The following is a 55,898-nucleotide window of genomic DNA, read 5'->3' as shown; positions in this document are numbered from 1 at the left end:
CGGTAGGACTGTTGCATGGCGTTGCATGTGCGGGGAACGGTGCTGCCGGACGGCGAGGTCCGGGACATCTGGCTGGTCGGTGATCGGGTCACGTTCGAGCCGGTGGCCGATGCCGAGACGATCAGTGACGGCGGGTGGATCGTCCCCGGGCTGGTCGACGCGCACTGCCACCTCGGGATCGCCTACGGCGCGAAGCCGATCGAGAGCCTCGACCAGGCCCGCGAGCTGGCCCGCCTCGACCGCGACGCGGGCGTCCTGGCGTTGCGGGACGCCGGTTCGCCGTACCCCTATCCGGAGCTGGACGACGAACCGGGAGTGCCCCGCCTGGCCCGCGCCGGGCGGCACGTCGCGCCCCCGCGGCGTTATCTGCGGGACATCGGTGTCGAGGTTCCGGCCGAGGAGGTCGCGGCCGCGGTCACCGCGCAGGCGAAGGCCGGCACCGGCTGGGTCAAGCTGGTCGGTGACTGGATCGACCGGGAGGTCGGCGATCTCGCCCCGAGCTGGGACGCGGCGACGATGGCGGCGGCGGTGGAGGCCGCTCACGCGGCGGGCGCGCGGGCCGCGGTGCACACGTTCTCCGAGGAGGGCGTCGAGATCATGGTGCGGGCCGGGGTGGATTCGGTGGAGCACGGCACCGGCCTGTCCCTGGAGCTGATCGACGAGATGGCCCGCCGGGGGACCGCCCTGGTGCCCACGATGATCAACATCCGGACGTTCGGGAAGATCGCCGATCAGGCCCGGTCCAAGTTCGCCGGGTACGCGGACCACATGCTCGCCCTGCGCGACAACTTCCCCGAGGTGGTGCTGGCCGCCCACGAGGCCGGCGTGCCGATCTACGTGGGTACGGACGCGGGTGGCGGGATCCGGCACGGGCTGGCCGCCGAGGAGATGCTCTACCTGCACGAGGCCGGCATCCCGGCGGTCGACGTGCTGGCCGCGGCGTCGTGGCGGGCGCGGGAGTGGCTGGGTTTCGCCGGCCTGGTCGAGGGCGGCCTGGCCGACCTGGTGGTCTACGACGCCGACCCGCGCCGGGATCTGCGGGTGGTGAGGGCGCCCCGCCGGATCGTCCTGCGGGGCGCCGTCATCCGGTGATCAGCGGGTGAGCCGCCAGGTGTAAAGGCCTTTGCCGGTCGGGCAGGTGAGCAGGTCGTCGTTCCAGTCGCACCGCCCGGAGAGTTCCGGGATCACCCCCAGCGTGACCTTGCGGAAGTCGATGTTGGAGACGCCGCGGACGGTGAACTGCCCGTCCCCGGCGTCCCGGGTCAGCGTCAGCGCGTTCCCGTCGTCGGCGAACCCGCCGATCCCGTTGTCGGCGTACCGGGCCTGTCCGTTCTCGTCGTAGAGCGCGGTCCCCTTGTCGCCGCCGGCGCTGGTCATGACGTGCCCGAGGCGGACCCCGTGGTCGCCGATCAGCGGCACCGCCGCGGTCGAGCGCAGCACCTGCCCGGTGGCCGCGTCCATCATCACCAGGTGGGCCTCCTGGCGCTCGGTCGTCCCGTCCAGGTCCCGGTACTCGTACAGGCAGAGCCGTTGGGGTCCGCAGGGGAAGAAGTCGTTCCAGTACCAGGGGTCGTGCGGCGTGTAGAGCCGGCGACCCGGGGTGCCCAGGATCCGCCCGTCCTCGCCGGAGTCCTCGGTGTAGATCGTGCCCTCGTACCCGAGCAGTTGCTCCGGGTTCGGGCGGCTCTGCGCCGTGGACCGGATCTTGCCGGTCCGGATGTCCCGGATCACCACCTGGCCGGCCGCGGTGATCGAGACCAGCCGGTCGTCGGTGTACGGGAACGCCTTCTCGGACTCCGGCGAGTAGAGCGCCGAGCTGACGCCGTAGTGATCCTCCGAGTTGTCCGCCGCGACCCGCATCCCGCTGATCACCGTCGCCCCGCCGGACGCCGACCAGAGCGTCTTCCCGCTGTCCAGGGCGTGCGCGGTGATCCGGTGATCGGTCGCGGTCAGCTGGACCAGCACGTCCTCGTGCAGGACAAGCCGGTCGTCGGTGGTGTACGTCAGCAGCCAGCTGGACCTGCCGGTGACCGCGTCGTAGGCCTGGAGGACCCGCCGCTCCCCGGCCTTGATGTCGTCGGGCTGCGAAGCTTCCCGGCGGACCAGGAGGACCATCTTCGCGGTGGCGACCAGGCCGAGGTACGTGTCGTCGAGCCCGGGCAGGGTCCAGAGCCGCTGCCCGGTCCGGGTGTCGATCGCGATCGCCTGGCCCCGGGACAGCCCGAAGACACGGTTCCCGGCGATCCGCGCGGCTTTCCAGGTCTCCCCGAAGAGCGGCGCGACCGGGTCGCCGAGCTGTGCCAGCCCGCGGATCCGGGCCGGGGTGGTGGCGGCCAGGATCGGGTCGGCCTTGCGGTGCAGCCGGGCCGAGACCACGCCCGCCCCGGTCAGCAGCAGTATCACCGCGGCGGCACTGGCGAGCACCGCCCGCTGCCGGTTGCGGCGCTGCCGGCCCCGGTCGCGGGCCTGCTCGGCGCCGCCGAGGGTGATCGCGTCGGCCTGCCGGGCCAGCGCCGTGAACATTTCTTCGAGTTCAGTGGACACGGCGAGCTCCTTCCGGGGAACCGAGGGTGGCCGCGAGGGCGGCTCGGCCTCGGGAGAGCCAGGATTTGACCGTGCCCAGCGAGCTCCCGGTCTCGGTGGCGATCTCGGCGATCGAGCGGTCCAGCAGGTAGTGCAGGGCGAGCGCGCGGCGCTGGGCGTCCGGCAGTTCGCGCATGGCCCGCACGAGCAGGACCACGTCGTCCGAGGGCGGCCCGACGGGCTGCGGGGGCGGCTCGGCGGCGGCGCGGGCCCGGCGTACGCCGATCCGGCGCCAGCGGTCGGTGGAGAGCCGGTTCACGACCAGGCGCAGCCACGCCTCCGGGTCCTCGTACGCGGACACCCGGCGCCAGCGTTGCCACGCCCGCGCGTACGCCTCCTGCACCAGGTCCTGGGCCTCGCCGGGATCACCGGTCAGTCCGTACGCGTATCGCAGCAGCCGCCGGGAGGTGTCCCGGTAGAAGCCGTCGAAATCCATCCGTCACCCCGTCCTTCTCCGTTGAGGGACACGGGATGCCCACCCGGCCGGTTGCGCTCGGGCCACGACTACGATGCTTCCTCATGGCTCGCGTGCTCACTCCCCGTGCGGAGGACTTCCCCCGCTGGTATCAGGACCTCATCGCCAAGGCGCAACTCGCTGACAACGGCCCGGTGCGCGGCACGATGGTGATCCGGCCGGTCGGCTACGCGATCTGGGAGCGCATGCAGGCCGACATGGACGCGCGCATCAAGGAGCAGGGCGTCCAGAACGCCTACTTCCCGCTCTTCATCCCGGAGAACTACCTGCGTCGCGAGGCCGACCACGTGGAGGGCTTCTCGCCGGAACTGGCCGTGGTCACCCACGCCGGCGGCAAGGAGCTCGCCGAGCCGCTGGTCGTGCGTCCCACCAGTGAGACCGTGATCGGCGAGTTCATGGCCAAGTGGGTCGACTCGTACCGTGACCTGCCCCTGCTGCTCAACCAGTGGGCGAACGTGGTTCGCTGGGAGCTGCGCCCGCGCACCTTCCTGCGCACCACCGAGTTCCTCTGGCAGGAGGGGCACACCGCGCACGCCACCGAGCAGGACGCGCGGGACCACGCGCGGGAGATCCACAAGCACGTCTACCAGGCGTTCATGGAAGACTTCCTGGCCATCCCGGTCGTCCCCGGCCGCAAGACCAAGGGCGAGCGGTTCGCCGGCGCGACCAACACCATGACCGTCGAGGCCATGATGGGCGACGGCAAGGCACTGCAGATGGGCACCTCGCACGAGCTCGGGCAGAACTTCGCGAAGGCGTTCGACATCACGTACTCGTCGGCCGAGCGCACCGTCGAGCACGCCTGGACCACGTCGTGGGGCACCTCGACGCGCATGGTCGGCGGCCTGATCATGGTGCACGGCGACGACAACGGCCTGCGGCTGCCGCCGCGGCTGGCGCCGATCCAGGTGCAGATCATGGTGGTCAAGGCGGGCGAGGGCGTCGCGGAGGCTGCTGCGCAGCTCCGGGAAGATCTCAAGAAATCGGGCGTACGGGTGAAACTCGACGACCGCGCGGACATCCCCTTCGGTCGCCGGGCCGTGGACGCGGAACTGCAGGGCGTCCCGATCCGCGTCGAGGTGGGTCCGCGTGACCTGGCCAACGGCAACGCGGTGGTGGCCCGCCGGGTCGACGGCTCGAAGTCCCCGATCGCGCTCGCCGAGGTCGCCAGCGCGGTGGTCGCCGCGCTCAAGGCCGACCAGCAGCGGCTCTTCGACGACGCGCTGGCGTTCCGGGTCGAGCGCACGGTCGACGTGAAGACGCTGGAGGAGGCGATCGAGGCCTCACAGACCGGCTGGGCCCGGGTGCCGTGGTCCGCGGTCGGTGACGCCGGCGAGAAGCAGGCGAACGCCAAGGCCGTCACGGTCCGCTGCCTCACCCGCGAGGACGGCACGATGCCGGAGTCGGACGAGGAGCCGGACCTGATCGCGTACCTGGGCCGTTCGTACTGAGCTGATCCGCGGCGGAAACAGAGGGTCACATCGGTTCAGTCATGAGTTTTGAAGTGGGCCGGCCGGTCCTGTACCGCAACTTCTCGGCGGGCCGGCTGGTCAACGTCCGGCCCTGCCGGGTGGTCTCCGACGACGAGCGCGGGCTGCTGCTCTGGCTGGCCCGCGGCTCGGCCATGGTGATCGAGGTCGCGGTGGACGGCCGCGGGGTGCGCGACATGCCGTTCACCGAGTGGGTGACGCTGGAGCACGAGCTGATCCCGGTCACCTGGTCCGGTCCCGGCATCCTCAAGTTCCTGCCGGCCTCGGGCGAGCACTCGGTCTGGTTCTTCCGCTCGCCCGAGGGCGACTTCACCAACTGGTACGTCAACCTCGAGGAGCGCGCGATCCGCTGGGACGACGGTGACCTGGCCGGCGTCGACGTGGTGGATCAGGACCTCGACGTGGTCGCCGCGCCGGACCGGACGTGGCGGTGGAAGGACGAGGACGAGTTCGCCGAGCGCCTCGCCCTGCCCGAGCACTACTGGGTGCCGGACCCGGACGAGGTGTGGGCCGAGGGGCGCCGGGTGATCAAGAAGATCGAGGCCGGCGAGTTCCCGTTCGACGGGACCTGGACGGACTTCCGGCCGGATCCGGCCTGGCCCGTTCCGGTGGAGATGCCGGCCGGCTGGGATCGTCCCGGCGCGCGCTGACACCCGGTTGGGCTTGTCCGCCGTTCATCTGGCAGAATGGCTCGTTGGTATCCGGCATGTCGTGAGGCGCCCTCTAACCCCTCATCGCTTTGCCAATCCACGAGGCATCGGCCCCACATCCCCACGTGGGTTCCGGTCGGCTCACCCACGTAGTCACCAGGAGCGAATACACCGTGGCCGTTAAGATCCGGCTCCTGCGGATGGGCAAGATCCGCAACCCGCAGTACCGCATCGTCGTCGCCGACTCGCGCACCAAGCGCGACGGTCGCGCCATCGAGTACATCGGCATCTACCAGCCGAAGGAACACCCCTCGGTGATCGAGGTCAAGTCCGAGCGCGTGCAGTACTGGCTGTCGGTCGGCGCCCAGCCGTCCGAGCCGGTGCAGCGCATCCTGGAGAAGACCGGCGACTGGCAGAAGTTCAAGAACCTGCCGGCCCCGCCGCCGCTGCTGGTCGCGCCGAGCAAGCAGAGCAAGACCGAGGTCTACGAGGCCGAGGCCAAGGCTGCCGCCGGTATCGCCGACGCCAAGCCGGCCGCGACGCCGAAGAAGGCGAAGTCGGAGAAGCAGGCCGCCGCTCCGGAGGCCGCTGAGGCCAAGCCGGCGGAGACCAAGGCCGTCGACCCGGCCGAGCCGAACCGTGAGGCTGTTGCCGAGACGGCAGGGGACCCGGCCGGTGCCGGCGCCGACGCGAACTGACGGGGCACTCCGGCCTGCGCTGGAGCACCTCGTCAAGGGCATCGTCGACAACCCGGACGACGTCCGGGTCCGTCTGGTCGACTCGCGCCGCGGCAAGCGGCTCGAGGTCCGCGTGCACCCGGAGGACCTGGGAACGGTCATCGGGCGCGGCGGGCGGACGGCGAAGGCACTGCGTCAGGTGATCGGGTCGATCGGTGGGCGCGGCATCCGCGTCGACATCGTCGACGCGTACTGACCGAGCTCCCGAAAAAGCTTCGCCGTACTGCGAAAAGGGAGTTCGAGTGCTGCTCGTCGTCGGCCAGATCGGTAAGCCGCACGGCATCCGGGGCGAGGTCTCGGTAGTCGTGCGGACCGATGAGCCCGAGGAACGCTTCACCGTCGGGTCGGTGTTCACCACGGAGGTCCCCCGGGACCGCCGGGTGAACACCGGCCCGGCGGGCACCCCCGCTCCCGGTGCTCGCTTCGAAGTCCCGAAACAACTCACCCTCGAGCAGATCCGCTGGCATCAGGGCCGCGGCATCGCGCTCTTCGAGGGCATCTACGACCGCAACCTCGCCGAGGCGATGCGTGGCGTGTTCCTCCAGGTCGACTCCGCGGGTCTGACACCGCCCGACGACCCGGACGAGTTCCACGACCACCAGCTGATCGGGCTGCGCGTGGAGTCGCTCGACGGCGTCGCGCTCGGCACGGTGGACCGGATCGATCACGCTCCGTCCTCCGATCTGATCGTGCTGAAGAAGGCGACCGGCGGCACCGCGCTGATCCCGTTCGTCACCGCGATGGTCCCGACCGTGGACGTCGCCGGTGGCCGGATCGTGGTGGACCTCCCCGAAGGGCTCCTGGATCTGTGAAGGTCGACATCGTCTCGATCTTCCCGGACTACTTCGCCCCGCTCGACCTCTCCCTGATCGGCAAGGCGCGGACCACCGGGATGCTCGACCTCACCGTGCACGATCTGCGCACCTGGACCTATGACGTGCACCGGACGGTCGACGACAGCCCGTACGGTGGTGGGCCCGGCATGGTCATGCGACCCGAGCCGTGGGGTCAGGCGCTGGACGCGGTCGTAACGCCGGAGTCGACGCTGGTCATCCCGTCACCGGTGGGGAAGCCGTTCACGCAGGCTGACGCGTACGCGCTGGCCGCTCTTCCGCATGTGATCTTCGCCTGTGGGCGGTATGAGGGCATCGACCAGCGGGTGATCGACGACGCCGCGTCCCGGATGCCGGTGCGTGAGGTCTCGCTCGGCGACTACGTGCTGTTCGGCGGCGAGGTCGCGGTCATCGTGATCATGGAGGCGATCACTCGCCTGCTGCCCGGGGTGCTGGGCAACGCCGACTCGCTGACCGAGGAGTCGCACGCGGCCGGGTTGCTCGAAGCGCCCGTCTACACCAAGCCGGCGTCGTGGCGCGACCGTGAGGTGCCGGACGTGCTGCGGTCGGGTGACCACGGGCGGATCGCCCGCTGGCGCCGTACCGAGAGCCTGCTCCGGACCGCGGACCGCCGGCCCGACCTCTTCGCCGCCTACCCGGCCGAGAACCTCGACTCGAAGGACCGCAAGGCCCTCGCCGAGGCTGGATTGGAGCTCCCGCCACAGCGTGTGGCAGAGTAGGGAGGTTGCCGTTTTCACCCCGCGCCGTGGGGTGGGACGAGGACTTCTCGCTACGCCTGATCAAAACCGGGCGTGGGAAGTCAGTAGTACCCGTCTGCGTCACCGAACCCACGGTGAGCACTAGTTATACGAGGATGCAGCGATGAACACGCTGGACGAGCTCGACGCCCGGTCGCGGCGCACCGACATCCCGGACTTCCGGGCCGGTGACACGCTCAAGGTGTACGCCCGGGTCGTCGAAGGTAACCGTTCCCGTGTCCAGGTCTTCCAGGGCGTCGTGATCGGTCGTCAGGGCAGTGGCCTGCGCGAGACCTTCAAGATTCGCAAGATCAGCTTCGGCGTCGGCGTCGAGCGGACCTACCCGTTCAACAGCCCGGTGATCGACAAGATCGAGGTCGTCACCCGTGGTGACGTCCGCCGCGCCAAGCTCTACTACCTGCGTGAGCTCCGTGGCAAGAAGGCCAAGATCAAGGAGCTGCGGGAGAAGCAGTCCGTCTGAGCCTCTCAGATCCGGCACAGCCACGAGGGCCTAGGCTGTCGGCTGTGCCGGATGATGAACCATTCCAGCCCTACCGCCCGTAACTTCCCCTAGCCGGGAAACCCGGGCGGTAGTGCTGTATCCGGGGGCGGTTCGGCCGGTAGGCGTCAGGAGATGCGAAGCGTGGATCCGATGGAAGGCTATCGTCCGTCCCCTCGTCGGCGGTCGATGCTCAGGCGCAAGGAGATGCCGCTCTGGCAGGAGCTGCCCTTGCTGCTGGTGGTGGCGTTCTGCCTGGCCGTGCTCATCCGGACCTTTCTGGTCCAGGCGTTCTACATCCCCTCGGGGTCGATGCAGAAGACGCTGGAGCTCAAGGACCGGGTGCTGGTCAACAAGGTCGTCTACGACATGCGCGACCCGCTGCGTGGCGAGATCGTGGTGTTCCGCGGCACCGACAACTGGGCGCCGGAGGTCACCGAGCCGGTCAGCAACACGTTCGGGGCGAAACTCGGCCGCACCGTCGGCGACCTGGTCGGCGTCAGTCGTCCCGGCGAGCGGGACTTCATCAAACGGGTGATCGGTCTTCCGGGTGACAAGGTCGCCTGCTGTGACGAGCAGGGCCGGATCACGGTCAACGGGATCGGCATCGACGAGCCGTACATCGCGGACGGCTTCAACTCCGACCTGAGTCAGCCGGTGATCGCCGGTCAGTGCACCAGCCGCAAATTCGCTGAGGTCACCGTCCCGGCCGGGCAGATGTTCGTGATGGGCGACCATCGCCTGGTCTCCCAGGACGCTCGCTGCCAGGGGCCGGTCCCGATCCAGAACGTGATCGGCCGGGCCTTCGTCACCGTCTGGCCCAGCAGCAGATTCACCCAGCACGAGATCCCGGAGGTCTGGAAACAGTTCGCCAAGGATCATCCGACCGCGGCGATCGGGCCACCCGGGCCGCAGCCCCGGCAGGATCCCCAGGTCGCCGGCAGCCTCTTCCCGTTGCTGCTGACCGCGGCGCTATCCGCGCGTTCCACCATGTCGTTCGTAGCTCGACGACGTAGGCTCCGAGCGTGATTGACGAGCAGACCGAAAAGCGCCGCGGGTCCTTCTGGCGCGAGCTTCCCATTCTGCTGGGCGTGGCGATCCTCGTCGCCGTCCTGGTGCGCGCCTTCGTGTTGCAGACGTTCTACATCCCGTCCGAATCCATGGAGCACACGCTGAACGTGTGGGACCGGGTGCTCGTCAACAAGCTCGTCTACGACTTCCGTGATCCGAAACGCGGCGAGATCATCGTCTTCAAGGCGCCCGCCGACTGGCAGTCCGGCGTCGAGGGGGAGGACTTCATCAAGCGGGTCATCGGCACCCCCGGTGATCACGTGGTCTGCTGCGACAACCAGAGCCGGCTGGTGATCAACGGGCACTCGCTCGACGAGCCGTACATCTACACCAGCGCCGACGGCGACCGGAACCAGGTGGCGGACGAGAAGTTCGACATCACGGTCCCGGCCGGGCGGCTCTGGGTGATGGGCGACCACCGCGAGGCCTCCGGTGACTCGCTGGAGCACTACGAGCAGAGCACCGCGGCCGACGAGGCCGGCAAGCTGCAGGACGCGACGACCACCATCGACTCGGTGGTCGGCCGGGCGTTCGTCACCTTCTGGCCGATCGGCCGCGCCACGTGGCTGACCGTGCCCGATACGTACGCGGACATCCCGGACGCCGCCGCTCAGTAGAGAGGGCGGTTCGGAAGATCGACGACCAGTGCTTAGTCTTGACGGGTGACCGAGTCGAACCAGCCCGCCATCGCGCGCCGTGCCGGCCGGGTGCTTCTGGTCGACCGGGCCGGCCGCGCCCTGCTCCTGCACGGCAGCGATCCGGCCCGGCCGGGGATGCGCTGGTGGTTCACGCCCGGCGGCGGGCTGGAGCCGGGCGAGAGCACGGTGCAGGCCGCCGCGCGGGAGCTGTTCGAGGAGACCGGGCTGCGCGTCGACGCCGGTGACCTGGGCGAGCCGATCCGCCACGAGCGGGCCGAATTCTCCTACGACGGCCGTGACTACGTGCAGACGCAGGACTTCTTCCTGTTCCGGGTGCCCGAGTGGCAGGTCGACACCGCCGGGATGGACGAGGAGGAGCAGCTCACCATCATCGAGCATCGCTGGTGGTCGGCGGCCGAGCTCGAGGCGACCGGCGAGCTGATCTACCCCGCCGATCTGGCCGGGCTGCTGCGCGACCACGTCGACGGCGCCTCCTCGGCGTCGTCAGGGGCGGCTGACGGCGTACGGGAAATGGGTCTCTAGATGTTGGCTCCTCCTCGCACCGTGGTCCGCCGGGAGGCCGGGCTCTACGCCCTGGAGCAGGCGCTGCAGCGGCGCGGTTTCGAGCACGTGGCCGGCGCCGACGAGGCCGGCCGGGGGGCGTGTGCCGGTCCGCTGGTCGCCGCCGCGGCGATTCTGCCCGCGGGCAAGCGGGGCGAGGTGCCCGGGCTCGCCGACTCGAAACTGCTGACCGCCGCCGCCCGTGAGCGGGTCTACGCGGAGGTCGTCGACCGCGCGCTGGCCTGGTCCGTGATGATCATCCCGCCGGCCGAGGTGGATGCGCGCGGCCTGCACGTCTGCAACCTGGCGGCGATGCGGCGGGCGCTCGCGTCCCTGACCGTCCGCCCGGAGTACGTGCTGACCGACGGCTTCCCGGTCGACGGGCTGGGCGTGCCCGGCCTGGCGGTGTGGAAGGGCGACCGGGTGGCGGCCTGCGTCGCGGCGGCCAGCGTGCTCGCCAAGGTCACCCGGGACCGGCTGATGGTCGAGCTGCACGACCAGTTCCCGGAGTACGGATTTGCCGTGCACAAGGGTTACATAACGGACGAGCACAGTGCCGCGCTGCTGCGCCACGGGCCCTGCGTCGAGCACCGCTTCTCGTATGTGAACGTGGCCGCCGCCTCGGGCCGTGGCAACGTGCCGCCGCGTGCCCGCCGGCCGGCCGCTCCGGCGCCGGTGCCGTCCCTGTTCGATGTATCCGTTACCGAGCCGCTGCTGCTTCCGGGCGCGGCTGAGGGTACCGTCGGCGTGGCGTCGGGCGAGCAGCCTCAGCCGTCGCCGTCGGTGGGGGAAGATGAGGCCATGGAGGGCGAGACACGATGAGCGCAGAGGATCTCGAGAAGTACGAGACCGAGATGGAGCTGCAGCTCTACCGGGAGTACCGCGACATCGTCCGCCAGTTCTCCTACGTCGTGGAGACCGAGCGTCGGTTCTACCTGGCCAACCAGGTGGACCTGCACGTGCGCAACTCCGACGGCGAGGTGTATTTCGAGGTCGAGATGCACGACGCCTGGGTCTGGGACATGTACCGTCCGGCCCGGTTCGTCAAGAACGTGCGGGTGATGACGTTCAAGGACGTGAACGTCGAAGAGCTGGAGAAACCGGACATCTCACTGCCGGATGACGCCGGCTTCGGAGGCTGACGGGTTTCCACACCGCGCGGTTGTCCACAGGGCGAGTCGCCGGCCGGCTGAGAGCCGTCCAGACTCGCCCGCATGTTTTTCTTTATGGCTCTCGTCCTGGCGGTGCCCGGCTCGTTCTCGTGGCCGGTGACACCGCCACAGGTCACGCGGCGGTTCGAGGCGCCGCCGCAGCCGTGGCTGGCCGGGCACCGAGGTGTCGACCTCGGCGGGCGGCCCGGTCTGACGGTTGAGGCCGCCGCGGGCGGGACGGTCGTCTTCGCCGGCCGGGTCGCCGGGCGCGGAGTGGTCAGCGTGGCGCACGCCGGTGGACTGCGCAGCACCTACGAGCCGGTCACCGCGTCGGTCGCCGCGGGAGACGCGGTGACCGCGGGCGAACCGCTGGGGGTTCTGGAGGCAGGACACGCCGGTTGCCCGGTCAGCGCCTGCCTGCACTGGGGTGTCCGGCGGGGCCGGGACTACCTGGACCCGTTGACGTTGCTCGGGCTCGGGCCGGTGAGACTGCTACCAATGCCAGGCGTTGAGCAGGCCGGGTAGGCGCTCGGCGAGATGGTGATACTCCTCCGGGCGGTTGTAGATCTGCGCGCTCAACCGCAGCAGCCCCCGGCCGCCCCACGCGTTCACCTGCGTCTCGACGGCCAGCTTGTCGGCGATGTGCTGGCGCAGCGCGTGCGCCTCCGGGATGGTGGTGGCCAGGCCGGCCGGGAGCGGGACGATCCGCATCGAGACACCCGGCCCCGGATCCGGCAGCTCGGCCGGCGCCAGATCGAGCGCCTCGCCCAGCACCCGCTGACCATAGGCGGCCAGCGCGACGTTGTGCTCCCGGATCGCCTCCAGCCCCAGCGTGCGCATCGCGAAGACCGCGGCCGGCGCGGACAGCCACGGGGAATAGTCCAGCGTCCCCTGGAACTCGACCGACAGCGGGAACCCCTGATCGTGCTCCCACGAGACGACCAGCGGATCGATCCGCCGCCGCCACTCCGGCGCCACCACCAGCAGCGACGTGCCGCGCGGCGCCCACGCCCACTTGTGCAGGTTGCCGACCCAGAAATCCGCCCCGATCTCCGAGACGTTCACCGGCACCATGCCCGGCACGTGCGCACCGTCGACGAAGACCGGGATGCCCTGGGAACGCGCTGCCGCCACGATCTCGCGCACCGGCAACAGCGTGGCGGTGGCCGACGTCACCTGGTCGATGATCAGCAGTTTCGTGCGGCCGGGGCGGAGAGCGATCCGTACCCGGGAAATGATCTCCGGCCCGGAGGCGCCCAGCGGCACCGCGACCGTCCGCGCGGTCGCACCCGTCCGGCGGCACTCGCGCCGCACCGCCATCGCGACCGCGCCATAGGTGTGATCGGTGAGCAGCACCTCGTCCGACGGGCCCAGCCCGGCCGACTGCAACACCAGGCTGACCGCGGCCGTGGTGTTCGTGGTCAGCGCGCTGCCGTCCGGGTCCGCGCCGAGGAACGCGGCCAGATGCCGTCGGGTGTGGACGATCCGGTCCAGCAGGCCGACGCCGAAGAAACGCATCGGATTCAGGTCCATCTCGTCACGTAGCCGCTGCTGGGCGCGCTGGACACTGATCGGGAGCGCGCCGAACGACCCGTGGTTGAGGTAGGACACCGCCGGATCCAGCGAGAACAGCAACCGGGCGCCGGGGACGGGCTGCGGTGGATCTTCGGCGCTCATGGTTTCCGATCGTACGGCGTCTCAGGCCCGCGGATGCGCCTGACGGAACGCCGCACGCAGCCGCTCGGTGGAGACATGGGTGTAGATCTGCGTGCTCGACAACGAACTGTGGCCGAGCAGCTCCTGGACGGCTCGCAGGTCGGCGCCGCCGTCGAGCAGGTGGGTGGCGGCGGAGTGGCGCAGGTCGTGCGGTTTGGTGTGGGGGAGGCCGGCGTTCCGGGCGGCGGTGGCGACCACGCGGCGGACCACGGTCGGTTGCAGCCGGCCGCCTTTGCGGCCCAGGAAGAGGGCGTCGGTGGCGGATTTCCCTTTACTGCCCTTCAGCGCCCCGGCCCTTCCTGCGCCGCTCGTCGTCGCGTCGGCTCCGGCATGGATTGTGCCGCCGGCCCGATGCTGCGTGCGGGTGGCCTCGTGCTCCGCACGGGCGGATCCGGCCAGGGCGGGGCGGCCTTGGCGCAGCCAGGTGTCCAGGGCGTCGCGGGCCGGGTGACCGTAGGGGACCGCGCGCTCCTTGCCGCCCTTGCCGAAGACGCGGACCACCTGCCGGGCGTGATCGATGTCGGACACGTCGAGGTCACAGAGTTCGCTGACGCGGATCCCGGTCGCGTAGAGCAGCTCCAGCACCGCCCGATCCCGGATCGCCACCTCGTCCGCCTGATCTCCCTCGCCGACCGGGCCGGGCCGGGTACCGGGGGCCGTGACCAAGGCCTCCGCCTGCTCAGCGCGGAGGACATGCGGGAGATCACGGTGCGCGCGGGGACTGGCCAGCGCGGCGCCGGCGTCGGACGGGGCCAGGCCGACCCGGTGAGACCAAGCGGTGAAGGTCCGGGCCGCTGCGGCTCGCCGGGCCTGCGAGGTACGGGCGGCGCCCTCACCCAACCGCGCTGCGAGCCACCCGCGGAGGGCCGTGACGTCCAGGTCCGCCACCGACGAACAGCCCTGGTCGGCGGCGTGCGTGAGCAGTGAGACCACGTCACCCAGATACGCCCGCACGGTGTGGGCCGACCGATCCTCGACGACCGCCAGGTGATGCCCGAACCGGTCCACGGCCTCCCGTAGCTCCGGAGGCAGCGCCTCGTGCAGCTCGGTCACTCGTTTCGGCCGGGGCCGTCGTCGATGGGCGTCCACGGTGTTCAGTGTGCCGCGGATTCTTGTCGTACCCCGACCGTAGGGTCGGGGCATGTCATGGGCGGGTCAGATGGACGCGGTCGGCGGGGTGGACTGTCTCGCCGCCGGCCGGAGTGGTCACGACCAGCACCGGCACGCCCTCGCCGAGGCGGTGCTTGCGGCGCTCGGCGTCGGTCGGCATCCGGGCGCTGACGCGTTCACCGCGGGCCAGCGTGACGACCTGCACCGGTTCCGGCACGCGGACGAAGGTTCCGCGTGGGCGGTCGACCGTGACCAGCCCCTCGGTGCGCAGCTGGCCGATCGCCTGACGCACCGTGGTGCGGCTGAGCCCGTGATCCTGAGCCAGGCGCAGCTCGCTCGGCAGCGGCTCGCCGGGCCCCAACTCGCCGGACTGGATACGATCCCGCAGCAGGTCAGCAAGCTGTCGAAAGACCGCCCGGTCCGCCGAATGATCGATCATGACCACTATTTTACGTGACCACGATCCTCCGTCACGTTGTACCTACAGACCCATGTAACTACAATGGAGACGCCGCCTCGGAAGGCCAAGCCGGCCGGGGCGGAAGAACGGGCGACGGTTTTGCCAGGCCGGTCAGTGACTGCTGGGCGCGACCGTCGCCCGTTCGCCTCGGCTCGTCGTGCTGGCCTCGGCTCGTCGTGCTCGCCTGGGATGTCGTGCCGGCGTCGGGTTGTCGTGCCGGCGTCGGGTTGTCGTGCTGGCGTTGCGGCACGGCGGCGCGGGGTGGCTCGTCGAATCGTCCTGGCCTGGGCTGGTCCGGGGCGTCGGCGTGGATTGTCAACGGCGTGGTGGCTCGTGCCAGGCCCAGGCGAGGAACCGGTCGTGGAGGTTCACCGGTTTCCCGCCGTCGATCACCATGTCCTGGAGCGCGTCGTACATCTGCGCCGACAGGTATATCCGCAGCAGCGACGGAAACGCCCGGTACTCGTAGAGCAGCCGGGCCTGGGCGGTGGGGCACGGCCAGGGGCGGCCACAGGCGTGGCAGTCCCAGTTCGGCCGTTCATGCAGGTGTTCAGTTCCCTGTGTGGCGGTCAACGATGTTCCCCCCGAATCTGGCCTGCACCATCACGGCCGGCTGCGCCCATTGCCGCCTGATCGCCGCGCCGCGCCGCGACTCGCTCGCCGTGGTTTGGCTTGCCCCGGTTCGGCTTTTTCTGCTCGGCTTTCTCTGCTCGGCTTGCTCGTCTCGGTCTGCTCGGCCCGCTTGCCCGGCTCGGCTCGCCCGGGCTCGGGTTGCTCCGGCTCGGCTCGCCCGGGCTCGGGTTGCTCCGGCTCGGCTCGCCCGGGCTCGGGTTGCTCCGGCTCGGCTCGCCCGGCTCGGCGAAGACCCGCCGGGCCGCGGGCCGCCGCTTTGGCCGTGATGGGCCGACACGGCGACGCCCACAGGCCGTACCGCTCAGTTGTGGTTTTCATCTTTGAAGTTCGCTGTGGAAGCCGTCCGGGGGCGGATCGTTGCCTCTCGCCGCGTGCCGCTCGGCCGTGCGTCCGGGTTCACGGTTCCGCCCGTCGGTGCGCCTCCCGCCTCCTTGCTGTGCTGGTCAGTGCTGGTCGCGGCGCCGGTGCAGGTGGTTCTTGAACGGGTCGTTGCAGACGGTGCGATGGCGCTGCCCGGGCGTCAGGTTGCCGGCCCGTCCGACGTTGGCCTCCGAATGCCGGTGCCGGGGCACGGAGGCTCGACCGGTCGGACGCGCGGCCGGTCTGCCCGCCGGAATGCTGTCCCGGCTCGGCTGTTTGTCGGCCTCCGGGCTGTTCATCGCCTCGATGAGCGAGTCGAGCCCGGCCGTCATCGTGTCGCTGGTCTCGTCCGGCTCGTCGCCGAGCCGACCACGTGCTGCCATGCTGGGTTCGGGCTCGTCGCCGAGCCGGCCGCGTGCTGCCATGCCGGGCTCGCCGCCGAGCCGGCCGGGCGCTGGTGTGCTGCGCTGTGCGCCATCGCCTATGCGATCGGGTGTCGACGCGCTGGGATCCGCCGCGGTGCCGAACCAGCCGCGTGCCCGCGCCGGAATAGTCGTTTTCGGCGCATCCTTGTGGGCCTGGTCCTTGGCCGCCGAGCCTCCCGCCGTTTCGGGGCTGAGCCCCGTTCGTTCATCGCCGGGCTCTTCCGAGTCCGGATCCGGGGAGTCGTGCGACCGGGTGTTGTGGACAGTCGGCGCCCGGCGCTGCTCGGGCACCGTCACCGTGCGGGGCGTCTGCCGATCCGGAGGAGCTTTGTCGGAATGTGCGGGCGGGCCCGTCCGCTCCTGGGCATCACCGCGCGGCGGGTACGGCTTGACCGGCGCCGGCACCAGCCGGTCCACGCAGGGCGCCAGCAGCCCGCACCGGCACCGCCGCCACAGTGTGCGCCAGTCGCGGCGGTGACGTGGCGAAACGGGAACCGGTCCACTTGTCGGGCGACATCTAGTCATGGCGAGCATGGTAATGGACGTAGGACTAGCTGTCTCCCGCCAACGTGCCGTACGCCTAATAGTCTCGCGCCTACGGTCGATCATGTGGGAGTGAAGCCGATCCGCCTCATGGGCGCACACGAGATCCGTATCCGCCTGGGCGGTGTGAGTCGTCAGAGGGCGTACCAGATCACCAGCCGCGCGGACTTTCCGAAGCCGGTCGCGGACCTCGCCCAGGGCAAGGTGTGGCTGACCGAGGACGTCGAGGCGTGGATGAAGGTCCACCGCCGTGACCTGGATGAATCCGAGGACTGATCGCCTCTTCGGCGGCTCGGGTCCACCGGCTGGACCCGACCGCCCGGGCGTCGTCCGGCCGTGGCGGCGGGGGCTCGTCCCGCGTACAAAGTTTCCGCAGAGATTTGCCGCGAAAAGCGTGCTCAGTGCCGTGGTCAAGATCGACGTGACGATCTCTCCGATCCACTGGAGACGGTGGATTTGTCCGACCGTCGGCGGCGGAAGAATGTCGGCGCTTTCACCCGATCGGGTGGTGGGGGTCATCTGACTAGCCGCCCCGGGACGCGAGCATGACGCCGCCCTCGGTGCGGATCACCAGACCCGCGGCCTCCAACAGGGACAGACGCCGCAGGACGGTACGCAGGTCCAGCCGGGCCTCCGCGGCCAGTTCCTCCGCCGTCGCCGTACCGCGGTGGGGGAGAGCCTCCAGGATCAGTGACGACTCCTCGTCCAGCAGGTCCCGGAGGTGCTCACGCCCGCGCGGCGCCGGCTCCAGGTACTCCCCGATCCGGCCGACCTCCTCCAATACGTCGGCGACCGAGGTGACCAGGCGGGCGGTCGGGTACTTCCGCAGCAGTTCGTGGCAGCCGACCGACATCGCCGAGGTCACCGGACCCGGCACGATCATTCCGGGGCGGTCGAGGGCGAGCACCCGGCTCATCGTCTGGGTGGCGCCGCTGCGCGCGGCCGCCTCGACCACGACCGTGCCCACGGTGGCGGCGGCGATCACCCGGTTCCGGATCAGGAAACGGTGCCTCAGCGGCTCGGCTCCGGGCGGCCACTCGCTGATCAGCAGCCCGCGTTCGGCGATGCGGGCGAACATCTCCGAGTTCTGCACCGGGTACGGCCGGTCGACCCCGCACGCCAGCACCGACACGGTTGCGCCGTTCGCGGCGAGCGCGGCGCGGTGAGCGGCTGCGTCGATCCCGTACGCGCCTCCCGAGACCACGGTCCAGCCGCGTTCGGCCAGGCCGTACGCCAGCTCGTTGGTGACGTGCGTGCCGTAGCCGGTGGACGCCCTCGCACCGACGATCGCCACCGACCGTTCCAGCGTCTCGCCGAGGGGGAGGTCACCCCGTACCCAGAAGCAGAGCGGCGGACGGGTGTCGCGGTTGACCCGCATGCCGCTGTCGATCTCCAGGGTGGCCAGGGTGTCGACGCGGGCCGGCCACTCGGCGTCGGAGGGCACGACCAGGCGGGCGCCGGCTTCCTCGGCGAGGCGCATCGCGTCCGCGGCGATGTGCCGGGCGTCGCCGGCCGCGGTCCGGGCGGTGACCGCGGAGCGCAGCCATCGGTCCGGTACGTCCCCGGCGAGCAGCCGGTCCAGAGCGGTCGGGGCGCCGATCTGTTGGACCAGGGTCCAGATCGCCCGGTTGCCGGGCTCGGCGAGCCAGGTGAGCGCGGCCCGCGCCATCCGATCGGCGTGACTGCCGGGCTCGTTCATCGCCCCACCACCGCGTCATCGGCGGGGCCGGCGGGCCCGGGGCCGATGGCCGTGCGATCTCCCGGTGGATCTTCTTCCGCCGCGGAGGCAGTCGGATCAGGCCGTCCCGGCGTGGGATGCGATCGACGAGCCGCAGCCGTGGAGGCCGGACCCACGTTCCCGGTCCGGAGCTGCAGGGCTTCTGCCACGTCGTCGCCGCCGGGGCGGTCACGCCCGTCGAGGTCCGCGATGGTCCACGCAAGCCGGAGCACTCGATCGAACCCGCGGGCCGAAACCGTCCCCCGATCCAGCGCGGTGCGCAGAGCGACGGTGTCGCGTGCCGGCAGCAGCCAGGGCGGCTGCCGGAGTCGTGGCCCCGGCACGTCGGCATTGACCCGCCAGCCGCCCCGGGAGTTCCACCGCTCCACTGCCGCGGTGCGTGCCCGCAGGACGCGGGCCGCCACCGAGGCGGAGGACTCGGCCGGACCCTTCTCGGTGATGAGTTGCGCGGCTCGCATCGGTAGGAGATCGATGCGGATGTCCACCCGGTCGAGCAGCGGGCCGGAGAGCCGGCCGATGTAGCGCTGCCGGATCTGCGGACTGCAGGTGCAGCGTTGATCCGTGCTGGCGCAAGGGCAGGGGTTGGCGGCGAGGACCAACTGGGCCCGAGCCGGGTACTCGGTGGTGCCACGGGCCCGGGCCAGTACCACCCGCCCACTTTCCAGCGGTTGCCGTAACGCCTGCAGTGTCGTCCGGGCGATCTCCGGGGCCTCGTCCAGAAAGAGGACGCCCCGATGTGCGAGGGAGAGCGCCCCGGGCCGAGCCAGCCCACTCCCCCCACCGATCAACGCCGCCGAACTCGAACTGTGGTGAGGCGCCTGATAGGGCGGCCGCCGGATCAGCCCACTGTCCGGCGGCAGCACCCCGGCGATCGACTGCAGTGCGGTCACTTCCAGCGCCGCCTCGTCGTCGAGCGTCGGCAGGATCGAGGGCAGCCGTTCGGCGAGCATCGTCTTGCCCGCGCCGGGCGGTCCGAGCAGGACGAGGTGGTGACCGCCGGCGGCGGCGATCTCCAGCGCGTACCGCCCGAACTGCTGCCCGGCGACGTCGGCCAGGTCAGGCCCGGTGACCGGTGGTGCCGGTGACTCCGGCGGCGGGTCGAGCAGTTGTTCGGTGCCGCGGACGAAGTCGGCCAGGCGGCGCAGCGAGTCCACCGCGCGGACCGTCACGCCGGGCACCACGGTCGCCTCGCGGGCGTTGGCCAGCGGCACGATGACCCGGCTGATCCCGGCCTGGGCGGCGGCGGCCACCATCGGGAGCACGCCGCGGACCGGGCGCACTGTCCCGTCCAGTCCGAGTTCGCCGAGCAGGATCACCCCGTCCAGCGGCCCGATCGGCAGGTCACCGGCGCCGGTCAGCAGCGCCGCGGCGATGGCCAGATCGAAGCTGCTGCCGTGTTTGGGCAGGGCGGCCGGGAGCAGGTTGACCGTGATCCGCCCGTGCGGCCAGTCGCAGCCGCTGTTCACCACGGCGGCGCGGACCCGGTCGCGGGCCTGCTGGAGCGCGGCGTCGGGCAGCCCGGTCAGCACCACGGCGGGCAGGCCCGGGGAGAGGTCGGCCTCCACCTCGACCAGGCGGCCGGCGACCCCGACCAGGCCGACGCAGAGCACCCGTGCGTAGCTCATCAGAACGCCGCCCGGATGTGCACGACCCGGCTGGCGCCTCGCGGCTGCGGGAGCACCTCCACCACGTCGAACCGGATCTGCGGGGCGCGGGTCGCGGTCTCGGCGAGCCAGCACATCGCCAGCAACCGCAGTTTGTTCACCTTGCGGGCGTCGATCGCACCGGCCGGTGGCCCGAACGTCGCCGTCCGCCGCGTCTTCACCTCGCAGAACACCACGCAGTCGCCGTCCCGCAGGATGAGGTCGACCTCCCCGTCGGAACATCGCCAGTTGCGGGCCAGGATGGTCAGCCCGCGCTCTTCCAGATGCCGGGCGGCGATTCGTTCGCCGTACGCCCCGACCGCCTGCCGCTGATTCGTCATGCCGCGGGACGCTGGCAGGAACCGCGGCCCGCGGTGCAACGCCCTGTGGACGGAGCGTCATTGTGGATTTCCGCTCGGTCACCGACCGGGTGTGATATGTGCCTGGCTGTGGCTTTGCTGACCGGTCTCGCCTACCGTGCGAGTTCGTGGAGCATCGTTACGCCGACGAGTCCGGCCCGACCTGGTACTCCGGAAGCCGCTACACCGACCCACCGCGCTATCCGAACGAGCCGGAGACGTCCGGGTCGCACGCGTTGCGCGAGGACGCGTACGACACCGGTGCGGTCCGCCTGCCCGAGCAGCGTCCCGCCGAGCCCGAGCCACGCTCGCCGTACGAGTCGGGGCGTATCCCGGTCCGCGGCCCGGAATACCCGACGATTCCGCCGCCGCCGCCGGTGGGCCGGCCGACAACCGTGGTGCCCCCGGTCGCCGCGGTGCGGACACGACGCCCGGTCTCGTCGGTGCTCGTGGTGATCGCGACGCTCGTCCTGTTCCTGCCGACGCTGCGCCTGCTCGTGAGCGTGACGTTCGCCTCCGACCCGGCCGCGCGCGGCATCGTCCCGGCGGTGCTGCTCACGCTCGGGCTCGCACTGACCGGTTTCGGCTTGTTCACGGTGGGCGGCAACGGGGTGAACGGGGAGCGGGACGCTTGGCTGCGCGCTCCACTGGCGTACCTGCCCATCGGTTTGATCTTGATGGTGGCGGCCGGTCTCGCGGTCGCGTGACGAAAACGGCCCGCGGCTCGGTGGGAAACGGGTTGGCGTATGCTTGGTCCCGGCGACCGCCCAGGCGGTCGACCTCGCGCGCCCTCCGACCGTTCTGACCGCTGATCCTGGTGTGTCGGCCGGCGGCGACGGCCCTCCCTGGTCCCGATGATCTTTCGGGCCCGACTGCGGCCGCCGACCGGGCGCCAGGACGCTCACCGCCGGTGGGCGTGACAACCAGGGAAGATCAGGGAGCACCACCATGGCCGTCGTGACCATGCGTCAGCTGCTGGAGAGCGGTGTCCACTTCGGGCACCAGACCCGTCGCTGGAACCCGAAGATGAAGCGCTTCATCTTCACCGAGCGCAACGGCATCTACATCATCGACCTGCGCCAGACCCTCGAGTACATCGAGAAGGCGTACGCCTACGTGCGGGACACCGTCGCCGAGGGTGGTCACATCCTCTTCGTCGGTACCAAGAAGCAGGCGCAGGAGGCCATCGCCGAGCAGGCGACGCGGGTCGGTCAGCCGTACGTGAACCACCGTTGGCTCGGCGGCATGCTGACCAACTTCCAGACCGTTTACAAGCGCCTTCAGCGGATGAAGGAGCTCGAGGCTCTGGGTGACCTGAGCGGCACCGCCGCCGGTTACACCAAGAAGGAGACCCTCCAGCTCTCCCGCGAGAAGGAGAAGCTCACCAAGACCCTCGGTGGTCTGCGTGACATGACCAAGGTGCCGTCGGCGATCTGGGTCGTGGACACGAAGAAGGAGCACATCGCGGTCGACGAGGCGCGCAAGCTCAACATCCCGGTCATCGCGGTGCTGGACACCAACTGTGACCCGGACGAGGTCGACTTCCCGATCCCGGGTAACGACGACGCGATCCGTTCCGCCGAGCTGCTGACCAAGGTCATCGCCGCTGCGGTGGCCGACGGTCTGATCGCCCGCTCCGGCCGCGGCCGCGGTGGCGCGGACGAGAAGCCCGAGGCCGGCACCGTCGCCGCCGGCGAGCCGCTGCCCGAGTGGGAGCGGGACCTCTACGAGGGTGCCGAGAAGAAGGCCGACGAGGCTGCCCCGGCCGCCGCTGCTGAGCCGGCCGCTGCTGAGCCGGCCGCTGCTGAGCCGGCCGCTGCTGAGCCGGCCGAGCCGGTCGCCGCCGCGCCCGCTGCCGAGTAAGTCAACCGACGTGCTTCCGGCCGCCGCTGTTGATCAGGCGGCGGCCGTTTTCCCGACTGACATCGAGAGAAGAGTCATGGCTAACTACACCGCCGCGGACGTGAAGAAGCTCCGCGAACTCACCGGTGCCGGCATGATGGACTGCAAGAAGGCCCTGGAGGAGTCCGACGGCGACTTCGACAAGGCCGTCGAGTTCCTGCGCATCAAGGGTGCGAAGGACGTCGGCAAGCGGGCCAGCCGCACCGCCGCCAACGGCATCGTCAGCCACTCGGGCAAGGCTCTGCTCGAGCTGAACTGCGAGACCGACTTCGTCGCCAAGACCCCCGACTTCGTCGAGCTGGGCCAGCGTCTGGTGACCTTCGGCGAGCAGAACGGCATCGCCGACGCCGCCGCGCTGCTGGCCGCCACCATCGAGGACGGCAAGACCGTCGCCGACCTGGTGCAGGACTACGCCGCGAAGATCGGTGAGAAGATCGTCCTGAACCGCTTCGTGATCCTCGACGGCACCGTCGCGGTCTACCTGCACCGCAAGGCGCAGGACCTGCCGCCGCAGGTCGGCGTCCTCGTGCAGTACACGGGCAAGGACGACGAGGCGGCCGACTCGGACGCCCGCGGCATCGGCATGCAGATCACCGCGATGCGTCCGAAGTACCTGACCCGCGACGAGGTTCCGGCCGAGGTCGTCGAGTCGGAGCGCCGGATCGCCGAGCAGACCGCTCGCGAGGAGGGCAAGCCGGAGCAGGCGATCACCAAGATCGTCGAGGGCCGGGTCAACTCCTTCTTCAAGGACTTCGTCCTGCTCGAGCAGGCTTCGGTCGTCGACAACAAGAAGACGGTCAAGCAGATCGCCACCGAGGCCGGGATCGAGCTCACCAAGTTCGTCCGGTTCGAGGTCGGCCAGGAGTAAGGCACCACACAGCAATGGCACGGGAGGTCGGGTACGCGATTGAGCGTCCGGCCTCCCGGTCGCATAAGGTCTCCTGCAGATAGCGAAGGGAAGGCGGGTCTCATGACGATGGTGACCGACCAGTCCGCCACGGTCGACGAGAACCCGCCGGCCGGGCGGCCGCGCCGGGTCGTGCTGAAGCTGTCGGGCGAGGTGTTCGGCGGCGGCGCGGTCGGCGTCGACCCCGACGTGGTGCAGGCGCTGGCCAAGCAGATCGCCACGGTGAACCGACTGGGCATCCAGGTCGCCGTCGTGGTCGGTGGCGGCAACTTCTTCCGCGGCGCCGAGCTGCAGAAACGCGGCATGGACCGGAACCGCGCCGACTACATGGGCATGCTCGGCACGGTGATGAACTGCCTGGCCCTCCAGGACTTCCTGGAGAAGGAAGGCATCGAGACCCGGGTCCAGACCGCCATCCACATGGCCCAGGTCGCCGAGCCGTATATTCCGCTCCGCGCGATCCGCCACCTGGAGAAGGGTCGCGTCGTGATCTTCGGCGCCGGCGCCGGCATGCCGTATTTCTCCACCGACACGGTGACCGCCCAGCGCGCGCTGGAGATCCACGCCGACATGGTGCTGATGAGCAAGAACGGCGTCGACGGGGTCTACACCGCCGACCCGCGCATCGACCCGGACGCGCAGAAGCTGGACAACATCACGTTCCAGGAGGTCATCCAGCGCGGGCTGCGGGTGGCCGACCAGGCGGCGTTCAGCCTCTGCGAGGAGAACAAGCTGCAGATGCTGGTCTTCGGCGCGGACGGTGACGACACCATCGTGCGCGCGTGTGCCGGCGAGAAGATCGGCACCCTGATCACCGCCTGAGTTCGCGCTCGAACACAAGCCACATTCCGCACCACAGAAGAGAGCGAGGAGAGCCGGTGATCGAGGAAATCCTTTTCGAGGCCGAAGAGAAGATGGACAGCGCGGTCGAGCACGCCAAGGAGGAGTTCGCCGCCATCCGGACCGGCCGGGCCACCCCGGCGATGTTCTCGAAGATCGTGGTGGACTACTACGGCGCACCGACGCCGGTGACGCAGATGGCTTCCGTCGGCGTCCCGGAGCCGCGCATGGTCATCGTCAAGCCGTATGACAACACCCAGCTCGGCCCGATCGAGCGCGCCATCCGTGACTCGGATCTCGGGGTCAACCCGAACAACGAGGGTACCCAGCTGCGCATTCACCTTCCGCAGATGACCGAGGAACGCCGCCGCGAGATGATCAAGGTGGCGCGGGGCAAGGCGGAGGAAGGCCGGGTCGCGATCCGCAACGTGCGCCGCAAGGCCAAGGAGCAGATCGACAAGCTGGTCAAGGACGGCGAGACCGGCGAGGATGATGGGCGTCGCGCCGAGAAGGAGCTCGACGACGTCACCCACCGTTACGTCGCGGTGGTCGACGAACTGGTCAAGCACAAGGAAGCCGAGCTGCTCGAAGTCTGATGTCCTACCTCGATCCGCGTGCCGGGCAATCCTCCGGCGAGTCGTACGCCTCTCCGGCGTTCGAGAATCCCGCCTGGCACGCGGACGACAAGGCGCCATCCGACCAGCCCAAGCGTGGCCCCGGTAAGCGCCGGGCCGGTCGCGGTCGTGCCCCCGAGGGCAAGAGCCGCGCCGGTCGCAACCTCCCGGCCGCCATCGCCGTCGGGCTCAGCCTGGGCCTGGTCGTCCTGGCGTCGCTGCTGGTCTGGTCGCCGGCCCTGCTGGGCGTGCTGGTCCTGGCCGCCGGCGTCGGGGTCTGGGAGACCGCCCGGGCGATGAACGTCATCGGCGCCCGCCCGCCGGTCATCCCGCTGATCGCCGGCACGGTCGTGATGACCGGCCTGGCCTGGTACGCGGGGCCCGACGCGCTCGCTCTGGGCCTGCTCGCCACGATCGGCGCCGCGACTCTCTGGCGGCTGGCCGACGGTGTGGCCGCGGTCCGCCGTGATTTCACCCCGATCACGCTGATCGCGGTCTACGTGCCGTTCCTGCTGAGCTTCGCCGCGATGCTGGTGCAGCCGGACGACGGCAAGTGGCGGGTGCTAGCCACGGTCGTCGGCGTAGTGCTCTCCGACACCGGTGGTTACGCCGCCGGCGTCTTCCTCGGCAAGCACCCGATGGCCCCGAGGATCAGCCCGAAGAAGTCCTGGGAGGGCTTCGCCGGTTCGATCACCGCGTCCGCGATCGGCTCCGGCGCGCTGCTGTTCTTCCTGATGGATGTACCGGTCTACTACGGCCTGCTGTTCGGCGCCGTGATCTCGATCGTCGCGGTGATGGGTGACCTGGCCGAGTCGATGCTCAAGCGCGACCTCGGCGTGAAGGACATGAGCAACCTGCTGCCCGGCCATGGCGGGCTGATGGATCGGCTGGACTCCATCCTCTTTGCGGTTCCCACGGCCTACCTGCTCTTCGCGATCATCGCGCCGAACTAGCCATGGGCGACTCACCGGAACAGCGTGGGAGACTGGATACGCCATGACGATTCTTCCGGTCATCCCGATCAGCCCCGACCAGCCCGACGCGGTGCAGACCCGCCGCCGTCCGAGCATGCCTCCGCGCCACCTCGCCGACCTCGACCTCGCCGCGCGCCAGGCCGCGGTGACCGCCCTCGGCGAGCCGGCTTTCCGGGCCAAGCAGCTCTCCACCCACTACTTCGGCCGCCTCGTGCGTGACGCCGCCGCGATGACCGACCTGCCGTCGGCCACGCGTGACAAGCTCACCGCCGAGCTGCTGCCCACGCTGCTGACCCCGATCCGCGAGCAGGCCTGTGACGACGGCGCCACCCGCAAGGCGCTCTGGCGGCTGCACGACGGCGCGCTCGTCGAGAGCGTGCTGATGGGCTACCCGGACCGGGTCACCGCCTGTGTCTCCAGCCAGGCCGGCTGCGGCATGGCCTGCCCGTTCTGCGCGACCGGCCAGCAGGGCCTGACCCGCAACCTGTCGGTGGCCGAGATCGTCGACCAGGTGGTCTATTTGGCCGGGGTCGCCGCCTCGGGCGCGGTCACCGGTTCACCGCCCCGCCTGTCCCGGGTGGTCTTCATGGGGATGGGCGAGCCGCTGGCGAACTATCCCCGGGTCATCGAGGCGGTTCGCCGCCTGACCACCCCGGCTCCGGAGGGCCTGGGTCTTTCACAACGGCACATCACGGTGTCCACGGTGGGTTTGGTGCCCGCAATGCGCCGGTTGATCGCCGAACAGCTCTCGGTGACTCTTGCGTTGTCACTGCATGCCCCCGATGATGATCTGCGCGATGAGCTTGTGCCCGTCAACCAGCGTTGGAAGGTGGCCGAGGTGCTCGATGCCGCGTTTGATTACGCGGCGCAGACCGGCCGTCGGGTCTCCATCGAATACGCCCTGATCAGGGACGTAAACGATCAGCCCTGGCGTGCCGACCTGCTCGGCCGCCTACTGCACGGCAAGCTGGCCCATGTGAACCTCATCCCGCTCAACCCGACTCCGGGCAGCAAGTGGGACGCGAGCCCCAAACCGGTCGAGCGGGAGTTCGTCCGGCGGCTGCGAGAGGCCGGCGTGTCGACCACGGTCCGCGACACCCGCGGCCGGGAGATCGACGGTGCCTGTGGCCAGCTGGCTGCGGGAGAGTTGACGCAGGCGGGCGCAGGGGCCGTCGCAGCCGGCGCGGAGGTGGCACAGTGACTGGGCGGAAGTCCCAGCGAGCGGAGTGGGAGACGTTGTGAGTAGTCAGGGACAGCGTTTCCGGCGGCGTGCGCTGCGCCGGGGCTACAAGGTCGACGAGGTCGACGCGTTCCTGGACCGCGTCGAGGCGACCCTGGCCGGCGAGCAGGTCGGCCCGCCGGTCGCCGCGCAGGAGGTACACGACGTCGTCTTCCGCGTTCGCTTCGGTGGCTACGACGAGTGGCAGGTCGACCTGCACCTCGACCGGGTCGAGCGTCAGCTCGCCGAGTTCGAGGAGCGCGGCGGCCGCCCGGTCGACCCGATGCGTGACTCGATGCGCAGTGGCCTGACCGCCGACCGCTCCGGCGCGATCGACCGCGGCTCCATCGAGCGTTCCGGCCCGCTGGGCCAGCCGAGCGGCCCGCCCGCACTTTCCGGCGGCATGCCGCGCAACGGCATGGCCGGTGCCGGCATGGGTATGGGCGGCCCGCCGCAGCCGCCGCAGTTCGGCAACCCGCAGCAGCAGCAGCCCCCGCAGTTCGGTAACCCGAACCAGCCGCAGTTCGGCAACCCCCCGGGCATGGGTCCCGGGATGAATCCGGGCATGGCGCAGACCGAGCGGCTTCCCGCCCCGGTCCGCGACGACCGGATGATGCCGCCGGGTATGCCCCCGCAGATGCCGCAGCGTCAGCCGATGCAGCAGCCCGATCCGTATGGTGGCGGTCGTTACGACGAGCCCACCACCTACGGTCAGCAGCCGCAGCTACCCCAGCGTCAGGCCCCGCAGGGCTATGACCAGGGCGGTTACGACGAGCCCACGACGTTCGGCGGTTTCGAGCCGGGCCGGCACGGCCGGACCGACATGACCGCCGAGATCCGTATGCCCGACCGTGATCCGCGCGGCGGTGGCTACGGTGGCCCGCCGCAGCCGGCCCCGCCCCAGTTCGGGAACCCGAACCAGCCGCCGCCCGGCATGCCGGGTTCGGCGGTCCCGGGTGCTCCGATGAGCGGCCCGCCGGGTGGTTACGGTCAGCCTCAGCAGCCGCAGGCGGGCCCGCCGATCGGTGAGCCCGGCGGCGAGCTCTACCGGGTGGACCAGTTGCGCCGCACGTTCCAGCCGCGGCGCTTCGGCAGCGGTTACGACCCGTCGCAGGTCGACCGGCTGTTCGAGGGCATCCTGCAGGCGATGACCGGTCGCGGCCCGATGCCGGTGAACGAGAACGACCTGGACATGCTTCAGTTCGGCCTGGTGCCGAACGGGTATTTCGAGGCCGAGGTCGACGCGGCCCTGCGCGAGGTGAAGGACATCCTGCTGCGCGGCGGTCGCCGGTAAAGCGAAAGGGCCCGCGGTGAGCGGGCCCTTCTGCGTTGTCCCGCAGAGTCAGTCGTTCGGCCGCAGACCGGCCTTGCGCAGCACCACGTCACCGATGACCGCGGCGACGAGGCCGATCGCGATCACGACGAGCCACACCTTCTCCGTGTTGCCCTCCTGGTTGCCCCAGAAGAACATGAGAAGCACCACGGCGGAGATGATCGCGCCCTTTTGCGCCCGCCGGCGGTTGGTCGGCTTCAGCTGGTCCGGAGCGTGGACGTCCTGGTGTTCTTCCAACGCCGACACGTCGGTCCTCCTCGTCGATGATCTGTGCGTCGTCCACAGTCTGTCACGGGGCCGCTGGGCACGAGCCAGCAACCCGGCTGTACTTTCGATGCGGTCACCAAGCCGCCGAAGGTACGGTTACAAGCCGCCGAAGCAGAGGAGCGACAAGTGCGGATCACGGGCACCGGCCATGCGAGCATGCGGATCGACACGGCCGCGGGCAGCATTCTGACGGATCCGTGGGTGAATCCGGCGTATTTCGCCTCTTGGTTCCCGTTTCCGGACAACTCACAGCTCGACTGGGAGACGCTGGGCGACGTCGACTACCTCTACGTCTCCCACCTGCACCGGGACCACTTCGACGCCGAGCACCTCAAGCGGTTTGTCAACAAGAAGGCCACCGTCCTGCTCCCGGAGTACCCGACGAGTCAGCTCGAGGACGAGCTGCGTGATCTGGGCTTCACCAGCTTCCTGCGGACGAAGTCGGACGAGGTGCACGAGCTCGACGGCGGCCTCAAGATCATGATTCAGGCGCTGATCAGCCCGACCGACGGCCCGATCGGTGACTCCTCGCTCTGGGTGGAGCACGACGGCATCCGCCTGCTGAATCAGAACGACGCCCGCCCGGCCGACCTGACCCGCTTCACCGAGCTGGGCCACGTGCACGCGCACATGCTGCAGTTCTCCGGCGCCATCTGGTACCCGATGGTCTACGAGCTGCCGGAGAACGCGAAGACCGCGTTCGGCAAGCAGAAGCGCGAGCGGCAGTTCGACCGCACCTGGCGCTACATCGACGACCTGAAGGCGGACTTCGTCTTCCCGATCGCCGGCCCGCCGTGCTTCCTCGACGACAGCCTGTGGCAGTTCAACGACATCCACGGTGATGAGGGGAACATCTTCCCCGACCAGTCCGTCTTCCTGTCGGAATATGCCAAGGTCGGCGGCACCAACGCGGTCGTCCAGCTGCCCGGCAGCGTGACCGTGCTCACCGACGGCGGCACGAAGCAGACCACCGAGCACCCGATGCCGGTCGAGGAGTTCTTCGCCAACAAGAAGGCCCACCTGGAGGAGATGCGGGAGCGCAAGGCCCCGATCATCGCCGCCGAGAAGGAGTCCTGGCGCCATCCCGAGATCGACGTGCTCGGCGCGATGAAGAAGCGGATCGAGCCGCTCCTGGAGGAGTCGATCTACATGGCGAACGGGGTCGGCGGCCCGGTCCGCTTCGACCTCACCGACTCGTTCGGCCCCGACGGCGAGGTCGTCGAGTCGATCGTCGTCGACTTCCCCGGCAAGCAGGTCCGGAAGTATGCCGACGAGAAGGTGCGCTACCGCTTCAAGACCGGCCGCGCCCTGATCGAGCACCTGATCCACGTCGACGAGGGCGACTGGGTCAACTCCCTGTTCCTGAGCTGCCGCTTCTCCGCCGCGCGCATCGGGCAGTACAACGAGTTCGTCTACGCCTTCTTCAAATGCCTCTCCGAGGAGCGGCTGCAATATGCGGAGGGTTGGTACGACGAGCACGAGAAGGCCGTCGACGCCGAGGACACCCAGTTCGGCGACTGGACCGTGCAGCGCCGCTGCCCGCACCTGAAGGCCGACCTGTCCCGCTTCGGCGTCCTCGACGGCAACGTCCTGACCTGCCAGCTGCACGGCTGGAAGTTCGACCTCCCGAGCGGCCGTTGCCTCACCGGTGTGGGCCACAAAATCCGAGCCCACAAAACCGAAACCCCGTAAACCCTTCTCTGGTACGGGCGTTGTGGCCCCGAACCGCACCCCACAACGCCCGCCCCGCAGTCCGCGGCGCCCAGCCACCCCAGCCCGCTGCTGCGCCGCCGCCCGTCCGGTCCCGGCCCCGTCCACGGCCCCGTCCGCGCCGTCCAGGCCCGCGACCCCGCGTCCCGTACAGCCCGCTGCGCGCTCCCGCCGGCCAGCCGGTCCTCAGCGTGGTGTCCCACCCTCCAGAACAGCGCTCAGCGCCGGCCGAAGCTTTCTCGGCCGGCGCTGAGCGCCGTTTCCGGCCTGTTGTTACACCCCGGGGAGTCGGCCGACGCGGTGAGTCGCGTGTCCGCCTGGGCCGGGCCGGGGGTCGCGTGCCGCTGTGCGGGTGGGGGTCAGAGGGCGAGGTCTTTGAGGATCCGGGTGGCGGCGTTGTGGCCGGCGGCGCCGATGACGCTGCCCGCCGGGTGGGTGCCGGCCGAGCCCGCGTACAGCCCGTCGACCCCGGTGAAGTACGGCATGCGCTGGTCGAACGCGACGGTGTTGTCCACGTGGTGGATGTGACCGCCGGTGATCCCGAAGTGCCGCTCGATCCCTGGCGGGGTGAGCGGGAACACGTCGGCGACCAGTTCGGAGGTGCCGGGTGCGTAACGGTCGCAGATGGCGAGCAGGCGATCGACGTACCCGGGGAGCTCTTTGTCCCATGAAGTGCCGGCCGGCTCGAACGGGACCGACTGCACGAACAGCGCGGACGAGTGGTGCCCGGCCTCGTCCTGCAGCGACGGGTCGACGGTGGTGTGCAGATACCACTCGATGGTCGGCTCGTCGGGGAGCTTGCCGGCCTGCACGTCGGCCCACATGGCGCGCAGCGCGGCCATCGGCGACTCCCCGGCGCCGGGCAGCAGGTGGATCGTCGACCCGAACGGCGACGGCGATCCTGCCGGCAGGCAGGAGAACTTCGGCAGGTCGCGCAGCGCCAGGTTGACCTTGAGGGTGGTCCCCGGTTTCTTGACCGCCTCCATCCGGTCGGCCAGCGAGGACGGCAGGGTGCCGGAGGGGACCAGGGACATCAGCCGGTACGGATCGCAGCTGCCCAGCACCACCCGGGCGGACACCGAGCGGCCGTCGGCGAGCACGACCCCGCGGGCCGCGCCCCCGTCGACGGTCACCGAGGTCACCACCGCGTCCGTGAACAGGCGCGCCCCGGCCGCCCGGGCCGCGTCGGCGAACGTGCGGGCGACGGTGCCCATGCCGCCCTCGGCGATCAGCCACGTCCCGTCCGAGCCGGGCAGCCGGCACATGTTGTGGACCAGGAAGTTGTGCCCGGTGCCGGGGTCGTCGGGGCCCGCGGTCAGCCCGGACAGGCCGTCGGTCACGGCGTACATGCTGGTCAGAAGTTCGCTCTTGAAGCCGAACCGGGCGAGGTAGTCGGCCACCGAGCCGCGCACGAGATCGAGGAACGTGCTCTGCAGCTGCGGCCGGATGTACCGGTCGGCGATCTGCTCGACCGAGCCCGGCTCCTCCAGCCAGGAGGGCGCGAGGTCGGCCCGGAGTGCGCCGATCTCGACGGCGAGCGCCTCGTCGGCGGCCGCGTCACGAGCCGAGAAGAACGTCTCCAGCTGCCGGCGGGTGGCCTCGCGGTCGCGGCCGAACAGCAGGTACGGCGAGCCGGCGGGCCCGGGTGTCGGCAGGAAGTAGTGCGGGTCGCGGCGCAGCATCGGGATGTCGACGTCGAGCGTCCTCAGCAGCTCGGGCGGCATCAGCCCGAGCAGGTAGGAGCCGGTGGACTGGCCGAGGCCGGGCACCCGGCGGAACGGGTGCTCGGTGCGGGTCGCGCCGCCGAGCACCCCGGCCGCCTCGAGCACGACGACGTCGAGCCCGGCGCGGGCCAGCAGGATCGCGGAGACCAGACCGTTGTGACCGGCTCCGATGATCACCACGTCGGCGCGGTCGGGAATGGGGGTCATGCCGAGCGACGCTACCTCGCGTTGATGCCATCCGCCCTCGGCGATTCATCCGACAAATGGGGCTTGATGGCGTGTGTGGCGGCGAATCCGACAAGGATGATCGTGTGGAAGAGGTAGAGCCACAGGCCGACCGCGACTGTCCCGCCGATCGCGTCGAATCCGCCGAACGGCGTGCCCAGGTTCAGCGGAAGTGAGCAGAACAACACGAAACCGTGCAGGAAACCGGAGAGGTTCGCCGCGGTGAACGAGCCGATCAGCACGGTCGGCGGCCACGGTGGCCGGCCCGGCGCGACATACCGGAAGACCCAGATCACCACCGGGGTCAGCACCAGCCAGGTGGCCAGGAACGACAGGACCACCCCGAGCACCGACCACCAGCCGCCGCGGATCCAGAGCGTGCTGGTCGTCGGCAGGGCCAGGAAGAGCGCGAGCAGCAGCGCCGGCGTGGCGGCCAGCAGCGGCAGCCAGAGCAGCCGGCCGCGCCAGCCGACCAGTGACTCGCCGGAGGTCTTGTGGATGGAGACGAACGCGCGGCGCAGCCCCTCGCCGTAGAGCGTGGCCGGCAACAGGCTGGCCAGCGCCAGCAGCGGAGTCAGGTGCAGGCCGGCGTCGATCAGGGCGGCAAGGGCCCGCGGCGCCCCGATCTCGTCCGGAAGGGCCGCGATGGTACGGCCGGTCAGCCTCCGCACCCGATCGTCGCCGGCGATCAGCCCGGTCAGCCAGATCCCCAGCAACGCGATCGGCACCACCGCGATCCCGCTGTAGAACGTGACCGCCGCCGCGTGCAGCGCGAGATCCCGTCCCCGTAGCGGCCGAGCCACCGCCGCGGCCATGCGCCGCACCCTGTTCACCACGGCGGTCAGGTACCCCGTAGCGGCCCCGCGCTCACCATGGTCTCGCGATCATGGTTACCGATACCTCGCTCACCTTCACCGTCGGGCCCGATCCCGAGCGGATGCGGCCGGCGCCGCGGCACTTCGTCCGGCGCGGCTTCATGATCACCCGGATCGGCGGCTTCGTGACGGCGCAGAGCGGTTACGTCACCGTGCGGACCAGCGGCCCGGCTCCGGAGACGGCGGCCGCGCTGACCGCCTTCGTCCGCACGAGGGTCGCCGGAGCCTGAGCGCGGGCGGTCCGGGAAGATGGGCGCATGCGAGACCTCGTCCTGCTCGGCTCCACCGGGTCCATCGGCACCCAGGCCATCGACATAGTCCGCCGCAACCCCGGCCGGTTCCGGGTGGTGGCGCTCGGGGCCGGTGGTGGCAACGTCGGGCTGCTCGCCGCGCAGGCGCTGGAGCTCGGCGTCGACGTGGTCGGTGTCGCGGCGGCTTCCGTCGTGCAGGATCTGCAATTGGCCTTTTATGCCGAGGCGCAGAAGCGCGGCTGGTCCTCCGGTGACTTCAAACTTCCCAAGATCGTCGCGGGGCCGGACGCGATGACCGAGCTCGCGAAATGGCCCGCCGACGTGGTGCTCAACGGCGTCGTCGGCAGCCTGGGCCTGGCGCCCACCCTGGCCGCGCTCGAGTCCGGCCGGATTCTCGCCCTGGCCAACAAGGAGTCCCTGGTCGCGGGCGGCCCGCTGGTCCGGCGGATCGCCAAGGAGGGGCAGATCGTCCCGGTCGACTCCGAGCATTCCGCGCTCGCGCAGTGTCTTCGAGGCGGACGAGCCGATGAGGTACGTCGTCTGGTGCTCACCGCCAGCGGCGGAGCGTTCCGCGGTCGTCGCCGCGAGGAGTTGACGAACGTCACGCCCGAGGAGGCGCTCAAGCACCCGACGTGGGACATGGGCCCGGTCGTGACGATCAACTCGGCGACGATGGTGAACAAGGCGCTCGAGGTGATCGAGGCGCACGAGCTGTTCGGCGTGCCCTACGACGACATCGAGGTGATGGTCCACCCCCAGTCGGTGCTGCACTCGCTGGTCGAGTTCACCGACGGCTCGACGCTGGCGCAGGCCAGCCCGCCGGACATGCGCCTGCCGATCGCGCTGGCCCTGGCCTGGCCGGAACGGGTGCCGCAGGCCGCCGCCGCGGTCGACTGGACGCTCGCGCACACCTGGGAGCTGCGCCCGCTCGACGACGAGGCGTTCCCCGCGGTCGAGCTGGCCAAGGAGGCGGGACGCACCGGGCGCTGCCGTCCTGCGATCCTCAACGCGGCGAACGAGGAGTGTGTAGCCGCTTTCGTCGCGGGTCGGCTACCGTTCTTGGGCATCGTCGACACCCTGGAGCGGGTGCTCGCGGCGGCCCCGGACTTCGCGGAGCCGGGTACCGTCGATGACGTGCTGGCCGCAGAAGCCTGGGCGCGTGCCCAGGCGCAGCGGACGATCGCGACTGTGGCTGAAGGAGCCTGATGCTGTTCTGGCTGGGTTGTGCGGCCTTCGCGCTGACCATCCTGATCTCGGTGAGCCTGCACGAGCTGGGTCACATGATCACCGGGAAGCGCTTCGGCATGAAGGTGACTCAGTACTTCGTGGGCTTCGGCCCGACGATCTTCTCGTTCAAGCGGGGTGAGACCGAGTACGGGTTGAAGGCGATCCCGCTCGGCGGCTTCTGCAAGATCGTCGGGATGACCCCGCAGGACGACGACGTCCTCCCGGAGGACCAGCCGCGGGCGATGTGGCGCTTCCCGGTCTGGAAGCGGACGATCGTGATGTCGGCCGGCTCGATCACCCACTTCCTGCTGGCCCTGGCCGGCGCGTGGGCGATGGCCGCCACGGTCGGCCTGCCGAACATCCACCTGCCGCAGACCAGCGCGGACCAGCGCTCCTACCCGGCCATCATCGACGTCGGCGAGTGCCTCCCGGTGCAGACCGAGCTGAAGAAGCTGGACGCGGACGCGCAGAAGGCCGCGGCGAGCGCCGAGTGCAAGCCGGGCGTCAACGGCGCGATCGTGCCCCCGGCCAAGGCCGCCGGCCTGCGGACGCTGGACCGGATCACCAAGGTCGGCCAGACCCCGGTGGAGAACTACGGGCAGCTCACCGACGCGATCCGAGCCTCCGCCGCCGGCCCCACCGTGTTCGAGTATGTGCGCGACGGCAAGCCCGGCAGCGCCACCGTGAACCTGATCAGCGACGAGCGCGCGCCGATCGAGGACCCGAAGGGCAAGGTCTCGGTCGTCTCGGTCGCCGGGCTCGGCTGGGACACCGACCAGCCGTACGTGGTGAAGTACAGCGTGGCCGGCGCCGTCCCCGCCGCCGGGGAGTACGGCTGGTACCTGGTGGAGAACTCGTTCAAGGCGATGGGGAAGATCCCGCAGAAGATCCCGGCGCTGTGGCACTCGATCACCGGTGACGAGCGTGACCCGGACACCCCGATCAGCGTGATCGGCGCGAGCCGGCTCGGCGGTGAGGCGATCGAGAAGGGCGTGCCCGAGGTCTTCTGGCAGATCTTCATCTCGCTCAACGTGTTCATCGGCCTGTTCAACCTGCTGCCGCTGCTCCCGCTGGACGGTGGTCACATCGCCATCGCGTGGTATGAACGGGTCCGCTCCGCGCTCTACAAGCGGCTGCGGCGACCCGATCCGGGGCGTGTCGACTACTACAAACTGATGCCGCTCACCTACGCGGTCATTCTGATCGGTGGTGCGTTCACCCTGTTGACCGCTACCGCTGACATCATCAACCCGATCACCATCTTCAAGTGAGTAGTGAGATGACTGCGATCAGCCTCGGCATGCCTGCCGTCCCCCCGCCGCCGCTGGCCCCGCGCCGGCAGAGCCGTCAGATCAACGTCGGTGGTGTCCTGGTCGGTGGCGGTGCCCCGGTCAGCGTCCAGTCGATGACCACCACGCTCACCTCGGACGTCAACGCGACGCTGCAGCAGATCGCCGAGCTGACCGCGTCCGGCTGCCAGATCGTCCGGGTCGCCGTGCCGTCGCAGGACGACGTCGAGGCGCTGCCCGCGATCGCCAAGAAGTCGCAGATCCCGGTGATCGCCGACATCCACTTCCAGCCGAAGTACGTGTTCGCCGCGATCGACGCCGGCTGCGCCGCGGTTCGGGTCAACCCGGGCAACATCCGGCAGTTCGACGACAAGGTCAAGGAGATCGCGAAAGCGGCCTCCGGCGCCGGCGTCCCGATCCGGATCGGCGTCAATGCCGGCTCGCTCGACAAGCGCCTCCTGGAGAAGTACGGCAAGGCCACCGCCGAGGCGCTGGTCGAGTCGGCGCTCTGGGAATGCTCGCTCTTCGAGGAGCACGGCTTCCGCGACATCAAGATCTCCGTGAAGCACAACGACCCGGTCGTCATGATCCGGGCGTACCGGCAGCTGGCCGAGCAGTGCGACTACCCGCTGCACCTGGGTGTGACCGAGGCCGGGCCGGCGTTCCAGGGCACGATCAAGTCGGCCGTGGCGTTCGGCGCACTGCTCGCCGAGGGCATCGGCGACACCATCCGGGTCTCGCTCTCCGCCCCGCCGGTCGAGGAGATCAAGGTCGGTCAGCAGATCCTCGAGTCGCTCGGCCTGCGCGAGCGTGGCCTGGAGATCGTCTCCTGCCCGTCCTGCGGCCGCGCCCAGGTCGACGTTTACACGCTCGCCGAGCAGGTCACCGCCGCGCTCGACGGCTTCCCGGTGCCGCTGCGGGTGGCCGTGATGGGCTGCGTCGTGAACGGGCCCGGCGAGGCTCGCGAAGCCGACCTCGGGGTCGCCTCCGGCAACGGCAAGGGACAGATCTTCGTCAAGGGCAAGGTCATCAAGACCGTGCCCGAGTCGATCATCGTGGAGACGCTGGTCGAGGAGGCGCTGCGCTTGGCCGACGAGATGGGCGCCGAGCTGCCGGACGAGCTGCGCGAACTGCTCCCGGGACCGGTCGTCACGGTGCATTGAGTTTGATGGCTGCTGTGCTTGATGGCTGCTGTGCTTGATGGCTCCGCTGTGCTTGATGGCTCCGCTTCGCTCCGCGGCAAAACGCCTAGTAACCGGGGAGGAGGCAGTTGATTTTCCGCCGCCCGCATACCCCGCGGGCGGCGGAAAATCAGCTGCCTCCTCCCCGGCGGCGTTTTGCGGGGTGGGAGTTGCCGGATGATGGGAGGCTCGGTCAGCGCTCGGTGCGGGGCTGTGCTGTGCGGGGCGGTGCGGGGCTGTGCGGGGCGGTGCGGGGCTGTGCTGTGTGGGGTGGGTCAGAAGAGGACTGTGGCGAAGGCGCCGGCGGAGACGAAGCCGCAGTGCTGGTAGACGCGGCGCGCTGACGTGTTGTAGTCGTTGACGTAGAGGCTGACCGTCGGCGCGACCCGGCTCAGAGCGTCGTTGACCACCGCGGCCATCGCCGCCGTGGCGATTCCGCGCCCGCGATATTCCGGGTGCACCCAGACGCCCTGCACCTGCGTCGTGCGCCGGGTGATGATCGCCAGCTCGGCCTTGAAGATCACCTGATCGCCGACGAACCGCGCGTAGGCCCGCTTCCCCTTGACCAGCTCGGCGACCCGTCGACGGTAGCCGCGGCCACCGTCGTCCTGCAGCGGCGAGACCCCGACCTCCTCGGTGTACATCGCGACCGCGGCCGGGAACAGCTGATCCACCTCACCGGGCCGGACCAGGCGCACCCCGGGGTCGGCGGCGACGGCCGGCGAGCGATCGGTGACCAGCAGCGGCTGGTTGGGCCGCACGTCCCGGGCGCGACCCCAGTGCACGCTTAGCCGATCCCACAGGTCGAGGACCGCCTCGGCCCGCCCGATGATCGACGAGCAGATCCGTGGCTCGTGGCTGAGCAGGTCGGCAAAGGCGGCGATGGCCGGCGGGGTGGCGCCGACCGGCACCAGGTGCGCGCCGGACCAGATGATCGACTCGACGCGGCGGGCGGGCTCATATCCGTAGATCCGCCCGTCGGAACGCCACCAGTTCAGGCCATGAGCGGCGACCCGCTCGGCGATCTGGGCACCCGCATAGGGGTCGGCGTCCAGAATCCGCTCGACCGCAGCACGCTCCGGCTCACCGAGCTGGCGAATGGGCACCGTCAACACAGCTACCACATTGCCAGATCCTGGCCTGTCGACACGCATGGCAACCCCATCAGTTCCGAAACCCTTGCGGACGGCAGTTCTCCGATATATCGTCTAGCTATCGACAACAGAACGGAGAAGATCATGAGATTCCCACACGAGGGTCATCACGGACATCGGCTGCGCGGGTTCGGCTTCCCGCCCGGCTTCCCCTTCGGCCCGGGCGGTCCCGGCGGCTTCGGCCCCGGTGGCCCGTTCGGTCCCGGCGGCGGTGAGTCCGGCCGGCGCGGCGGCGGTCGCCGTGGCGGTCGCGGCCGGCCCAACGTCCGCCCGGCCGTGCTGGCGCTGCTCCTGGAGCGCCCGATGCACGGCTACGAGATGATTCAGGAGCTCGACGCCCGCACCAACGGCATCTGGCGTCCCAGCCCCGGCTCGATCTACCCGACCCTCCAGCTGCTGGAGGACGAGGGTCTGATCGAGGCGACCGTCGGCGGTGGCCGCAAGAGCTTCCAACTGACCGCCGACGGCCGGCCCGAGGCCGAGACCGCCGCGCAGAATCCGCCGTGGGCCCAGTTCGGCGACGAGACGCTCAACCAGGTGCAGGACTTCCGCGACGCGGCGGTCGGCATCTTCAGTGCGCTCAAGCAGGTCGGCTTCTCCGGCACGCCGGAGCAGCAGCAGCGGGCGCTCGAGGTTCTGAACGACACCAAGCGCAAGCTGTACGCGATTCTCGCCGACAGCGAGTGATCACCGATGACCGCGGAAAACCTGAGGCCGCTGCCGGTCCAGGCCCGCGCGAAAGGAGCGCAATCCGTTGGGTTGCGCTCCTTTCGCTTCGGTACGCCGTTTGCCCCGCTCCTCGCGTTCGCCCTGGTCACGCCGAGCGTCGCCCGGTCACGCCTCGTCAGCCCGGCCGGCGTGAGCGTCAACTCGGCCGGGGTGAGCGTCAACTCGGCCGGGGTGAGCGTCAACTCGGCCGGCGTGAGCGTCAGCCCGCCCGGCGTGAGCGTCAACTCGGCCGGGGTGAGCGTCAACTCGGCCGGCGTGAGCGTCAGCCCGCCCGGGTGAGCGTCAACCCGGCCGAGGCGAGCCTCGATCTGGCCGGGGCGGGCATCGTTCCGGCCGGGCCGGGTTCAGTCGAGCTCGGTCAGCCCCAGCAACTCGTGCAGCGCGCCCTGCCCGTCCGGCGTGACCCGGACTGCCCGGCCCGACCCGATCCGCGCCACCCAGCGCCGGTCGAGGAACGTCTCGCAGACCCGTGCCCCGGCCAGCCCGCCGAGGTGTGACCGCCGTTCCGTCCAGTCCAGACACGCCCGTGCCAGTGGCCGCCGACCGGCCCGCAACCGTTCCGGCGCCACTCCCAGCCGCTCGGTGAGCCAGTTCAGCCCGTCGTCGGTGACCGCGAACCCGCCCGCCTGGTCGATCAGCCCCGCGCCGGTCAGCGCGTCGGTGACGGCCACGCCGAGGCGCCCGGCCAGGTGGTCGTAACACGTCCGGCCGCGGCGCAGCGCGGCGTCGGCCGTCGCCGCCCGCAGCCCGCGCGCCGGTGGAAGACCCGGTTCCAGGCGCGCGGTGATGTCCTCCAGGAGCGCGGCGACTCCGGGGTCGGCCAGCCGGACATACCGGTGCCGGCCCTGCCGTGCCTCGGTCAGCAGCCCACCGGCGAGCAGCCGGTCCAGATGCTCGGTGGTCGTGGACCTGGCCACCCCGGCGTGCGTGGCCAGCTCACCGGCGGTCCAGGCCCGGCCGTCGAGCAGGGCCAGGCACATCGCGGCCCGGGTCCGGTCGGCGAGCAGCGCCGCGAACGTCGCCAGCTCGGAGGCATCACTCATGACCCTATTGTTTGCCGGTGACAGTTCGCCCGGCGCCGAACCCTCGGGCCGCGTCCGGGTCGATGTTCGGGCTGACCTTCGGCGAGTACGTGGACTGCCTCGCCCCCCTCGGCGACGCCCGGGCCTGGCGCCGCGACTGGTCAGAAACGGTCAGGCGGGGCGGCCCAGGGCGGCGATCAGGGACGTCAGGGCGGGGAAGCCGCCGCGCTCCAGCTCCGGGGTGGGGAGCAGGGCCATCACCGGCACGGTGACGCCGGCGTCGGCGTAGGCCTGGACGCGGGTGCGGACCTGGTCCGGCGGGCCGTGCACGATCAGCTCGTCGACCAGGGAGTCCGGGATGGCGGCGAGGGCGCCCTTGCGGTCGCCGGACTCCCAGGCCTGCCACATCGGGGCGAGGATCTCCGAGCGGCCGAGCCAGCGGTGGAACACAGCGTAGGCCGGAACGGTCAGGTATGACGTGATGAGGCGCCGGCCGATGGTCCGGGCGTAGGTCTCGTCGGCGGTCGGGACGACGAAGATGCGGGTGGCCACGTCGAAATCCGGGCCGGTGTCCTTGATCTCGGCCAGGGCGGTGTGCACGTCGGCGGCGGAGAGCCAGTTGAGGATCACCCCGTCGGCCTCGGCGGCGGCCAGGTGCAGCATCTGCGGGCGCAGGGCGGCCAGCAGGAGCTGCGGCGGGACGGCCGGTGGACGTTCCAGCCGGAAGCGTTTCACGGTGAACGTGGGGAACTCCTGGTCGACCAGCTCGCCGGCGAGTGCGGCGCGCAGGAAGCGGAGAGTGTCGCGGCTGCGGGCGAACGGCTTGACGAAGTCGGCCGCGTTCCAGTCGCCGGCCACCACGGGCGACGACGCGCCGATGCCGAACTGGAACCGCCCGGGCGCGGTCTCGGCGAGCGCCGCCGCGGTCATCGCCAGCAGGCCGGGGCCGCGCGTGTAGACCGGGGTGATCGCCGTGCCGAGCCGCAGCCGTGGCTCCCAGGCCGCGGCGAGAGTGAGCGGCGTGAACGCGTCGGTGCCGGCCACCTCGCTCGACCACGCGTCGGTGAACCCGGCATCGGCCAGGGCGGTGAAGACGGCAGCGTGATCGGCCAGCGGAACGCCGCCGAGCGGCACGGTCATGCCCCAGCGCATCGACATGACCACGATCCTGCCGTCCGGACCGGCGTGATGTCCACCACCTGTGGATTGTTCCACGTTCTGCCGCGGGTATGTTTTTAGACTGACCGGTCAGTACAATTAAGGAGCCCTCATGTCGGTGCTGAGCGCGTCCGGTGCCGGAGTACGACACCATCGGCGCTGGCTCCTGCGCGACCTCGACCTCACGGCCGGCCGCGGCGAGATCGTCGCCGTCACCGGCCCGCCCGGCAGCGGCCGGACCAGCACGGTGCTCGCTCTCGCGGGCAAGTTGCGGTTGTCCGCGGGCAAGGTTGCCCTCGGGGGTACGTCGGCACTCGCGCACGTGACCGGTGTCAATGACCCCGAGCCGGTGTTCACCGTCCGGGAGCACGTGGCGGAACGGCTGGCCCTGCTCGGGCGTCCGCGCCGGGAGGCGGCCGCGGTCGACCTGCACGGGCTGGACCCGGGGCTGCGGGGGAGCGACCTCACGCCGTACCAGAAGCAGGTCCTGGGGTTGATCCTGGCCCGCCTGGCGAAACCGGCGCTGATCGCGCTGGACGGGGTGGACAGCGGGCTGGACGAGCAGGAGCAGGCCGCGCTCTGGGCGTTGATCGGCGAGGTGATCGCGGAGGGCGTGACGGTGCTGGTCACGGCGCGTGCGGTCGATCCGGGGCGGGTGTCGCGGGTGGTGCTGCTGGACGATCCGCAGTCGGGCGAGCCGGGTCACGCGCGGGTCCAGGAGTCCCCGCCGCCTGTGGACGGGCCTGTGGAAGAAGCGCCGGCCAACGATGAGCCGGTCGAAGAAGCGCCGGTCGAAGAAGCGCCGGTCGAAGAAGCGCCGGTCGGCGAAACGCGCACCGAAGAAGCACCTGCCGAGGGTGAGCCGGCCGATAAAGCGCCGATCGGCGAAGCGCCCGTGGAAGACATTGAGGAGCGGGGTAAAAAATGATCGGCTTCTCGGCCCTGTCCCTGGCCGGCCTGGAACTCCGCCGTTTCTTCCGCAGTCGCCTGACCGCCGCCGCCCTGGCCGTCCTGGCGGTCGTCCCGCTGCTCTACGGCGCGCTTTATCTCTACGCCTTCTGGGATCCTTACGGCCGGCTCAACCACATTCCCGCCGCCCTGGTCATCGAGGACAAACCGGCGAAGGACCAGGACGGCGACGTCGTCAATGCCGGGCACGACCTGGCCGACAAGCTGATCGAGCGTCAGGTCTTCGACTGGGACGTCGTCGACGCGAAGGCCGCCGAGTCCGGTCTGCAGGACGGCAGGTATCAGATCGAGCTACGTATTCCGGCCGATTTCTCGGCCCATCTGGCCGCCGCGCCGAATGCCGCTCGCAATCCGGAGAATGCGCAGTTGAGCGCCGTTTCCGACGATTCCACCAACTACCTTTCCGGTGTCTTCGCCCGTACTGCTTTCGACGAGGTCCGCTCGGCCGCCAGCGCCAGTGCCTCGGCGAAGTACTACGACCGGATGCTGATCGGGTTCACCGATCTGAAGGCGCAGACCGAGAAGGCCGCCGACGGCGCCGGCCGGCTCGCCGACGGCGCCGGGTCGATCCACCAGGGCGCCGCGAAGGAGGCCGCCGGCATCGACGACGCGCACGCCGGCGCCGGTGAGATCGCCGGCAAGCTGGGCGCCGCGGGTCAGGGCGCCGGCCGGCTCGCGGACGGTCTGGAGCAGCTGGAGACCGGCGCCGGCCAGCTCGCGTCGGGCACCGCCCGGGCCGCGACCGGCGGGCGTCAACTGGCCACCGCCGTCGACGCCGCGGCGGACAAGGTCGAGCCGGTGCTGCGGGACAACGCGCAGACCATCGAGGACGCGGCCACCCTGGTCGCGAACGGCGCGGATCTGCTCGCCAAGAACGTCGGCGCGATCGACGACGCCGCCGACCAGGCCGTGCGGGACGCCGAGAACCTGCAGAAGCAGCTGGACGAGCTGCCCGGCAGCGACGGCCTGCCCGAGGCGAAACGGCTGGCCGCGCGCCTGGTCGCCGACGCCGAGAAGATCCAGCAGCGGGTCGACGCGGCCGACCTGGACGGGCTGCGCGCCACGCTCCGGGACGTGTCCAGGAACGCCCGCGCGGTGGCCGCCGCCGCCCCGCACCTGGCCGACGACGTCGCGAACGCCCGGGCCCAGGTGGACAAGCTCGCCGACGGGCTGGACCAGCTCGCCACCGGCGCCAAGACGCTGCAGACCGGCACGGCGCAGGCCGCGGACGGGGCGAACGAACTGGAGAACGGGGTCTACCGGCTGGCCGGCGGGGCGCGTGAGCTGGACGGCGGGCTGGCCGAGCTCTCCGACGGCGGGCACCGGATCGCGGACGCCCTCACCGACCTGCAGGACGGGGCCGGGCAGCTCGCGGACAAGCTCGCCGACGGTGCGAAGGAGATTCCCGCGTACGACGACGCGTCCGACCGTTCCGGGGTCCTCGCCGACCCGGTCTCGCTCGACCGGGTGGTGCGCAACCCGGCCGGCACGTACGGCGTCGGCTTCGCCCCGTACTTCCTGGCCCTGGCCCTCTGGGTCGGCGCGATGATCAACTACATGCTGCTGCGGCCGTTGAACCGCCGCTACCTGGCGTCGGGCGCACCCGCGCCCCGCGTCGCCCTGGCCGGCCTGCTCCCCGGCGTGCTGATGGGTCTGATCCAGGCCGTGCTGCTGTACAGCGTGGTCCGTTTCGGCCTCGGCCTGTCCCCGGTCCACCCGTGGGTCAGCCTCGGCCTGCTGGCCGGCACCGCGACCGTCTTCGCCGCGATCATGCAGCTGATCGGGGCCGCGCTCGGGGCGCCGGGGCGGATCGTCGCGCTGGTGCTGCTGATGTTCCAGCTCACCTCGTCCGGCGGGACGTACCCGGTGCAGACCACGCCCGGGTTCTTCCAGACCGTTCACCCGTTGCTGCCGATGACGTACGTCGTCGAGGCCATGCGTCACGCGATCGACGGCGGGCAGTCCGGGCCGATCGTGCACGGCGCTGTCGTCCTGGCCGGGTTCGGTCTCGTCGCCTTCCTGCTCTCGGTCGTGGTCGCCGGTCGGAAACGCCGCATGCGCACCACCGACCTGCACCCCGAGCTGGTCCTCTAGCCTGGGCTCGTGGCGAGTGACGGACGGGGCCGGCGGCGGGCGGACACCCGGCAGAAGCTGTACGAGGCGGCCGTGCAGCTGATCGCCGAGAAGGGTTTCACCGAGACCACGGTGGACGACATCGCCCTGCGGGCCAACGTGGCCAAGGGCACGGTCTACTACAACTTCAAGTCCAAGAGCGACCTCTTCGAGGAGCTGCTCCGGCACGGGGTCGGGCTGCTCACCGACGAGTTCCGCGCCGCGGTGGAGGGCCTGGAGCCGCGCGAGGCGGTGCGGGCGCTGGTCCGGGCGCAGCTGTCCTACATCCAGCGGTACCGGGCCTTCGCCCAGCTGCTGGTCTCCGAGATGTGGCGGACCAACCGGGAGTGGCAGCAGACCCTGGTGCTGCTTCGCGAGCAGGCGATCGGCGTGATCGCCGAGACGGTCCAGGCCGGGGTGGACTCCGGTGCGCTCCCGGCCGACCTGGACGTGCGGGTCGCGTCCGCGGCCCTGTTCGGGGTGGGGCTGGTGGTTGCGGTGGACTGGCTGGTCTTCCAGCCGGACCGGCCGATCGAGGACGTCGAGGAGTCCATGCTGGCGATCGTCCGCCGCGTCGCCTGAGTTGGTGATCTTGCTGTCGGGATCTACGCTCACGGGCCAGTGGACGGCGGCCGGAGGATCGGATGAGGTCACGCGGGGTGCTTCTCGGCTCGGGCATCGCCCTGGTCGTCGCCGGCACGCTCGCCGCCTGGTGGGGGATCGGGGACATGACCGATCCGGATCTGCTGCGGCAGGGCATCGAGCCCGACTACGGCTACGAGCCGATCACCTTCGGCGCCACCGGTGACCGCCTGATCGGCATCGTGGCCTGCGTCGTCGCCGTTGCCGCCGCGGTTCTGCTGCTGGGGGCGACCGTCACCCGCCGGCTGCGCGCGGCCTGGTGGTTCGTGCTGGTCCCGCTGGTCGTGACCGGTCTGCTGGCGGCGCTCGTCCAGCGGGTGCTGACCGCCGGCGTGATCGGCGGCAACATCGGTGGTGGGCTGCTGGCCATGGCCGCGACGCCGATCATGCTGGCCCTGGTGGCCACCGCTGTCGCGGTCGCGAGCCGCCTGTCCCGCCCGCGACACCCCGCCTGGCTCCCGCAGCAGGGCTGAGCTTCCGGCCGGAATCGGCTGAGGCGGTGAGCGCGGCCGGGGCCCGGACCGCGACGGCGGTTGCGGGCGGTCACGGGCGCGGCGGCGGTCCCGGGTGGGGCGGCGGTCCCGGGCGGGGCGGCGGTTGCGGGCGGTCCGGGCGGGGCGGCCGGAGGCGTGCAGGGGCGCGCTCCACGCCTCGTACGGGAAAGGGGTTCGAAGGATCTTGATCGTGGCCCGCATCAGGTTGCAGACATTGACGGGGGCTTGCGTCATTGCAGGTCAAGTGTCAGGTGGGCGAAAAAATCTACAGCGGCGACTCTAGAAATCCGCGGCGATCAGGCATATGTTTGCTGGGTCGGTTTCGGCCGGCACAGCAACTGGCAAAGACGCTGAGTTGGAGAAGGAGGACGAGATACCGCAGCAACGCGTAGTCACGACGTCCCCGACCCGACGTGAGGTGATCGCAGCCGATGCCCATCACTCCGGTCGACTGCTAGCGGCACGCAGCCGGTCGACCACCTGCGCCGGCCTTTGAGCCGGCACAAGCCGGCCCAGTGAGCCGGCACAAGAATTGAAAAGCCAGGGCCCCGGTTACCCGCCGGGGCCCTGGACTCAGTTGAGGGGACCATGCCCGGGAACGAGGACGACGCCGACCTCGGCGCGTACACCATGGGCCGGTCGGCCGAGTTGATCGGCGTGACGCAGGCCTTTCTCCGCTCTCTGGACGGCACCGGCCTGATCGAGCCCGAGCGCTCGGCCGGCGGCCACCGCCGCTACTCCCGTCACCAACTTCAGCTCGCCGAACGGGTCCGGCTCCTGCTCGACGAGGGTTTCCTGCTCGCCGCCGCGGTCCGGATCGTCACCCTGGAGGACCGCCTGGCCGCCGCGCACCGGCGGATCGTGGAGCTGGGCGGCGAACTCGGCCCCGGCGAGGACGCCACGATCCCGATGCAGACCCGCCGCGATACCCGGGCTCGACAGAACATGTAAATCTTTCTGCATGCTGAGCATGCCGTCGTGGCACATCGAGGAGTGGCGACGGCCGGGACCGACCGCCAAGCAGCGCCGCACCGACCTGCTGGTGGGTCTGCTGGTCGCGGCCGTCGCCGTCGTCAGCCTCTACCTGCAGCGCAGTTACGGGAGCGGGCACAGCGAGCACGCTCCGCCGGTCGCCGAGCAGATCTGGTGGGCGGTGGTGACGACGCTGCCGCTTGCCTGGCGCCGCCGGGCGCCGGAACTGACCGGAGTGATCATCTCGGTCGCGTTCATCGCCGGGCAGTACCGCCTGTCGCAGGAACGGATGATCACGACGTACGCCCTGTTCGCGGCCATCTACACGATCGGCGCATGGGGCCCGGACCGGCAGCGCGCGCGAACCCTCCGGCTGGTGATCATCGCGGCGATGTTCGCGTGGCTGACGCTGTCGTTCGCGTTGTATCACGACGTCTTCAAGGTGTCCGAGATGACCGGCGCGTCCGGTGAGCTGCCGCCCCTGCCGTCGTTGATCTTCACGTACTACCTGCAGAACATCGTGTTCTTCGGGTTCACCTACCTGATGGGCGACGCCGCCTGGCGCGCGGTCTACCGCCGGCACCGGCTGGAGGAGCAGGCCGAGGAGCTGCGCGCGGCTCAGGAGGCGGCGGCCGGTCGCGCCGTGCTGCAGGAACGGGTCCGGATCGCCCGGGAACTGCACGACGTCGTCGCGCACCACGTCTCGGTCATGGGCATCCAGGCGTCCGCGTGCCGCCGCGCGCTGGAGAAGGACCCGGTCAAGGCGGTGACCGCGCTGACCGCCGTCGAGCAGGGCGCGCGGACCGCGGTCGAGGAACTGCGCCGCATGCTGGGGGCGTTGCGTGCGACCAGCGCCGAGTCCGAGGCGGCGCCGGGCGCGGGCATCGACCGGATCGAGGAGATCGCCGAACGGGCCCGTGAGTCCGGCCTCGAGGTGCACTTCGGGACGTACGGCGACCCGGCGCCCCTGCCCGATTCCCTGTCCCGGGCAGCCTTCCGGATCGTGCAGGAGTCGGTGACCAATACCCTCAAGCACGCGCGGGCGAGCACGCTCGACATCCGCGTCCGCTACCTCGCCGGGGAACTCGAACTGGACGTGGCCGACGACGGGCACGGCGGGACCGGTGCGAGCGGCAGCGGCATGGGACTGATCGGGATGCGGGAGCGGGTGACGGTGCACGACGGCACGCTGGAACACGGCCGGCGCAGTGGCGGTGGTTATCGCGTACGCGCGAGATTGCCTTACGGTGCGACGGCGGGGAGCCCCTCATGATCCGGGTCCTCCTCGCGGACGACCATCAGCTGGTGCGCTCGGGATTCCGGGTCATCCTCGAGATGGAGGACGACATCACGGTGGTCGGTGAGGCCGCCGACGGCGCCGCGGCGGTCGACCTCGCGCTGCGGCTGCGGCCCGACGTCGTCCTGATGGACGTCGAGATGCCGGAGATGGACGGGCTGGAGGCGACCCGCCGGATCGCGGCCGGCGGCGGCCCGTCGGTGCTGATCCTGACCACCTTCGACCGCGACGACTACCTGTTCGCGGCGTTGCAGGCCGGGGCCAGCGGGTTCCTGCTGAAGAACGGCACGCCGGAAGCGCTGACCGAGGCCGTCCGGGTGCTGGCGGCCGGTGACGCGCTGCTCGCCCCGGCGGTCACCCGGCGCGTCATCGCCGAGTTCAGCACGCCCCGGCAACGGTCCCCCGAACCCGGCGTCCGGCTCGGCGAGCTCACCCCGCGCGAGCACGAGGTCCTGGTCGAGCTGGCCGGGGGCGCGACGAACGCGGAGATCGCCACCGCTCTGCACCTCGGCGAGACGACCGTGAAGACGCACGTCAGCCGGGTCCTGATGAAGCTCGGCGCCCGGGACCGGACACAGGCGGTCGTCCTCGCGTACGAGATGGGTGTGGTCCGTCCTTCGCAGGGATGACCCCGGCGGGTCCGCCGCCGGCCGGACGCCCCGACCGGCCGGAGAGCCTAGCGTCAATGCCCATGAACACCGATCTCAGCGTCGACGCGGTCGACCGGTCGTTCGGCGACCGGCAGGTCCTCAAGGACGTGTCGTTCACCGTGGCGTCCGGCCGGCTGACCGGATTCGTCGGGGCCAACGGCGCCGGCAAGACCACCACCATGCGGATCATCCTGGGCGTGCTGGCCGCCGACGCGGGCACGGTGACCTGGCGCGGCGCGCCGCTCGACCGGGAGATCCGGCAGCGGTTCGGCTACATGCCGGAGGAACGCGGCCTCTACCCGAAGATGAGCGTCCTCGACCAGATCGTCTATCTGGGCCGGCTGCACGGACTGGACGCGGTCACCGCCCGCCGCCGCACCATGGCCCTGCTCGAACGCCTCGAACTGGCCGGACGCGCCAACGACCACGTGCAGAAGCTGTCCCTCGGCAACCAGCAGCGCGCGCAGATCGCCGCCGCTCTGGTCCACGACCCGGAACTGCTGGTCCTCGACGAGCCGTTCTCCGGCCTCGACCCGCTGGCCGTCGACAACGTGGTCGCCGTCCTGCGTGAACGGGCCGCCGCCGGGGCCGCGGTGCTCTTCTCCAGCCACCAGCTCGACGTCGTCGAACGCCTCTGCGACGACCTGGTGATCATCGCGGACGGCACGATCCGCGCCGCCGGCGACCGGGCCGGGCTGCGCGAGCAGTACGCCCTCCCGCGCTACGACATCGAGGTCGGCGGCGACGCCGGCTGGCTGCGCGACCAGGCCGGCGTCACCCTGATCGACCTCGACGGGCGGCACGCCGTCTTCGACCTGGACCCCGGCACCCCCGACCAGACGATCCTGCGCGCCGCCCTCGACCGCGGCCCGGTGCACGCGTTCGGTCCCGTCCGCCCCTCGCTCGCCGAGATCTTCCGAGAGGTGATCCAGTGACCACGTTCCAGGCCGCTCAGCTCGTCGCCGCCCGCGAGCTGCGCACCAAGCTGCGCGACAAGGCGTTCCTCTTCGGCACGGTGTTCTTCCTGGTCATCGTGGCGGCTTCGTTCCTGCTGCCGTCGATGCTGAACGGCGGGCCGACCAAGGTCGCCGTCACCGACAGCAGCTCGGTCAGCGCCCTGCAGGCCGAAGGCCTCGAAGTGCGGACCGTCGCCGACTCGGCCACCGCCGAACAGCTCGTCCGTGACGGCGAGGTCGACGCCGCGGTGCTGCCCGGCCCCGAAGTGATCGCCGAGGACGACGCCCCCGACGAGGTGGTCAAGGCGCTCAGCACCGAACCTCAGGTCCGCCTCCTCGAACCCAGCGACGTCGCACCGGTCCTCAAGGTGCTGGTGCCGATCGCGTTCGCGATGCTCTTCTTCTTCACCTCGTTCACGTTCGGCATGCAGATCGCGCAGAGCGTCGTCGAGGAGAAACAGACCCGGATCGTCGAGATCCTGGTGGCCAGCGTCCCGGTCCGGGCCCTGCTCGCCGGCAAGGTGTTCGCCCTCACCGCGCTCGCCTTCGCTCAGGTCGCGCTGCTCGCCCTGGTCGCGGTCGTCGGCCTGAGCGCCACCGACGCCGCCCCCGGGCTGGTCTCCGCGGTCATCCCCGCCGTCGGCTGGTTCGTGCCGTTCTTCGTCCTCGGGTTCGTGATGCTGGCCTCGCTCTGGGCCGGAGTCGGCGCGCTCGCCTCCCGCCAGGAAGAACTCGCCAGCACCACGGTCCCGGTGCAGATGCTCGTCCTGATCCCGTTCTTCTTCGCGATCAGCGTCCCGCACGACGGCATGCTGATGCGGGTGCTCTCCTACATCCCGTTCTCCGCCCCGATCGCGATGCCGATCCGCCTCTTCGACGGCGAGGCGGCGGCGTGGGAACCGGTGGTCTCGCTGATCCTGCTCGCGCTCACCGCGGTGGCTCTGCTCGGCGTCGGCGCCCGCATCTACACCGGATCGCTGCTGCGCACCCAGGTCCGCACGTCCTTCCTGGCGGCGTTGAAGAAAGCCTGATCGAAACCGCTTTTCCGGTACGGCGTGAGCCGCCCGTCCGCAGACGGCGACGCCGCCCGGCAACCACTCGGGGCCGCGACGCGAGTCGCGGCCCCGAGTGGTCTCACGGTGGTTCTCCGAGGGCCATGACGACGGTGGGAGCCGGCCGTCGGCCGGGACTCGCGGCTGGGCGGGAGTCGGCTGGGCATCGCGTGGCGGCTCGCGTGGGGGCGGGCGGCTCACGACGTACGCGCGAACGGGGTGGGGGAAAAGCGGCGATGCGGGGCGGGCGCTCGCGGCCGTGCCGCCGCGTGCGGGAAGAGAGAGGTGACCGCGCCCCGCACCGCCGCGGGAGGGTTGTCGACAACCCGGGCGGTGAACCTGCCGAGGGACCGCCCTGCTGCCACCAAGGCTCGCACCGGCCGCGACAACCGGCAACGCAATTAACGCTGATCATTGACGGCCGTAACACAGCGGAGCGATCATCACCGAAACCCGTGGCTCAGGTCACACCTTCGGCATAGGGAGCTCGCGCATGAGCACTGAACCAGCCGCCGTCACCAGCACCGACGAGGAACGTCTCGCGCAACTCGGGTACAAGCAGGAACTTCACCGCCGGCTGTCCGGCTTCTCCAATTTTGCCGTCTCCTTCTCGATCATCTCGATTCTGGCCGGTGCGATCACGTCCTATGTGATCGCGATGAACGCCGGTGGGCCGTTCGCGATCACGATCGGCTGGCTGTTCGTCGGCGTCATGGTGACGCTGGTGTCGCTGGCGATGGCCGAGGTGTGTTCGGCCTATCCGACGGCGGGCGCGCTCTACTGGTGGGCCGCGGCGCTGGCCAAGCGGAACAAGGCGGCCTGGGCCTGGTTCATCGGCTGGTTCAACTTCCTCGGCGAGGTCGCGGTGACCGCGGCGATCGACTTCGGGGCGGCGATCACCACAGCCGCGTTCCTGAGCCTGACGTTCGACATGGAGGTCACGCCGGGGCGGACGTTCCTGATCTTCCTGGTCATCATCGTGGCGCACGGGCTGCTGAACACGTTCGGCGTGAACCTGGTGCGGGTGCTCTCCGACGTCAGCGCCTGGTGGCACCTGGTCGGGGTCGCGGTGATCGTGGTGCTGCTGGCCGTCATCCCGGACCAGCACAAGCCGGTCTCCGAGGTGTTCTTCGAGGTGCGCAACTCGACCGGGTTCGGGTTCGGCGGGGCGACGGTCTACGCCGTCCTGATCGGACTGTTGATGGCGCAGTACACCTACACCGGGTACGACGCGTCCGCGCACGTCGCCGAGGAGACGCACGACGCGGCGAACGCGGCCCCGCGCGGCATCGTGATGTCGGTGGTGGTGTCGGTGCTCGCCGGGTTCGTGCTGCTCTTCGCGATCACCTGGTCGATCCAGGACTACGAAGCGGAGGCGGCCACGGATCTGGGCCTGCCGCCGGCGCAGATCTTCATCGACGCGGTCGGGCACGACCTGGGCACGTTCCTGCTGTTCATCTGCATGGTCGCGCAGTGGTTCTGCGGGATGGCGTCGGTGACCGCGAACTCCCGCATGTCGTACGCGTTCGCGCGCGACGGCGCCCTGCCCGGCTCGCGCCTGTGGAAGCAGGTCAACCCGCGCACCGGCACACCGACGAACTCGATCTGGCTGTGCGTGACGATCTCGACGATCCTGGTGCTTCCGTCGCTCTGGAACACCACCGCGTACGCCGCGGCCACGTCGATCGCGGTGATCGGCCTGTACATCGCGTACGTGGGACCGGTCTTTCTCCGTCGTCGCAAGGAGGATTTCCAGGTGGGGCCGTGGAACCTCGGCAAGTGGAGTGCCCCGGTCGGCTGGATCTCGATCGTCTGGGTGGTGATCATCTGCGTGCTGTTCGTGCTCCCGACGACCGGCCCGATCACGGCGAAGAACTTCAACTACACGATCGTCGCGGTGGCGATCGTCGTCGGCGGCGCGACGATCTGGTGGTTCGCGAGTGCCCGCAAGTGGTTCACCGGCCCGCGCTCCAACCTGTTGGAGAAAGCGGCGCACGGCGAGCAGACCATGCCGACGGTCAACGACTGATAGGACTGATCCATGGATCTCGAGGACCTGGACGTAGCGGTCGGCAACGGCTCGATCGACACCGTTCTGCTGGCGCTCACCGACATGCAGGGGCGGTTGCAGGGCAAGCGGCTGCACGGCCGTTACTTCATCGACGAGGTGGTCAGCGGCGGTAGTGAGGGTTGCAACTATCTGCTGGCGGTGGACGTCGACATGAACACCGTCGACGGCTACGAGATGTCCTCCTGGTCGACCGGTTACGGCGACTTCGTGATGCGGCCGGACTTCGGCACGCTGCGCAAGGTGCCGTGGCAGCCGGGCACCGCGCTGGTGCTGGCCGACCTGTTCGACACCGCGGGGGCGCCGGTCGCGGCGTCCCCGCGGCAGATCCTGCAGCGACAGCTGGACCGGCTGGCGGCGCACGGGCTGACCGCGTTCGCCGGGACCGAGCTGGAGTTCGTGCTCTACCGCGACACCTACGAGCAGGCCTTCGACCGCGGCTACAAGAATCTGACCCCGGCGAATCAGTACAACGTGGACTACTCGTTGCTCGGCACCGCGCGCGTGGAACCACTGCTCCGCAGAATTCGCAACGAGATGTACGGCGCGGGCCTGCTCCCGGAGAGCGCCAAGGGCGAGTGCAATTTCGGTCAGCACGAGATCGCGTTCCGATACGCGGACGCGCTCGCCGCGGCGGACAACCACGTGATCTACAAGAACGGCGCGAAGGAGATCGCCGCGCAGGAGGGCATGGCGCTGACGTTCATGGCCAAGCCCGACGAGCGCGAGGGCAACTCCTGTCACATCCACTTCTCGCTGCGCGGCGAGGACGGGAAGTCGGCCATGCTCGGGGACGGGCCGGCCCACCTGAGCGTCACCGGGCAGCGCGTGCTGGCCGGGCTGCTCGCTACGATGCGCGAGTTCAGTCTGCTCTTCGCGCCGAACATCAACTCGTACAAGCGGTACCAGCCGGGGTCGTTCGCGCCGACCGCGCTGCGCTGGGGCGTGGACAACCGGACCTGTGCGCTGCGGATCGCCGGTCACGGCCAGGGCATGCGGGTGGAGAACCGGGTGCCGGGAGGCGACGTGAACCCGTACCTGGCGATCGCCGCCCTGGTCGCGGGCGCGGTGCACGGCATCGAGTCCGAGTTGACGCTGGAGGACGAGTTCGCCGGGAACGCGTATCAGGACGCGAGCGCCGGGCGGGTGCCGGGAACGTTGCGCGAGGCGACCGACCTCTGGGCGTCCTCGGAGAAGGCGGCCGCGGCATTCGGGGCGGATGTGGTCGCTCACTACGCCAACATGGGACGGGTGGAACTGGCCGCTTTCGACGCCGCGGTGACCGACTGGGAACTACGCCGTGGATTTGAGCGCCTGTGAGTGTGAGGATCTTGGCGTGAGCACAACTGAGGTGATCAATCCGGCGACCGGTGCGGTGTTCACGACCGTACCGTCGCTGGATCTGGCCGGCACCGACGCGGCGATCGAGCGGGCGGCGAAAGCCTTCGAAGGGTGGCGGGCGGTCGCCCCCGGTGACCGCGCGCGGCTGTTGCGCCGCTTCGCGGCGGTCGTCGAGGAGCACCTCGAAGAGCTGGCCCGATGGGAGGTACGCAACGCCGGGCACACGATCGGCAATGCGCGCTGGGAGGCCGGCAACGTCCGGGATGTCCTGAACTACTACGCCGGCGCGCCCGAGCGGCTCTCGGGCCGGCAGATCCCGGTGGCCGGCGGCCTGGACGTGACGTTCCACGAGCCGCTCGGCGTGGTCGGGATCATCGTGCCGTGGAACTTCCCGATGCCGATCGCGGCCTGGGGTTTCGCCCCGGCTCTGGCCGCCGGCAACACGGTCGTTCTCAAGCCGGCCGAGCTCACCCCGCTGACCGCGATCCGGCTCGGCGAGCTGGCTCTCGACGCCGGTCTGCCGGAGGGCGTGTTCCAGGTGCTGCCGGGCAAGGGCAGCGTGGTCGGGCAGCGGTTCGTGACGCATCCGGCGGTCCGCAAGGTGTGTTTCACCGGTTCCACCGCGGTCGGCAAGTCGATCATGGCGGGTTGTGCCGACCAGGTGAAGCGGGTGACCCTCGAACTGGGTGGCAAGTCCGCGAACATCGTCTTCGCGGACGCCGACCTGGAGAAGGCGGCGGCCTCGGCTCCGGGGGCGGTGTTCGACAACGCGGGGCAGGACTGTTGTGCTCGGTCGCGGTTGCTGGTCGAGGCGTCGGTCTACGACAAGTTCCTCGCGCTGCTGGAGCCGGCCGTCCGGAACTTCCGGGTAGAGGACCCGTCCAATGATTCGTCGGAGATGGGCCCGCTGATCTCTGCCGGTCAACGCGACGTCGTGGCGTCCTACGTGGACGGTGCTGACGTGGCCTTCCGCGGCGAGAGGCCGGACAGCGACGGCTGGTGGTTCCCGCCGACCGTGCTGCTCGCTTCCGGAGCGGAGGACCGCCACTGGCGGGAGGAGATCTTCGGCCCGGTCGTGAGCGTCCTCCCGTTCCGCGACGAGGCCGAGGCGATCCGCCTGGCCAACGACACGGAGTACGGACTGTCCGGCTCGATCTGGACCCGTGACGTCGGCCGCGCCCTGCGAGCCGCCCGCGCGGTCGAGACCGGCGCGCTCAGCGTCAACAGCAACTCGTCGGTGCGGTACTGGACCCCGTTCGGCGGGATGAAGCAGTCCGGCCTCGGCCGCGAACTGGGTCCGGACGCGCTGCTGTCGTTCACCGATGTGAAAAACGTGTTCCTGGCTACGGGAGATTGATAGTGGAGCGTTTGCAGGACCGGGTCGCCGTGATCACCGGCGCCGGCAGCGGCATCGGCCTGGCCACCGCCCGGCGGTTCGCCGCCGAGGGTGCCAAGGTCGTTGCGGTCGACATCTCGGAACAAGCCGGCAAGGCCGTCGCGGCCGAGGTCGGCGGCGAGTTCGTGGCCTGTGACGTCGCGGACGAAGAGCAGGTCAAGGCGCTCTTCGACGGTGTCGTCGAGCGGCACGGACGGCTCGACATCGCGTTCAACAACGCCGGCATCTCGCCGCCCGACGACGACTCGATCCTGGTCACCGGGATCGACGCGTGGGAACGGGTCATCAAGGTCAACACGACCAGCGTCTTCTTCTGCTGCAAGTACGCGATCCCGCACATGCAGCGGCAGGGCAAGGGCTCGATCATCAACACGGCCTCGTTCGTGGCGCTGCTCGGGGCGGCGACGTCGCAGATCGCGTACACCGCGAGCAAGGGCGGCGTGCTGGCGATGACCCGGGAGCTGGGCGTGCAGTTCGCCCGCGAGGGCATCCGGATCAACGCGCTCTGCCCCGGCCCGGTCGCCACCCCGCTGCTGCAGGAGCTGTTCGCCAAGGACCCGGAGCGGGCCGCCCGCCGGCTGGTGCACGTGCCGATGGGCCGGTTCGCCGAGCCGGAGGAGATCGCCGCCGCGGTGGCGTTCCTGGCCAGTGACGACGCGTCGTTCATGACCGCGTCCCAGTTCGTCGTCGACGGCGGGATCACCGGGGCGTATGTGACGCCGTTGTAAAAGTTTAAGGCCTGCCAGAGCGGGAACGGGACCTCTACACAGGGGTCGAATCCCTGCTCAGGCGGGTTCAGATCCTCGTCTGAGGTAGGACAGAAGGGCCCGTCGCGGGGGGGCGGGGGGCGGGGCCGCCCCCCCGGCCCGCGCGGGCGACCAGTGGGCGGGGGATAAGGGGGTGGGATGGGGGGCT

Annotated in this window: 58 protein-coding genes and 1 pseudogene; 43 read left to right on the top strand and 16 right to left on the bottom strand. The window is 70.4% G+C overall.

The window, feature by feature from the left end; translation table 11 throughout:
* Positions 1-15: 15 nt before the first annotated feature.
* Positions 16-1,092, top strand: coding sequence for an amidohydrolase family protein (locus ACH442_RS08430; protein WP_396337282.1), 1,077 nt, complete (start codon positions 16-18; stop codon positions 1,090-1,092).
* On the opposite strand, the gene ACH442_RS08425 is transcribed toward ACH442_RS08430, so the two are convergent.
* Positions 1,093-2,544, bottom strand: coding sequence for a PQQ-binding-like beta-propeller repeat protein (locus ACH442_RS08425; RefSeq protein ID WP_396337281.1), 1,452 nt, complete (start codon positions 2,542-2,544; stop codon positions 1,093-1,095).
* Positions 2,534-3,019, bottom strand: coding sequence for a SigE family RNA polymerase sigma factor (locus tag ACH442_RS08420; RefSeq protein WP_396337280.1), 486 nt, complete (start codon positions 3,017-3,019; stop codon positions 2,534-2,536). Before ACH442_RS08420 ends, ACH442_RS08425 begins: the two co-directional genes overlap by 11 nt.
* Before the next feature lie 83 nt (positions 3,020-3,102).
* On the opposite strand from ACH442_RS08420, the gene proS reads away from it, so the two are divergent.
* The 13 genes from proS to ACH442_RS08355 all read left to right on the top strand — a co-directional run bounded on the left by proS (position 3,103) and on the right by ACH442_RS08355 (position 11,971).
* Positions 3,103-4,509 (top strand): proline--tRNA ligase, encoded by a 1,407-nt coding sequence (gene proS / locus ACH442_RS08415; protein WP_396337279.1) that lies wholly within the window; start codon positions 3,103-3,105, stop codon positions 4,507-4,509.
* A 41-nt stretch (positions 4,510-4,550) separates the two neighbouring features.
* On the top strand, positions 4,551-5,198 hold the full coding sequence (locus ACH442_RS08410; RefSeq protein WP_396337278.1) for a DUF402 domain-containing protein: 648 nt from the start codon (positions 4,551-4,553) through the stop codon (positions 5,196-5,198).
* 173 nt (positions 5,199-5,371) lie between these two features.
* A complete protein-coding gene (gene rpsP / locus ACH442_RS08405; protein ID WP_396337277.1) occupies positions 5,372-5,896 on the top strand; it encodes a 30S ribosomal protein S16 in 525 nt (174 codons plus the stop codon).
* Positions 5,874-6,131 carry an RNA-binding protein gene (locus ACH442_RS08400; RefSeq protein ID WP_023561857.1) on the top strand — a complete coding sequence of 86 codons (258 nt, stop codon included), beginning with the start codon at positions 5,874-5,876 and terminating at the stop codon, positions 6,129-6,131. The genes rpsP and ACH442_RS08400 overlap by 23 nt, the downstream gene beginning before the upstream one ends.
* 49 nt (positions 6,132-6,180) lie before the next feature.
* Positions 6,181-6,747, top strand: coding sequence for a ribosome maturation factor RimM (rimM, locus tag ACH442_RS08395; RefSeq protein WP_396337599.1), 567 nt, complete (start codon positions 6,181-6,183; stop codon positions 6,745-6,747).
* Positions 6,744-7,508, top strand: coding sequence for a tRNA (guanosine(37)-N1)-methyltransferase TrmD (gene trmD / locus ACH442_RS08390; protein WP_396337276.1), 765 nt, complete (start codon positions 6,744-6,746; stop codon positions 7,506-7,508). Before rimM ends, trmD begins: the two co-directional genes overlap by 4 nt.
* Before the next feature lie 142 nt (positions 7,509-7,650).
* On the top strand, positions 7,651-8,007 hold the full coding sequence (rplS, locus tag ACH442_RS08385) for a 50S ribosomal protein L19 (protein ID WP_396337275.1): 357 nt from the start codon (positions 7,651-7,653) through the stop codon (positions 8,005-8,007).
* Positions 8,008-8,214: 207 nt separating this feature from the next.
* The gene (lepB, locus tag ACH442_RS08380; protein WP_396337274.1) at positions 8,215-9,054 is read left to right on the top strand and encodes a signal peptidase I; all 840 of its coding nucleotides are present in this window, start codon (positions 8,215-8,217) and stop codon (positions 9,052-9,054) included.
* The gene (lepB, locus tag ACH442_RS08375) at positions 9,051-9,713 is read left to right on the top strand and encodes a signal peptidase I (RefSeq protein WP_396337273.1); all 663 of its coding nucleotides are present in this window, start codon (positions 9,051-9,053) and stop codon (positions 9,711-9,713) included. Before lepB (ACH442_RS08380) ends, lepB (ACH442_RS08375) begins: the two co-directional genes overlap by 4 nt.
* 45 nt (positions 9,714-9,758) lie before the next feature.
* Positions 9,759-10,277: an NUDIX hydrolase gene (locus tag ACH442_RS08370; protein WP_396337272.1), complete on the top strand. Its 519-nt coding sequence runs from the start codon at positions 9,759-9,761 to the stop codon at positions 10,275-10,277.
* Positions 10,278-11,117 (top strand): ribonuclease HII, encoded by an 840-nt coding sequence (locus tag ACH442_RS08365; RefSeq protein WP_396337271.1) that lies wholly within the window; start codon positions 10,278-10,280, stop codon positions 11,115-11,117. It abuts the gene before it with no gap.
* Positions 11,114-11,437: a DUF2469 domain-containing protein gene (locus ACH442_RS08360; RefSeq protein WP_014447123.1), complete on the top strand. Its 324-nt coding sequence runs from the start codon at positions 11,114-11,116 to the stop codon at positions 11,435-11,437. The genes ACH442_RS08365 and ACH442_RS08360 overlap by 4 nt, the downstream gene beginning before the upstream one ends.
* Positions 11,438-11,521: 84 nt before the next feature.
* Positions 11,522-11,971: a murein hydrolase activator EnvC family protein gene (locus tag ACH442_RS08355; RefSeq protein WP_396337270.1), complete on the top strand. Its 450-nt coding sequence runs from the start codon at positions 11,522-11,524 to the stop codon at positions 11,969-11,971.
* Here ACH442_RS08355 and ACH442_RS08350 read toward each other — a convergent pair.
* From ACH442_RS08350 to ACH442_RS08330, 5 genes are all read right to left on the bottom strand, one after another.
* A complete protein-coding gene (locus ACH442_RS08350; protein WP_396337269.1) occupies positions 11,939-13,123 on the bottom strand; it encodes an aminotransferase class V-fold PLP-dependent enzyme in 1,185 nt (394 codons plus the stop codon). The two genes, ACH442_RS08355 and ACH442_RS08350, sit on opposite strands and share 33 nt — an antisense overlap.
* A gap of 21 nt (positions 13,124-13,144) precedes the next feature.
* Positions 13,145-14,251 (bottom strand): tyrosine recombinase XerC, encoded by a 1,107-nt coding sequence (locus ACH442_RS08345; RefSeq protein ID WP_396337268.1) that lies wholly within the window; start codon positions 14,249-14,251, stop codon positions 13,145-13,147.
* A 55-nt stretch (positions 14,252-14,306) separates the two neighbouring features.
* Complete coding sequence (locus ACH442_RS08340) at positions 14,307-14,711, bottom strand: winged helix-turn-helix domain-containing protein (protein ID WP_396337267.1); 405 nt, start codon at positions 14,709-14,711, stop codon at positions 14,307-14,309.
* Positions 14,712-15,047: 336 nt separating this feature from the next.
* A complete protein-coding gene (locus ACH442_RS08335; protein WP_396337266.1) occupies positions 15,048-15,305 on the bottom strand; it encodes a hypothetical protein in 258 nt (85 codons plus the stop codon).
* Between the two features lie 503 nt (positions 15,306-15,808).
* Positions 15,809-16,567, bottom strand: a complete 759-nt coding sequence (locus ACH442_RS08330) for a hypothetical protein (RefSeq protein WP_396337265.1) — start codon at positions 16,565-16,567, stop codon at positions 15,809-15,811.
* Positions 16,568-16,783: 216 nt separating this feature from the next.
* On the opposite strand from ACH442_RS08330, the gene ACH442_RS08325 reads away from it, so the two are divergent.
* Positions 16,784-16,969 (top strand): AlpA family phage regulatory protein, encoded by a 186-nt coding sequence (locus ACH442_RS08325; protein ID WP_052164533.1) that lies wholly within the window; start codon positions 16,784-16,786, stop codon positions 16,967-16,969.
* Positions 16,970-17,216: 247 nt separating this feature from the next.
* On the opposite strand, the gene dprA is transcribed toward ACH442_RS08325, so the two are convergent.
* From dprA to ACH442_RS08310, 3 genes and pseudogenes are all read right to left on the bottom strand, one after another.
* Entirely contained in the window at positions 17,217-18,392 is a 1,176-nt protein-coding gene (gene dprA / locus ACH442_RS08320; RefSeq protein WP_396337264.1) for a DNA-processing protein DprA, read from the bottom strand.
* A 158-nt stretch (positions 18,393-18,550) separates the two neighbouring features.
* Positions 18,551-20,056 (bottom strand): annotated as a pseudogene (locus ACH442_RS08315) (YifB family Mg chelatase-like AAA ATPase); the annotation flags it as partial.
* Positions 20,056-20,415 carry a YraN family protein gene (locus ACH442_RS08310; protein WP_396337263.1) on the bottom strand — a complete coding sequence of 120 codons (360 nt, stop codon included), beginning with the start codon at positions 20,413-20,415 and terminating at the stop codon, positions 20,056-20,058. The gene ACH442_RS08310 and the pseudogene ACH442_RS08315, both read right to left, overlap by 1 nt.
* A 146-nt stretch (positions 20,416-20,561) precedes the next feature.
* Between ACH442_RS08310 and ACH442_RS08305 the strand changes: the two genes are divergently transcribed.
* The 8 genes from ACH442_RS08305 (at position 20,562) to ACH442_RS08270 (ending at position 28,183) form a co-directional block, all read left to right on the top strand.
* Entirely contained in the window at positions 20,562-21,140 is a 579-nt protein-coding gene (locus ACH442_RS08305) for a hypothetical protein (RefSeq protein WP_396337262.1), read from the top strand.
* A gap of 241 nt (positions 21,141-21,381) precedes the next feature.
* A complete protein-coding gene (gene rpsB, locus ACH442_RS08300) occupies positions 21,382-22,296 on the top strand; it encodes a 30S ribosomal protein S2 (RefSeq protein WP_396337261.1) in 915 nt (304 codons plus the stop codon).
* A gap of 76 nt (positions 22,297-22,372) precedes the next feature.
* Positions 22,373-23,203 carry a translation elongation factor Ts gene (gene tsf, locus ACH442_RS08295; RefSeq protein WP_396337260.1) on the top strand — a complete coding sequence of 277 codons (831 nt, stop codon included), beginning with the start codon at positions 22,373-22,375 and terminating at the stop codon, positions 23,201-23,203.
* 108 nt (positions 23,204-23,311) lie between these two features.
* Positions 23,312-24,064 carry a UMP kinase gene (gene pyrH / locus ACH442_RS08290; protein WP_396337598.1) on the top strand — a complete coding sequence of 251 codons (753 nt, stop codon included), beginning with the start codon at positions 23,312-23,314 and terminating at the stop codon, positions 24,062-24,064.
* Between the two features lie 56 nt (positions 24,065-24,120).
* Complete coding sequence (frr, locus tag ACH442_RS08285) at positions 24,121-24,678, top strand: ribosome recycling factor (RefSeq protein ID WP_396337259.1); 558 nt, start codon at positions 24,121-24,123, stop codon at positions 24,676-24,678.
* Positions 24,678-25,649, top strand: coding sequence for a phosphatidate cytidylyltransferase (locus tag ACH442_RS08280; RefSeq protein ID WP_396337258.1), 972 nt, complete (start codon positions 24,678-24,680; stop codon positions 25,647-25,649). The genes frr and ACH442_RS08280 overlap by 1 nt, the downstream gene beginning before the upstream one ends.
* A gap of 43 nt (positions 25,650-25,692) precedes the next feature.
* Complete coding sequence (rlmN, locus tag ACH442_RS08275) at positions 25,693-26,871, top strand: 23S rRNA (adenine(2503)-C(2))-methyltransferase RlmN (RefSeq protein ID WP_396337257.1); 1,179 nt, start codon at positions 25,693-25,695, stop codon at positions 26,869-26,871.
* A 37-nt stretch (positions 26,872-26,908) separates the two neighbouring features.
* Positions 26,909-28,183 (top strand): DivIVA domain-containing protein, encoded by a 1,275-nt coding sequence (locus ACH442_RS08270; RefSeq protein WP_396337256.1) that lies wholly within the window; start codon positions 26,909-26,911, stop codon positions 28,181-28,183.
* Between the two features lie 48 nt (positions 28,184-28,231).
* Here ACH442_RS08270 and ACH442_RS08265 read toward each other — a convergent pair whose 3' ends face one another.
* Complete coding sequence (locus ACH442_RS08265; RefSeq protein WP_396337255.1) at positions 28,232-28,468, bottom strand: DUF2631 domain-containing protein; 237 nt, start codon at positions 28,466-28,468, stop codon at positions 28,232-28,234.
* Positions 28,469-28,615: 147 nt separating this feature from the next.
* Here ACH442_RS08265 and ACH442_RS08260 point away from each other — a divergent pair, with 147 nt between their 5' ends.
* Positions 28,616-30,181 carry a Rieske 2Fe-2S domain-containing protein gene (locus ACH442_RS08260; RefSeq protein ID WP_396337254.1) on the top strand — a complete coding sequence of 522 codons (1,566 nt, stop codon included), beginning with the start codon at positions 28,616-28,618 and terminating at the stop codon, positions 30,179-30,181.
* Positions 30,182-30,558: 377 nt separating this feature from the next.
* Here ACH442_RS08260 and ACH442_RS08255 read toward each other — a convergent pair whose 3' ends face one another.
* Entirely contained in the window at positions 30,559-32,130 is a 1,572-nt protein-coding gene (locus ACH442_RS08255) for a phytoene desaturase family protein (protein ID WP_396337253.1), read from the bottom strand.
* An 11-nt stretch (positions 32,131-32,141) separates the two neighbouring features.
* Positions 32,142-32,963, bottom strand: a complete 822-nt coding sequence (locus ACH442_RS08250; protein ID WP_396337252.1) for a YhjD/YihY/BrkB family envelope integrity protein — start codon at positions 32,961-32,963, stop codon at positions 32,142-32,144.
* A gap of 71 nt (positions 32,964-33,034) precedes the next feature.
* On the opposite strand from ACH442_RS08250, the gene ACH442_RS08245 reads away from it, so the two are divergent.
* Genes ACH442_RS08245 through ispG form a run of 4 tightly spaced genes read left to right on the top strand, consistent with a single transcriptional unit; the run spans position 33,035 to position 36,953 of the window.
* Positions 33,035-33,253: a hypothetical protein gene (locus tag ACH442_RS08245; protein WP_396337251.1), complete on the top strand. Its 219-nt coding sequence runs from the start codon at positions 33,035-33,037 to the stop codon at positions 33,251-33,253.
* Positions 33,254-33,280: 27 nt separating this feature from the next.
* On the top strand, positions 33,281-34,480 hold the full coding sequence (gene dxr, locus ACH442_RS08240) for a 1-deoxy-D-xylulose-5-phosphate reductoisomerase (protein ID WP_396337250.1): 1,200 nt from the start codon (positions 33,281-33,283) through the stop codon (positions 34,478-34,480).
* Positions 34,480-35,772 (top strand): M50 family metallopeptidase, encoded by a 1,293-nt coding sequence (locus tag ACH442_RS08235; RefSeq protein WP_396337249.1) that lies wholly within the window; start codon positions 34,480-34,482, stop codon positions 35,770-35,772. Before dxr ends, ACH442_RS08235 begins: the two co-directional genes overlap by 1 nt.
* 8 nt (positions 35,773-35,780) lie before the next feature.
* Entirely contained in the window at positions 35,781-36,953 is a 1,173-nt protein-coding gene (gene ispG, locus ACH442_RS08230) for a flavodoxin-dependent (E)-4-hydroxy-3-methylbut-2-enyl-diphosphate synthase (protein WP_396337597.1), read from the top strand.
* Positions 36,954-37,246: 293 nt separating this feature from the next.
* On the opposite strand, the gene ACH442_RS08225 is transcribed toward ispG, so the two are convergent.
* Positions 37,247-38,086 carry a GNAT family N-acetyltransferase gene (locus ACH442_RS08225; RefSeq protein ID WP_396337248.1) on the bottom strand — a complete coding sequence of 280 codons (840 nt, stop codon included), beginning with the start codon at positions 38,084-38,086 and terminating at the stop codon, positions 37,247-37,249.
* A 123-nt stretch (positions 38,087-38,209) separates the two neighbouring features.
* Between ACH442_RS08225 and ACH442_RS08220 the strand changes: the two genes are divergently transcribed.
* Together ACH442_RS08220 and ACH442_RS08215 are read left to right on the top strand one after the other, a co-directional pair.
* A complete protein-coding gene (locus tag ACH442_RS08220) occupies positions 38,210-38,812 on the top strand; it encodes a PadR family transcriptional regulator (RefSeq protein ID WP_396337247.1) in 603 nt (200 codons plus the stop codon).
* A gap of 72 nt (positions 38,813-38,884) precedes the next feature.
* The gene (locus tag ACH442_RS08215) at positions 38,885-39,133 is read left to right on the top strand and encodes a hypothetical protein (protein ID WP_396337246.1); all 249 of its coding nucleotides are present in this window, start codon (positions 38,885-38,887) and stop codon (positions 39,131-39,133) included.
* Positions 39,134-39,198: 65 nt separating this feature from the next.
* Here the strand turns inward: ACH442_RS08215 and ACH442_RS08210 are convergent, their stop codons facing one another.
* Positions 39,199-39,897, bottom strand: a complete 699-nt coding sequence (locus tag ACH442_RS08210) for an ArsR/SmtB family transcription factor (protein WP_396337245.1) — start codon at positions 39,895-39,897, stop codon at positions 39,199-39,201.
* A 150-nt stretch (positions 39,898-40,047) separates the two neighbouring features.
* Complete coding sequence (locus ACH442_RS08205; protein WP_396337244.1) at positions 40,048-41,034, bottom strand: LLM class F420-dependent oxidoreductase; 987 nt, start codon at positions 41,032-41,034, stop codon at positions 40,048-40,050.
* 112 nt (positions 41,035-41,146) lie between these two features.
* On the opposite strand from ACH442_RS08205, the gene ACH442_RS08200 reads away from it, so the two are divergent.
* The 13 genes from ACH442_RS08200 (at position 41,147) to ACH442_RS08140 (ending at position 55,711) form a co-directional block, all read left to right on the top strand.
* A complete protein-coding gene (locus tag ACH442_RS08200) occupies positions 41,147-41,962 on the top strand; it encodes an ATP-binding cassette domain-containing protein (RefSeq protein ID WP_396337243.1) in 816 nt (271 codons plus the stop codon).
* On the top strand, positions 41,959-44,097 hold the full coding sequence (locus ACH442_RS08195) for a YhgE/Pip family protein (protein WP_396337242.1): 2,139 nt from the start codon (positions 41,959-41,961) through the stop codon (positions 44,095-44,097). The genes ACH442_RS08200 and ACH442_RS08195 overlap by 4 nt, the downstream gene beginning before the upstream one ends.
* A gap of 9 nt (positions 44,098-44,106) precedes the next feature.
* Entirely contained in the window at positions 44,107-44,697 is a 591-nt protein-coding gene (locus ACH442_RS08190; RefSeq protein WP_396337241.1) for a TetR/AcrR family transcriptional regulator, read from the top strand.
* Positions 44,698-44,759: 62 nt separating this feature from the next.
* The gene (locus tag ACH442_RS08185) at positions 44,760-45,230 is read left to right on the top strand and encodes a hypothetical protein (protein WP_396337240.1); all 471 of its coding nucleotides are present in this window, start codon (positions 44,760-44,762) and stop codon (positions 45,228-45,230) included.
* A gap of 609 nt (positions 45,231-45,839) precedes the next feature.
* Positions 45,840-46,202, top strand: a complete 363-nt coding sequence (locus ACH442_RS08180) for a MerR family transcriptional regulator (protein WP_396337239.1) — start codon at positions 45,840-45,842, stop codon at positions 46,200-46,202.
* A 19-nt stretch (positions 46,203-46,221) separates the two neighbouring features.
* Entirely contained in the window at positions 46,222-47,496 is a 1,275-nt protein-coding gene (locus tag ACH442_RS08175; protein ID WP_396337596.1) for a sensor histidine kinase, read from the top strand.
* The gene (locus ACH442_RS08170) at positions 47,493-48,149 is read left to right on the top strand and encodes a response regulator (RefSeq protein ID WP_396337238.1); all 657 of its coding nucleotides are present in this window, start codon (positions 47,493-47,495) and stop codon (positions 48,147-48,149) included. The genes ACH442_RS08175 and ACH442_RS08170 overlap by 4 nt, the downstream gene beginning before the upstream one ends.
* A 62-nt stretch (positions 48,150-48,211) precedes the next feature.
* A complete protein-coding gene (locus ACH442_RS08165; RefSeq protein ID WP_396337237.1) occupies positions 48,212-49,105 on the top strand; it encodes an ABC transporter ATP-binding protein in 894 nt (297 codons plus the stop codon).
* A complete protein-coding gene (locus ACH442_RS08160; RefSeq protein WP_396337236.1) occupies positions 49,102-50,157 on the top strand; it encodes an ABC transporter permease in 1,056 nt (351 codons plus the stop codon). The genes ACH442_RS08165 and ACH442_RS08160 overlap by 4 nt, the downstream gene beginning before the upstream one ends.
* 514 nt (positions 50,158-50,671) lie before the next feature.
* Positions 50,672-52,207: an amino acid permease gene (locus ACH442_RS08155; protein ID WP_396337235.1), complete on the top strand. Its 1,536-nt coding sequence runs from the start codon at positions 50,672-50,674 to the stop codon at positions 52,205-52,207.
* 12 nt (positions 52,208-52,219) lie between these two features.
* Positions 52,220-53,566, top strand: a complete 1,347-nt coding sequence (locus ACH442_RS08150) for a glutamine synthetase family protein (protein WP_396337234.1) — start codon at positions 52,220-52,222, stop codon at positions 53,564-53,566.
* Positions 53,567-53,582: 16 nt separating this feature from the next.
* Positions 53,583-54,944 (top strand): aldehyde dehydrogenase family protein, encoded by a 1,362-nt coding sequence (locus ACH442_RS08145; protein ID WP_396337233.1) that lies wholly within the window; start codon positions 53,583-53,585, stop codon positions 54,942-54,944.
* Positions 54,944-55,711 carry a 3-oxoacyl-ACP reductase gene (locus tag ACH442_RS08140; protein WP_396337595.1) on the top strand — a complete coding sequence of 256 codons (768 nt, stop codon included), beginning with the start codon at positions 54,944-54,946 and terminating at the stop codon, positions 55,709-55,711. The genes ACH442_RS08145 and ACH442_RS08140 overlap by 1 nt, the downstream gene beginning before the upstream one ends.
* Positions 55,712-55,898 lie beyond the last annotated feature (187 nt).

It is taken from the genome of Actinoplanes sp. NPDC020271 (assembly GCF_044388125.1).
In the GTDB taxonomy this organism is placed as follows: domain Bacteria; phylum Actinomycetota; class Actinomycetes; order Mycobacteriales; family Micromonosporaceae; genus Actinoplanes.
This window is presented reverse-complemented; position numbering and strand designations above follow the sequence as displayed.

What these genes read in the sequence shown, in the direction of transcription:
- ACH442_RS08430 (WP_396337282.1), top strand. Translation starts at nt 16, where the DNA reads ATGGCGTTGCATGTGCGGGGAACGGTGCTGCCGGACGGCGAGGTCCGG.
- ACH442_RS08420 (WP_396337280.1), bottom strand. Translation starts at nt 3,019, where the DNA reads ATGGATTTCGACGGCTTCTACCGGGACACCTCCCGGCGGCTGCTGCGA.
- proS (WP_396337279.1), top strand. Translation starts at nt 3,103, where the DNA reads ATGGCTCGCGTGCTCACTCCCCGTGCGGAGGACTTCCCCCGCTGGTAT.
- ACH442_RS08410 (WP_396337278.1), top strand. Translation starts at nt 4,551, where the DNA reads ATGAGTTTTGAAGTGGGCCGGCCGGTCCTGTACCGCAACTTCTCGGCG.
- rplS (WP_396337275.1), top strand. Translation starts at nt 7,651, where the DNA reads ATGAACACGCTGGACGAGCTCGACGCCCGGTCGCGGCGCACCGACATC.
- lepB (WP_396337274.1), top strand. Translation starts at nt 8,215, where the DNA reads ATGCTCAGGCGCAAGGAGATGCCGCTCTGGCAGGAGCTGCCCTTGCTG.
- ACH442_RS08365 (WP_396337271.1), top strand. Translation starts at nt 10,278, where the DNA reads ATGTTGGCTCCTCCTCGCACCGTGGTCCGCCGGGAGGCCGGGCTCTAC.
- ACH442_RS08360 (WP_014447123.1), top strand. Translation starts at nt 11,114, where the DNA reads ATGAGCGCAGAGGATCTCGAGAAGTACGAGACCGAGATGGAGCTGCAG.
- ACH442_RS08355 (WP_396337270.1), top strand. Translation starts at nt 11,522, where the DNA reads ATGGCTCTCGTCCTGGCGGTGCCCGGCTCGTTCTCGTGGCCGGTGACA.
- ACH442_RS08350 (WP_396337269.1), bottom strand. Translation starts at nt 13,123, where the DNA reads ATGAGCGCCGAAGATCCACCGCAGCCCGTCCCCGGCGCCCGGTTGCTG.
- ACH442_RS08340 (WP_396337267.1), bottom strand. Translation starts at nt 14,711, where the DNA reads ATGATCGATCATTCGGCGGACCGGGCGGTCTTTCGACAGCTTGCTGAC.
- ACH442_RS08325 (WP_052164533.1), top strand. Translation starts at nt 16,784, where the DNA reads ATGGGCGCACACGAGATCCGTATCCGCCTGGGCGGTGTGAGTCGTCAG.
- dprA (WP_396337264.1), bottom strand. Translation starts at nt 18,392, where the DNA reads ATGAACGAGCCCGGCAGTCACGCCGATCGGATGGCGCGGGCCGCGCTC.
- ACH442_RS08310 (WP_396337263.1), bottom strand. Translation starts at nt 20,415, where the DNA reads ATGACGAATCAGCGGCAGGCGGTCGGGGCGTACGGCGAACGAATCGCC.
- rpsB (WP_396337261.1), top strand. Translation starts at nt 21,382, where the DNA reads ATGGCCGTCGTGACCATGCGTCAGCTGCTGGAGAGCGGTGTCCACTTC.
- tsf (WP_396337260.1), top strand. Translation starts at nt 22,373, where the DNA reads ATGGCTAACTACACCGCCGCGGACGTGAAGAAGCTCCGCGAACTCACC.
- pyrH (WP_396337598.1), top strand. Translation starts at nt 23,312, where the DNA reads ATGGTGACCGACCAGTCCGCCACGGTCGACGAGAACCCGCCGGCCGGG.
- ACH442_RS08280 (WP_396337258.1), top strand. Translation starts at nt 24,678, where the DNA reads ATGTCCTACCTCGATCCGCGTGCCGGGCAATCCTCCGGCGAGTCGTAC.
- rlmN (WP_396337257.1), top strand. Translation starts at nt 25,693, where the DNA reads ATGACGATTCTTCCGGTCATCCCGATCAGCCCCGACCAGCCCGACGCG.
- ACH442_RS08255 (WP_396337253.1), bottom strand. Translation starts at nt 32,130, where the DNA reads ATGACCCCCATTCCCGACCGCGCCGACGTGGTGATCATCGGAGCCGGT.
- ACH442_RS08250 (WP_396337252.1), bottom strand. Translation starts at nt 32,963, where the DNA reads ATGGCCGCGGCGGTGGCTCGGCCGCTACGGGGACGGGATCTCGCGCTG.
- ACH442_RS08245 (WP_396337251.1), top strand. Translation starts at nt 33,035, where the DNA reads ATGGTTACCGATACCTCGCTCACCTTCACCGTCGGGCCCGATCCCGAG.
- dxr (WP_396337250.1), top strand. Translation starts at nt 33,281, where the DNA reads ATGCGAGACCTCGTCCTGCTCGGCTCCACCGGGTCCATCGGCACCCAG.
- ACH442_RS08235 (WP_396337249.1), top strand. Translation starts at nt 34,480, where the DNA reads ATGCTGTTCTGGCTGGGTTGTGCGGCCTTCGCGCTGACCATCCTGATC.
- ispG (WP_396337597.1), top strand. Translation starts at nt 35,781, where the DNA reads ATGACTGCGATCAGCCTCGGCATGCCTGCCGTCCCCCCGCCGCCGCTG.
- ACH442_RS08220 (WP_396337247.1), top strand. Translation starts at nt 38,210, where the DNA reads ATGAGATTCCCACACGAGGGTCATCACGGACATCGGCTGCGCGGGTTC.
- ACH442_RS08210 (WP_396337245.1), bottom strand. Translation starts at nt 39,897, where the DNA reads ATGAGTGATGCCTCCGAGCTGGCGACGTTCGCGGCGCTGCTCGCCGAC.
- ACH442_RS08205 (WP_396337244.1), bottom strand. Translation starts at nt 41,034, where the DNA reads ATGTCGATGCGCTGGGGCATGACCGTGCCGCTCGGCGGCGTTCCGCTG.
- ACH442_RS08200 (WP_396337243.1), top strand. Translation starts at nt 41,147, where the DNA reads ATGTCGGTGCTGAGCGCGTCCGGTGCCGGAGTACGACACCATCGGCGC.
- ACH442_RS08195 (WP_396337242.1), top strand. Translation starts at nt 41,959, where the DNA reads ATGATCGGCTTCTCGGCCCTGTCCCTGGCCGGCCTGGAACTCCGCCGT.
- ACH442_RS08185 (WP_396337240.1), top strand. Translation starts at nt 44,760, where the DNA reads ATGAGGTCACGCGGGGTGCTTCTCGGCTCGGGCATCGCCCTGGTCGTC.
- ACH442_RS08180 (WP_396337239.1), top strand. Translation starts at nt 45,840, where the DNA reads ATGCCCGGGAACGAGGACGACGCCGACCTCGGCGCGTACACCATGGGC.
- ACH442_RS08175 (WP_396337596.1), top strand. Translation starts at nt 46,222, where the DNA reads ATGCCGTCGTGGCACATCGAGGAGTGGCGACGGCCGGGACCGACCGCC.
- ACH442_RS08170 (WP_396337238.1), top strand. Translation starts at nt 47,493, where the DNA reads ATGATCCGGGTCCTCCTCGCGGACGACCATCAGCTGGTGCGCTCGGGA.
- ACH442_RS08165 (WP_396337237.1), top strand. Translation starts at nt 48,212, where the DNA reads ATGAACACCGATCTCAGCGTCGACGCGGTCGACCGGTCGTTCGGCGAC.
- ACH442_RS08155 (WP_396337235.1), top strand. Translation starts at nt 50,672, where the DNA reads ATGAGCACTGAACCAGCCGCCGTCACCAGCACCGACGAGGAACGTCTC.
- ACH442_RS08150 (WP_396337234.1), top strand. Translation starts at nt 52,220, where the DNA reads ATGGATCTCGAGGACCTGGACGTAGCGGTCGGCAACGGCTCGATCGAC.